Origin of the sequence: Amycolatopsis dendrobii (assembly GCF_014145675.1) — a bacterium.
In the GTDB taxonomy this organism is placed as follows: Bacteria; Actinomycetota; Actinomycetes; order Mycobacteriales; family Pseudonocardiaceae; genus Amycolatopsis; species Amycolatopsis dendrobii.
The window spans coordinates 738193-794251 of record NZ_JACGZW010000002.1 but is presented as its reverse complement, the minus strand read 5'-3'; the positions used below and the strand labels follow the sequence as shown (position 1 = coordinate 794251).

53 protein-coding genes and 2 pseudogenes (1 of these 55 cut by a window edge) are annotated in these 56059 nt (G+C 69.2%); 25 read left to right on the top strand and 30 right to left on the bottom strand.

Annotation, left to right across the window (positions count from 1 at the left end; all coding sequences use genetic code 11):
* Both trpA and H4281_RS07785 read left to right on the top strand, forming a co-directional pair.
* A protein-coding gene (gene trpA, locus H4281_RS07790; RefSeq protein ID WP_182890140.1) for a tryptophan synthase subunit alpha crosses the window boundary here: on the top strand, positions 1-581 show its 3' portion. Its footprint begins 133 nt before the window's first position; 581 of the gene's 714 nt are visible here — the last part of the coding sequence; its start codon lies off the left edge, out of view; the stop codon is at positions 579-581.
* Between the two features lie 41 nt (positions 582-622).
* Entirely contained in the window at positions 623-1357 is a 735-nt protein-coding gene (locus tag H4281_RS07785; protein ID WP_182890139.1) for a GntR family transcriptional regulator, read from the top strand.
* Here the strand turns inward: H4281_RS07785 and H4281_RS07780 are convergent.
* Positions 1331-2884 carry a PucR family transcriptional regulator gene (locus H4281_RS07780; protein ID WP_182890138.1) on the bottom strand — a complete coding sequence of 518 codons (1554 nt, stop codon included), beginning with the start codon at positions 2882-2884 and terminating at the stop codon, positions 1331-1333. The genes H4281_RS07785 and H4281_RS07780 overlap by 27 nt on opposite strands.
* A gap of 122 nt (positions 2885-3006) precedes the next feature.
* Here H4281_RS07780 and H4281_RS07775 point away from each other — a divergent pair, with 122 nt between their 5' ends.
* The 3 genes from H4281_RS07775 (at position 3007) to H4281_RS07765 (ending at position 6579) form a co-directional block, all read left to right on the top strand.
* Positions 3007-4509, top strand: a complete 1503-nt coding sequence (locus H4281_RS07775) for a CoA-acylating methylmalonate-semialdehyde dehydrogenase (RefSeq protein WP_182890137.1) — start codon at positions 3007-3009, stop codon at positions 4507-4509.
* A 13-nt stretch (positions 4510-4522) separates the two neighbouring features.
* Entirely contained in the window at positions 4523-5878 is a 1356-nt protein-coding gene (locus tag H4281_RS07770; protein WP_182890136.1) for an aspartate aminotransferase family protein, read from the top strand.
* Positions 5879-5979: 101 nt separating this feature from the next.
* Complete coding sequence (locus tag H4281_RS07765) at positions 5980-6579, top strand: MarR family winged helix-turn-helix transcriptional regulator (protein WP_182890135.1); 600 nt, start codon at positions 5980-5982, stop codon at positions 6577-6579.
* Between the two features lie 249 nt (positions 6580-6828).
* Here the strand turns inward: H4281_RS07765 and H4281_RS07760 are convergent, their stop codons facing one another.
* On the bottom strand, positions 6829-7494 hold the full coding sequence (locus H4281_RS07760) for a response regulator transcription factor (RefSeq protein WP_182890134.1): 666 nt from the start codon (positions 7492-7494) through the stop codon (positions 6829-6831).
* On the bottom strand, positions 7495-8712 hold the full coding sequence (locus tag H4281_RS07755; RefSeq protein WP_312872077.1) for a sensor histidine kinase: 1218 nt from the start codon (positions 8710-8712) through the stop codon (positions 7495-7497).
* Positions 8713-8845: 133 nt separating this feature from the next.
* On the opposite strand from H4281_RS07755, the gene H4281_RS07750 reads away from it, so the two are divergent.
* Positions 8846-9076 (top strand): hypothetical protein, encoded by a 231-nt coding sequence (locus H4281_RS07750; protein ID WP_182890133.1) that lies wholly within the window; start codon positions 8846-8848, stop codon positions 9074-9076.
* Positions 9077-9089: 13 nt separating this feature from the next.
* Here the strand turns inward: H4281_RS07750 and H4281_RS07745 are convergent, their stop codons facing one another.
* Positions 9090-10520: an APC family permease gene (locus tag H4281_RS07745; protein ID WP_182890132.1), complete on the bottom strand. Its 1431-nt coding sequence runs from the start codon at positions 10518-10520 to the stop codon at positions 9090-9092.
* A 634-nt stretch (positions 10521-11154) separates the two neighbouring features.
* Positions 11155-12108, bottom strand: a complete 954-nt coding sequence (locus H4281_RS07740; RefSeq protein WP_182890131.1) for an alpha/beta fold hydrolase — start codon at positions 12106-12108, stop codon at positions 11155-11157.
* A gap of 16 nt (positions 12109-12124) precedes the next feature.
* Here H4281_RS07740 and H4281_RS07735 point away from each other — a divergent pair, with 16 nt between their 5' ends.
* Positions 12125-12718, top strand: a complete 594-nt coding sequence (locus H4281_RS07735) for a TetR/AcrR family transcriptional regulator (protein WP_312872076.1) — start codon at positions 12125-12127, stop codon at positions 12716-12718.
* Here H4281_RS07735 and H4281_RS07730 read toward each other — a convergent pair.
* On the bottom strand, positions 12699-13769 hold the full coding sequence (locus H4281_RS07730) for a DUF6670 family protein (RefSeq protein ID WP_182890130.1): 1071 nt from the start codon (positions 13767-13769) through the stop codon (positions 12699-12701). The two genes, H4281_RS07735 and H4281_RS07730, sit on opposite strands and share 20 nt — an antisense overlap.
* 68 nt (positions 13770-13837) lie before the next feature.
* Here H4281_RS07730 and H4281_RS07725 point away from each other — a divergent pair, with 68 nt between their 5' ends.
* A complete protein-coding gene (locus tag H4281_RS07725; protein WP_182890129.1) occupies positions 13838-15388 on the top strand; it encodes an FAD-binding oxidoreductase in 1551 nt (516 codons plus the stop codon).
* Between the two features lie 4 nt (positions 15389-15392).
* On the opposite strand, the gene H4281_RS07720 is transcribed toward H4281_RS07725, so the two are convergent.
* The 3 genes from H4281_RS07720 to H4281_RS07710 form a co-directional block, all read right to left on the bottom strand.
* Positions 15393-16808: a phytoene desaturase family protein gene (locus H4281_RS07720; protein WP_182890128.1), complete on the bottom strand. Its 1416-nt coding sequence runs from the start codon at positions 16806-16808 to the stop codon at positions 15393-15395.
* Positions 16805-18589 (bottom strand): DUF3556 domain-containing protein, encoded by a 1785-nt coding sequence (locus H4281_RS07715; protein WP_182890127.1) that lies wholly within the window; start codon positions 18587-18589, stop codon positions 16805-16807. The genes H4281_RS07720 and H4281_RS07715 overlap by 4 nt, the downstream gene beginning before the upstream one ends.
* A 79-nt stretch (positions 18590-18668) precedes the next feature.
* On the bottom strand, positions 18669-20108 hold the full coding sequence (locus H4281_RS07710; protein ID WP_182890126.1) for a class I adenylate-forming enzyme family protein: 1440 nt from the start codon (positions 20106-20108) through the stop codon (positions 18669-18671).
* A gap of 188 nt (positions 20109-20296) precedes the next feature.
* On the opposite strand from H4281_RS07710, the gene H4281_RS07705 reads away from it, so the two are divergent.
* The 4 genes from H4281_RS07705 to H4281_RS07690 all read left to right on the top strand — a co-directional run bounded on the left by H4281_RS07705 (position 20297) and on the right by H4281_RS07690 (position 24154).
* Positions 20297-21538, top strand: a complete 1242-nt coding sequence (locus H4281_RS07705; protein ID WP_182890125.1) for a PucR family transcriptional regulator — start codon at positions 20297-20299, stop codon at positions 21536-21538.
* A gap of 201 nt (positions 21539-21739) precedes the next feature.
* Positions 21740-22024 (top strand): hypothetical protein, encoded by a 285-nt coding sequence (locus H4281_RS07700; protein WP_182890124.1) that lies wholly within the window; start codon positions 21740-21742, stop codon positions 22022-22024.
* Positions 22025-22084: 60 nt separating this feature from the next.
* Positions 22085-22837: an SDR family NAD(P)-dependent oxidoreductase gene (locus H4281_RS07695; protein WP_182890123.1), complete on the top strand. Its 753-nt coding sequence runs from the start codon at positions 22085-22087 to the stop codon at positions 22835-22837.
* Between the two features lie 459 nt (positions 22838-23296).
* A complete protein-coding gene (locus tag H4281_RS07690; protein ID WP_182890122.1) occupies positions 23297-24154 on the top strand; it encodes a LysR family transcriptional regulator in 858 nt (285 codons plus the stop codon).
* Here the strand turns inward: H4281_RS07690 and H4281_RS07685 are convergent.
* From H4281_RS07685 to wzm, 4 genes are all read right to left on the bottom strand, one after another.
* Positions 24108-24953, bottom strand: a complete 846-nt coding sequence (locus H4281_RS07685; protein ID WP_182890121.1) for a hypothetical protein — start codon at positions 24951-24953, stop codon at positions 24108-24110. The genes H4281_RS07690 and H4281_RS07685 overlap by 47 nt on opposite strands.
* 129 nt (positions 24954-25082) lie before the next feature.
* The gene (locus tag H4281_RS07680; RefSeq protein WP_182890120.1) at positions 25083-25592 is read right to left on the bottom strand and encodes an isochorismatase family protein; all 510 of its coding nucleotides are present in this window, start codon (positions 25590-25592) and stop codon (positions 25083-25085) included.
* Between the two features lie 869 nt (positions 25593-26461).
* A complete protein-coding gene (locus H4281_RS07675; RefSeq protein WP_182890119.1) occupies positions 26462-27541 on the bottom strand; it encodes a glycoside hydrolase family 3 N-terminal domain-containing protein in 1080 nt (359 codons plus the stop codon).
* A gap of 381 nt (positions 27542-27922) precedes the next feature.
* The gene (gene wzm, locus H4281_RS07670) at positions 27923-28831 is read right to left on the bottom strand and encodes a galactan export ABC transporter permease subunit Wzm/RfbD (RefSeq protein WP_182890118.1); all 909 of its coding nucleotides are present in this window, start codon (positions 28829-28831) and stop codon (positions 27923-27925) included.
* A gap of 58 nt (positions 28832-28889) precedes the next feature.
* Between wzm and H4281_RS07665 the strand changes: the two genes are divergently transcribed.
* The gene (locus tag H4281_RS07665) at positions 28890-30218 is read left to right on the top strand and encodes a class I adenylate-forming enzyme family protein (protein ID WP_182890275.1); all 1329 of its coding nucleotides are present in this window, start codon (positions 28890-28892) and stop codon (positions 30216-30218) included.
* Here the strand turns inward: H4281_RS07665 and H4281_RS07660 are convergent.
* On the bottom strand, positions 30208-31752 hold the full coding sequence (locus tag H4281_RS07660; RefSeq protein ID WP_182890117.1) for a chloride channel protein: 1545 nt from the start codon (positions 31750-31752) through the stop codon (positions 30208-30210). The two genes, H4281_RS07665 and H4281_RS07660, sit on opposite strands and share 11 nt — an antisense overlap.
* Positions 31753-31802: 50 nt before the next feature.
* The gene (locus H4281_RS07655; RefSeq protein WP_182890116.1) at positions 31803-32267 is read right to left on the bottom strand and encodes a MarR family winged helix-turn-helix transcriptional regulator; all 465 of its coding nucleotides are present in this window, start codon (positions 32265-32267) and stop codon (positions 31803-31805) included.
* Between the two features lie 229 nt (positions 32268-32496).
* On the opposite strand from H4281_RS07655, the gene H4281_RS07650 reads away from it, so the two are divergent.
* On the top strand, positions 32497-33549 hold the full coding sequence (locus tag H4281_RS07650; RefSeq protein WP_237597139.1) for a reverse transcriptase family protein: 1053 nt from the start codon (positions 32497-32499) through the stop codon (positions 33547-33549).
* A gap of 10 nt (positions 33550-33559) precedes the next feature.
* Here the strand turns inward: H4281_RS07650 and H4281_RS07645 are convergent, their stop codons facing one another.
* Positions 33560-34015, bottom strand: coding sequence for a hypothetical protein (locus H4281_RS07645; protein ID WP_237597140.1), 456 nt, complete (start codon positions 34013-34015; stop codon positions 33560-33562).
* A gap of 1392 nt (positions 34016-35407) precedes the next feature.
* The gene (locus tag H4281_RS07640; protein ID WP_037715467.1) at positions 35408-35602 is read right to left on the bottom strand and encodes a hypothetical protein; all 195 of its coding nucleotides are present in this window, start codon (positions 35600-35602) and stop codon (positions 35408-35410) included.
* 312 nt (positions 35603-35914) lie between these two features.
* On the opposite strand from H4281_RS07640, the gene H4281_RS07635 reads away from it, so the two are divergent.
* Positions 35915-36853 carry an MCE family protein gene (locus H4281_RS07635; RefSeq protein ID WP_182890272.1) on the top strand — a complete coding sequence of 313 codons (939 nt, stop codon included), beginning with the start codon at positions 35915-35917 and terminating at the stop codon, positions 36851-36853.
* Here H4281_RS07635 and H4281_RS07630 read toward each other — a convergent pair.
* The gene (locus H4281_RS07630; RefSeq protein WP_237597141.1) at positions 36843-37724 is read right to left on the bottom strand and encodes a class I SAM-dependent methyltransferase; all 882 of its coding nucleotides are present in this window, start codon (positions 37722-37724) and stop codon (positions 36843-36845) included. The two genes, H4281_RS07635 and H4281_RS07630, sit on opposite strands and share 11 nt — an antisense overlap.
* A gap of 46 nt (positions 37725-37770) precedes the next feature.
* Complete coding sequence (locus tag H4281_RS07625; protein WP_182890114.1) at positions 37771-38190, bottom strand: PaaI family thioesterase; 420 nt, start codon at positions 38188-38190, stop codon at positions 37771-37773.
* 83 nt (positions 38191-38273) lie between these two features.
* On the opposite strand from H4281_RS07625, the gene H4281_RS07620 reads away from it, so the two are divergent.
* A complete protein-coding gene (locus H4281_RS07620; protein ID WP_220506782.1) occupies positions 38274-38693 on the top strand; it encodes a MarR family winged helix-turn-helix transcriptional regulator in 420 nt (139 codons plus the stop codon).
* Positions 38694-38935: 242 nt separating this feature from the next.
* On the opposite strand, the gene H4281_RS07615 is transcribed toward H4281_RS07620, so the two are convergent.
* Positions 38936-39850 (bottom strand): proteasome assembly chaperone family protein, encoded by a 915-nt coding sequence (locus H4281_RS07615; RefSeq protein ID WP_182890112.1) that lies wholly within the window; start codon positions 39848-39850, stop codon positions 38936-38938.
* A gap of 174 nt (positions 39851-40024) precedes the next feature.
* Between H4281_RS07615 and H4281_RS07610 the strand changes: the two genes are divergently transcribed.
* From H4281_RS07610 to H4281_RS07595, 4 genes are all read left to right on the top strand, one after another.
* Positions 40025-40537, top strand: a complete 513-nt coding sequence (locus tag H4281_RS07610) for a PH domain-containing protein (RefSeq protein WP_182890111.1) — start codon at positions 40025-40027, stop codon at positions 40535-40537.
* Positions 40538-40611: 74 nt separating this feature from the next.
* Entirely contained in the window at positions 40612-42063 is a 1452-nt protein-coding gene (locus H4281_RS07605; protein WP_220506918.1) for a PH domain-containing protein, read from the top strand.
* A 62-nt stretch (positions 42064-42125) separates the two neighbouring features.
* A complete protein-coding gene (locus H4281_RS07600) occupies positions 42126-42881 on the top strand; it encodes an IclR family transcriptional regulator (RefSeq protein ID WP_182890109.1) in 756 nt (251 codons plus the stop codon).
* A gap of 16 nt (positions 42882-42897) precedes the next feature.
* Positions 42898-43401 carry a GNAT family N-acetyltransferase gene (locus H4281_RS07595; RefSeq protein WP_182890108.1) on the top strand — a complete coding sequence of 168 codons (504 nt, stop codon included), beginning with the start codon at positions 42898-42900 and terminating at the stop codon, positions 43399-43401.
* Between the two features lie 21 nt (positions 43402-43422).
* On the opposite strand, the gene ybiA is transcribed toward H4281_RS07595, so the two are convergent.
* The gene (ybiA, locus tag H4281_RS07590) at positions 43423-43944 is read right to left on the bottom strand and encodes a riboflavin biosynthesis intermediates N-glycosidase (RefSeq protein WP_182890107.1); all 522 of its coding nucleotides are present in this window, start codon (positions 43942-43944) and stop codon (positions 43423-43425) included.
* A 265-nt stretch (positions 43945-44209) separates the two neighbouring features.
* On the opposite strand from ybiA, the gene H4281_RS07585 reads away from it, so the two are divergent.
* Both H4281_RS07585 and H4281_RS07580 read left to right on the top strand, forming a co-directional pair.
* Positions 44210-44407: a hypothetical protein gene (locus H4281_RS07585; protein ID WP_182890106.1), complete on the top strand. Its 198-nt coding sequence runs from the start codon at positions 44210-44212 to the stop codon at positions 44405-44407.
* 369 nt (positions 44408-44776) lie between these two features.
* Positions 44777-45751 carry an esterase-like activity of phytase family protein gene (locus tag H4281_RS07580; RefSeq protein ID WP_246411452.1) on the top strand — a complete coding sequence of 325 codons (975 nt, stop codon included), beginning with the start codon at positions 44777-44779 and terminating at the stop codon, positions 45749-45751.
* A gap of 65 nt (positions 45752-45816) precedes the next feature.
* Here H4281_RS07580 and H4281_RS07575 read toward each other — a convergent pair whose 3' ends face one another.
* The 3 genes from H4281_RS07575 to H4281_RS07565 all read right to left on the bottom strand — a co-directional run bounded on the left by H4281_RS07575 (position 45817) and on the right by H4281_RS07565 (position 48785).
* Entirely contained in the window at positions 45817-47088 is a 1272-nt protein-coding gene (locus tag H4281_RS07575; protein ID WP_182890104.1) for an aminotransferase family protein, read from the bottom strand.
* A 70-nt stretch (positions 47089-47158) separates the two neighbouring features.
* Positions 47159-47443, bottom strand: coding sequence for a hypothetical protein (locus H4281_RS07570; RefSeq protein WP_182890103.1), 285 nt, complete (start codon positions 47441-47443; stop codon positions 47159-47161).
* 13 nt (positions 47444-47456) lie between these two features.
* On the bottom strand, positions 47457-48785 hold the full coding sequence (locus tag H4281_RS07565) for an MFS transporter (RefSeq protein WP_182890102.1): 1329 nt from the start codon (positions 48783-48785) through the stop codon (positions 47457-47459).
* 248 nt (positions 48786-49033) lie between these two features.
* Between H4281_RS07565 and H4281_RS07560 the strand changes: the two genes are divergently transcribed.
* Positions 49034-49711 carry a GntR family transcriptional regulator gene (locus tag H4281_RS07560; protein ID WP_182890101.1) on the top strand — a complete coding sequence of 226 codons (678 nt, stop codon included), beginning with the start codon at positions 49034-49036 and terminating at the stop codon, positions 49709-49711.
* Between the two features lie 2 nt (positions 49712-49713).
* Here the strand turns inward: H4281_RS07560 and H4281_RS07555 are convergent, their stop codons facing one another.
* The 3 genes from H4281_RS07555 to H4281_RS07545 are packed head-to-tail and all read right to left on the bottom strand — an operon-like array spanning position 49714 to position 51351.
* Positions 49714-50106 carry an EVE domain-containing protein gene (locus H4281_RS07555; RefSeq protein WP_312872075.1) on the bottom strand — a complete coding sequence of 131 codons (393 nt, stop codon included), beginning with the start codon at positions 50104-50106 and terminating at the stop codon, positions 49714-49716.
* A gap of 32 nt (positions 50107-50138) precedes the next feature.
* Positions 50139-50990 carry an NAD(P)H-binding protein gene (locus H4281_RS07550; protein WP_182890099.1) on the bottom strand — a complete coding sequence of 284 codons (852 nt, stop codon included), beginning with the start codon at positions 50988-50990 and terminating at the stop codon, positions 50139-50141.
* Complete coding sequence (locus H4281_RS07545; protein WP_182890098.1) at positions 50983-51351, bottom strand: VOC family protein; 369 nt, start codon at positions 51349-51351, stop codon at positions 50983-50985. The genes H4281_RS07550 and H4281_RS07545 overlap by 8 nt, the downstream gene beginning before the upstream one ends.
* A gap of 63 nt (positions 51352-51414) precedes the next feature.
* Between H4281_RS07545 and H4281_RS07540 the strand changes: the two genes are divergently transcribed.
* On the top strand, positions 51415-51861 hold the full coding sequence (locus H4281_RS07540) for a MarR family winged helix-turn-helix transcriptional regulator (protein WP_182890097.1): 447 nt from the start codon (positions 51415-51417) through the stop codon (positions 51859-51861).
* Between the two features lies 1 nt (position 51862).
* Here the strand turns inward: H4281_RS07540 and H4281_RS07535 are convergent, their stop codons facing one another.
* Complete coding sequence (locus H4281_RS07535; protein WP_182890096.1) at positions 51863-53506, bottom strand: thiamine pyrophosphate-binding protein; 1644 nt, start codon at positions 53504-53506, stop codon at positions 51863-51865.
* A 183-nt stretch (positions 53507-53689) separates the two neighbouring features.
* On the opposite strand from H4281_RS07535, the gene H4281_RS07530 reads away from it, so the two are divergent.
* Positions 53690-55057 carry a WS/DGAT/MGAT family O-acyltransferase gene (locus tag H4281_RS07530; protein WP_182890095.1) on the top strand — a complete coding sequence of 456 codons (1368 nt, stop codon included), beginning with the start codon at positions 53690-53692 and terminating at the stop codon, positions 55055-55057.
* Here H4281_RS07530 and H4281_RS46535 read toward each other — a convergent pair.
* Together H4281_RS46535 and H4281_RS46530 are read right to left on the bottom strand one after the other, a co-directional pair.
* Positions 54963-55430: pseudogene (locus H4281_RS46535) on the bottom strand (aldo/keto reductase); the annotation flags it as partial. The gene H4281_RS07530 and the pseudogene H4281_RS46535 overlap by 95 nt on opposite strands.
* An 88-nt stretch (positions 55431-55518) precedes the next feature.
* Positions 55519-56004 (bottom strand): annotated as a pseudogene (locus H4281_RS46530) (aldo/keto reductase); the annotation flags it as partial.
* Positions 56005-56059: the final 55 nt, after the last annotated feature.

Genomic DNA, 56059 nt, shown 5'->3' with positions numbered 1-56059 from the left:
CGCTCGACGGCCCGACCATCCAGGAGGCGTCCAACGTCGCTCTCGCTGACGGAACGACTCCGCGAAGTGTCCTCAGTGCACTGTCAGAGACCACAGTGGACGTTCCGATCATCGTGAGCACCTACGCCAACTTGGCCGTCCGCAAGGGTTTCTGCACCGAACTGAAAGAAGCCGGAGTAGCCGACCTGATCGTGCCGGACCTGCCGTTGGAGGAAGTGCCCGCGATCGAGGAGGGAATCGAACTGGCGTTGCTGGTCTCCCCCGCGACGCCAACCGACCGCGCACACGAGATCGCCGCGCGGAGCCGAGGTTTCGTCTACGCCGTCTCGTCGATGAGCACCACCGGCGAACGCGATCACCTGCCCGCCTCCGCGATCGACCTGGCCACCCGGCTGAAGGACGCCACCGACCAGCCGATCCTGGTCGGCTTCGGCATCTCGCGACCAGCGCATGCCGCCGAGGCCGCCAAGGTGGCCGACGGCGTGATCGTGGGCGCGGCGATCATGCGGCGGGTGCTCGACGGCGCCGGTCCGGCGGAGGTCGGCGAGTACGTCGCGACCCTGCGAGCCGCGCTGGACTAGAATCCGCTGGTCCCCGCAGAACCGGACCAGAACGGACGCGCATGGCCCGATACCGAGCGATCGCCGCGGATCTCGCCGCGAAGATCCGTGCCGGGGAGTACGCGCCCGGCGAGGCCCTGCCGCCGCAGCGGGAGCTCAGCGCGTCCTACGGCGTCACGCTCATGACGCTCCGGCAGGCGCTGCGCGAACTCAGCGACGAAGCCCTGATCGTGCAACAACCCGGCCGCGGCACCTTCGTGGCGCCGACACCGGCCTCGTACCAGCTGGGCTCCTTGCGCAGCTTCACCGAGGACTTGCGCGATCAGGGTTACGTCGTGCGCACCGAGGTCGTCAGCCAGTCGGTACGACGGCTGCCCGCACGCATCGCCGCCCGGCTGCAAGCACGGGCCGCGGATTCCGGTCTGCGACTGGAACGAGTGCGCGAGTTCGGCGGCCGCCGGGCGATCCACCAGGTTTCGTGGATCGCTCCGCCGCACGGAGAACGCTTGCGGGACACCGATTTCACCACCACTTCGCTCTACACCGCACTGTCCGAACTGGACATCATGGTGGATCGGGCCGCGGAAACCATCCGCCCGGACGCCCTCGACGACAAGCTCGCCCGGCTGCTCGACGAACCGGTCAGCACCCCGGTCCTGGTCAGCGAGCGCACCACGAGCACCCCGGACGGCACGATCGTCGTCATCGACCGCGCGACCATTCTCGGCAGCATGATGCACATCAGCACCGAGCGCGCCGCCGACCGGCTGTCACTGCGCTGGGGCGCCGGAAGCTGAATCCCGGTGCCCGTGCGCCAAAACCGCCAGGTGCAACGAAAGCCGAGTGTCCGGATCGGACAAGTCCACGCCGAGCAACCGCTCGATCGTCGCCAACCGCGAATACGCCGCCGGACGACTCAGGTTCAACGCCTTGGCGAACTCCGTCATCGAGTACCCCGACTCGACAAACGCCCGCAACGTCGCGAACGCCCGGCTGGCCCGCGGTTCCGGCAGCGTCAGCAACGGGCGCAGCTGCGCCTCGGTGAACTCGTGCAGCCGCGGATGCTCCCGCAACCACCACAACAGCCCGCGCACCCCCAGGTCGCCAGCCCGCCGAAGTCCAGGCGCACCAGGCGATTCGACGTCCGCGACATGCACCGCCTCTTGCAACGCCGCCGGTAGCTCGCCAAGCCGGCGCACCGGCCCGGCCGCCCCGAACGCCGCCGCCAGTCCAGCCGGGACCCCAGCGACCACGCGCGCCAGCAACGCTTTTTCCGCGGCCGCCGAGGAACACGGGAACACCGCCGCCACCCGGCCCTCCGCCAGCACGCCGCCGATCCCGTCACTGGTCAGCACCGCGTCCAGCAGCGCCCGCTCCTGCCCAGCCTTGACCGGACGGCACACCAGCACCGCGTAGTACGCCGCCGCGCCCAGCCCCAACGCCCGCGCCCGCGCGCGGACCGAACCCTCGTCCGCGCCGTGCAGCAGATCCCGCAGCAAATCGCCCTGTGCCTCGATTTCCACCGACAGCGGCGAACGCTCCAGCAGCTTCCCCACGGTCAACGCCTCGGCCGCGCGCTCAAGCACCATCCACGCCGCCGGTTGTTCCGCCGACCGCGCGGGCACGACCAGCCGGCCCCAGCGTTCGCGCGGCGGCCCCACCGGCGTGCACATCCAGCCCTCCGGGCCGCCGACCTCGGTCGCCGCGGAAAACGGCACCCGCCGGGACCGGGCCGGCCAATCACGCAGCAGCGATTCCGCCGAACCGACGCCGGCGAACGCGAGCGCCCGATGCGTCCGGTCCTCCAGCACGACCGGCAGCCCGATCAAGTCCGCCGCGTGCGCGAGGACCGCGTCCGGCGCCTGCGAAGCCGAGCCGACCGTGCTGAACGCTTCGTGCGCACGCTCGGCCAGCCGCAACCGCTCGTAATGCGCGTTGACGATCCGGGCGTGCACGATCTCGGTCACCTCGATGAAGCGGACCGTGCTGCGCAGCTCCACCAGCGGAAACCGCGCGGCGCGCGCGGCCTGCACCAGCGCGTCGGGCAACGACTTCAGATGCTGCCCCGGCTCCACGACCAGCCCGATCGCACCGGCGTCCCGCAGCGACCGGACGTACGCGACCGCGTCGAAGCCCGGCTCGGTGAACGCCCTCCCGATGGAGAGCACCAGAACGTCGCTGGTCAGCGTCCCGGCGACGTCGCTCAGCTCGCTCACGTGCACCGATCGCACCGGCACGTCGACCGCGTCCGCCGCCGAGCGCACAACCGGCGCCCCGGCGGCCATCACGGGCAGCTCGAGCACGTCTCGCAGGGTCAGGTGCACGAGGTCAGGATAACCCGACAATGTGTAAAGCCGGACCCTGGCAAACCGACGATTCGTCGGTTACCCGCGACCCGTCCGGGAGGCACCCTCAGAGGGCGAATACCAGGAAGAAAGGTGGCTCGATGAGCGATTCCGTGCCGACGCTGTCCCAGTGGATCGCCGGCGGCGAGGCAGCAGGCTCGCCGGACGGCTACGGGGACGTCACGAACCCGGCGACCGGGAAGGTCACCGCGCGCGTGCCGCTCGGCTCGGCCGCCGACGCCGAGGCCGCGATCGCCGCCGCGAAAGCCGCGTTCCCCGCCTGGCGCAAGACCTCGCTGGCCAAGCGCAGCCGGGTACTGTTCCGGTTCCGCGAACTGCTCGACGCGCGCGCCTCCGAACTGGCCGAAATCATCACCGCCGAGCACGGCAAGGTGCTCTCCGACGCGGCGGGCGAAGTCGCGCGCGGCCTGGAGGTCGTCGAGTTCGCCTGCGGCATCCCGCAACTGCTCAAGGGCGCGGCGACGGCCAACGCGTCGACCGACATCGACGTCACGTCGCTGCGCGAACCGCTCGGCCCGGTCGCGATCATCTCGCCGTTCAACTTCCCCGCCATGGTCCCGATGTGGTTCTTCCCCATCGCGATCGCGGCCGGGAACACCGTGGTGCTGAAGCCGTCGGAGAAGGTGCCGACCGCCGCGAACTGGCTCGCCGAACTGTGGCGCGAAGCCGGTCTGCCCGAAGGCGTGTTCAACGTGTTGCACGGCAACAAAACCGCCGTCGACGCGTTGCTGCACAGCCCGGACATCGAGGCGGTTTCGTTCGTCGGATCGACGCCGATCGCACAGTACGTCTACGAGACCGGCACCGCGAACGGCAAGCGCGTCCAGGCCCTCGGCGGGGCGAAGAACCACATGGTCGTGCTGCCCGACGCCGACCTCGACCTGGTCGCCGACCAGGCGGTGAGCGCCGGTTTCGGGTCCGCGGGCGAACGCTGCATGGCGGTGTCGGTCGTGGTCGCTGTGGGCGACGTCGCCGACGCGCTGGTGCCGCGGATCGCCGACCGCGCGAAAACGCTGGTCACCGGCGACGGCACCCGCAGCTGCGACATGGGCCCGCTGGTCACCGAAGCGGCGAAGGACCGAGTGTCCGGCTACATCGCCGCCGGTGCCGAGGCAGGCGCGACGCTGGTGCTGGACGGCCGCGAAGGCGAATTCGACGCGGACGGCAACGGGTTCTTCGTCGGCCCGACGGTGTTCGACCACGTCCGCCCGGACATGCCCATCTACACCGACGAGATCTTCGGCCCGGTCCTTTCGGTGGTGCGAGTGGAGACGTTCGCCGAAGCGATCGAACTGATCAACGCCGGTCCGTACGGCAACGGCGCGGCGATCTTCACCAACGACGGCGGCGCGGCCCGCCGGTTCTCCGCCGACGTCGAGGCGGGCATGGTCGGCGTGAACGTGCCGGTGCCGGTCCCGGTGGCCTACCACTCGTTCGGCGGCCGCAAGAACTCGCTGTTCGGCGACACCCACGCGCACGGCGGCGAGGGCGTGCACTTCTTCACCCGCGCCAAGGTCGTCACCACCCGCTGGCCGGGCCCGGAGCAGGGCGGGCTCGACCTCGGCTTCCCGCGGAACGTCTGAGAGGGGATCAGCGATGGACACTCAGTCAGCAGCGGCCCGGCATCTCTGGATGCACTTCTCCCGCATGGGAAATTACCCGGACTCGCCGGTCCCGGTGATCACCCGCGGTGAGGGCGTGCACGTGTGGGACGACCGCGGCCGCAAGATCCTCGACGGGCTCGCCGGGCTTTTCGTCGTGCAGGCCGGGCACGGCCGCCGCGAACTCGTCGAGGTCGCCGCGCGGCAGGCGAATGAGCTGGCGTACTTCCCGATTTGGGGTTATGCCACGAAACCCGCGGCGGAACTGGCCGAACGGCTCGCGCACCTCGCACCGGGCGACCTCAACCGCGTCTTCTTCACCACCGGCGGCGGCGAAGCGGTCGAGTCCGCGTGGAAGGTCGCGAAGCAGTACTTCAAGCTGACCGGAAAACCCGGCAAGCACAAGGTGATCAGCCGCGCGGTCGCCTACCACGGCACCCCGCACGGCGCGCTCGCGATCACCGGGCTGCCCGCGATGAAGAAGGACTTCGAACCGCTCGCCCCTGGCGGTTTCCGCGTGCCGAACACGAACCTGTACCGGCATCCGGAGTTCGCCGACGACCTCGAAGCGTTCGGCCGCTGGGCCGCGGACCGGATCGAGGAAGCGATCCTGTTCGAGGGCGCGGACACGGTCGCCGCGGTCGTGCTCGAACCGGTGCAGAACTCCGGCGGCTGCCTCACGCCGCCGCCCGGGTACTTCGCCCGGGTGCGGGAAATCTGCGACCGGCACGACGTGCTGCTGGTCGCCGACGAGGTGATCTGCGCGTTCGGCAGGCACGGCACGACGTTCGCCAGCGAGAAGTTCGGCCTCCAGCCGGACCTGCTGACCTGCGCCAAGGGCCTCAGCTCCGGCTACAGCCCGATCGCCGCGATGATCGCGTCCGACCGGGTGATGGAGCCGTTCCTCGGTCCCAAGGTCGGCTTCCCGCACGGGTACACCTTCGGCGGGCACCCGGTGTCGGCCGCGGTCGCGCTCGCGAACCTCGACCTGATGGAACGCGAGGGCCTCAACCAGCGCGTGCTGGACAACCAGGACGCGTTCCGCTCGACGCTCGACAAGCTGCTGGACCTGCCGATCGTCGGCGACGTCCGCGGCGACGGGTACTTCTGGGCGGTCGAACTGGTCAAGGACAAGGCGACCCGCGAGACGTTCAACGCCGACGAGCGGGAACGCCTCGTCCGCGGCTTCCTGCCCGGCGCGCTGTTCGACCGCGGCCTCTACTGCCGTCCGGACGACCGGGGCGACGTCGTCGTCCAGTTCGCCCCGCCGCTCATCGCGGGACAGGCGGAGTTCGACGAAATCGAACAGATCCTGCGAGACACCCTGCTCGAAGCGCAAAAACTCGTCTGAGCCACCTGGCGAGGGAGGAGGCCGGGACCGTCTGGTCCCGGCCTTCTTCCGTGCCGTCGCTTATCATGGTGACAAGGAGTCCTAACCGCGAGGCGGCGCGCATGCCCGAGCACGAACCCGGCCTCGACCGGCGGCTGGCCGACGCCATCGAGCGGCTCGGGAACGGCCTGCGCGCGCTTTCCCAGCGCAGCGCCCGCACTCAGGGCCTTTCGCCGCTGCAGCAACAAGCGGTGCTGTCTCTGGCACGCCATCCCGCTCCGCGTCGCGAGGTGAACGCACTTGCCGCGGAGTTCGACGTGACCACGCCGACGATGTCCGACGCGGTAAGCGCATTGGAACGCAAAGGACTCCTCACCCGCTCACCGGGTTCGGACGGACGCCGCCGCCTGCTCACCCTCACCGCCCGCGGCTTCCAGGTCTCCGCCGAGTTGTCGGCATGGGACGAACAGCTGGTGGGCTCGCTGGCCGCGCTGCCGGAGCAGGACCGGGCCACGACGCTGCACACGCTGTTGCGGGTGATCGCGGACCTGCAGCGCAGCGGTGCGATCAGCGTCGCCCGGGTGTGCACGACGTGCCGGTTCTTCGGACCGAACGAGCACCCCGACCCGGAAGCCCCGCACCACTGCCACCTGATGCGGAAACCCTTGGCACTGACCGAATTGCGCACCGACTGCCCAGAACACGAGCAGGCGACGGCCTGACCTACCGCACAGCGACCGGTCAGAGCGCCTGCCGCGGCGGTCAACGAGTCGGTGTTGTCAGCGAAGGTCATCGCTCCTCTTTCCTCCGCGGGAGGGAGATCGACGCGTTCGACGTCCGGAAGCACACCGTAAACCGCTTGCCCGAAAACGGAACCGAGCTCCTCGCGGATGTGCTCGAACCCGGTGTAAATTACCGCAGGAATAATTCCAGCCATAGTGAAGGCATTCGCATTCCGTCGCTAATTCTGGCTATTCCTCGCTGTCGCGCACTACGAGCGCGATCTGCACCCGGTTCACCACGCCGAGCTTCGCGAACAGGCTGCTCGTGTGCGCCTTCACGGTCGCCACGCTGATGTGCAGCCGCGCGCCCACCTCGGCGTTCGACAGCCCTTCCGCGATCGCCCGCGCGGTGTCCCGTTCGCGTTCGGTCAACGCGGCCAGCCGCGCCTGAGCCGCTTCCCGCGCGGCGCGCCGGGTCTCCGACGACTGCGGCCCCATCGCCGCGGTGATCAACCGGCTGGTGGCGGCCGGGGACAGCGCGGGGTTCCCGTCGGCGACCGCGCGCACCGCGGCCAGGATGTCCGGCGGCGGGGTGTCCTTGAGCACGAACCCGAGCGCGCCGGCCCGCAGCGCGCCGAGCACCATCTCGTCGGAATCGAACGTGGTCAGCACCAGGATCCGCGGCGGGTCCGGCCAGCTGAGGATCGCTTCGGTCGCGCTCAGCCCGTCGCGGCCGGGCATCCGCACGTCCATCAGCACCACGTCCGGCCGGAGCCGGCGGACCTCGGCGATCGCGGCGTCGCCGTCCGCGGCCTCGCCCGCGACCTCCAGGTCGGCTTCGCCGTCGAGCATCAGCCGCAACGACATCCGCACCAGCTGATCGTCGTCGACAATCACGACCCGCACCCGGTCCACTCACTCGCTCCCTTCGCCGCGGGCAGGCCACGGCAGCCACGCGGTCAGCACGAACCCGCCGTCCGGGTCCGCGTGATGGTCAAGTTCACCGCCGGCGAGCTCGACCCGCTCGGAAAGCCCCAGCAACCCGAACCCGGCCGACGGCGGCGGCGTCACGCTTTTCGTCGCGCCGGAATCCCGCACCGTCACGCGCAGCCCCTCGCCCTCTCCTCCCGCAACGGTGACACACACTTCGGCTCCAGGCGCGTGTTTTCCGGCATTGGTCAGTCCTTCTTGGACGATCCGGTACACCGTGCGCGCAAGCAGATCCGGCGGCGTCCCGACCGACTCCGGGGTATAGGCGACGTTCACCCCGAGCGCCCGCGCGTCCGCGACCAACGCGGGCAGATTCGCCAGCGACGGCTGCGGCGGCTCAAGCCCGCCCGGACTGGCCCGCAGGACCCCGAGCACCTCCCGCAGCTCCTCCAGCGCCTGATGTGCGCCGTCAGCGATCCCCCTGGCCAGCATTGACGCCTGCGCAGGCGGCAGATCGGTGCGATGCCCCAGCACCCCAGCCTGCATCGCGACCAGCGAAACCCGATGCGCGAGGACGTCGTGCATCTCGCGTGCGATCCGGTGCCGCTCGACGATCCGCGCCTCAGCCGCCCGCGCGACCTGCTCGCGTTCCGCGCTCTCCGCACGTTCCCGCAGCGACTGCAACTCCTCGCGCCGCGCCCCGATCGCCGCCCCGATCGCCACGACGATGCCGGTGATCAACACGATGAACGAAAGGGACAGCCACCACGGATCCGGATCGGAACCGCGCGGGTAGAGCCCTTCGGTGACCGCCGCGGTACCGACGCACGCCAACGCCATAAAGGTGGTCTCGAGCGGCCGGCGCCGAGTAGCGAGCGACCCGAGCACGAGCAGCGCGGCTCCCCCGGCGGACGCCGACACCGCCGAGACGATCACCACTCCCGTCGCGACCGAGAGCGGATACCTCCGCCGCCACATCGACGCGACCAGACAGCCGAGCCCGATGACCGGATCCCCGAAGAGCAGCCACTCGGTCCGCAGGTCCTCGTATCCCGGCGGCAGCGAGGAAGCGACCGCCAGCCAGGCAACCGCTCCGAGCAGCGCGGCCACGACCAGCCGCCACCCGTGCTGCCACGGCTTGAGTTTGACCTGCGAAACGATCACCAGCCCATCTTCGCCGATCGGCCGTCGCTGTGCAGCCACCCACGGCACACTCCGCGCCCTAGACCAAAGTAGTAACCCCCGACTTTGGTCGGCCCAGGTTGACTCCGCAGGTCCGATGCGCACCGCAGCCGCGGCCGACACACTGAGGGCACCACGAACTCAGGGAGAACACATGAGCAAGGGCGGCTACTCAGCAGTGCAGATCGTCGGAATGGTCATCACCGTCGTCTCCGCACAAGCCGCGATCCGCAGTTTCTTCGACCACGACGCGCGCCAATTGTGGGGCATCATCGACTGGGTCCCCGGCGGCTGGGGCGGGCAGCTCGCCGCATTGGTCGTGCTGACCCTGGCCGGAATGGCCCTGGCCGGCTGGGCCCACGACCGCACCAAGGCGAAAAGCTGAGTCCACTTCAGACTCAATGCACTTCCGGCCCAAGCGCCGCATAAGTCTCCGGACGCTTCCGCCGCAGATACTCCGCCATCGCCAGCCCCGCGACAATCAGGATCGGCAGCAACCACGGCAGCAACCCGATCCACGCCGCGTCGGACCCCGCCATCGTCGGAAAGTTCAGGACCGCCAGCACAATCACCCCGATCAGCCCCGCGCCGCCCAGCCCCGGCGCGACAAACGTGCTCCACCAATGCGGATCCCGCCGCTGCCGGAAGAACACCACCACCGCGATCGACGCCATCGCCTGCAACACGAGGATCGCCAACGTCCCGAACCCAGTCATCGACGACGTCAGAAACGCGACCGGATCCAGCCCGAGCACCGCGAAGACCGCGGCCACCAGTGTCGCGAACCCGATCTGCGCCGCACTGGCATTACGCGGCGTACCGGAAACCGTATGCCCCAATACCTTCGGCAGCACACCGTCCCTCGCAAGCGCGTAGATGTACCGGCTAGCGGAGTTGTGCAACGCCAGCAACGCGGCGAACAAACTCACCACGAGCAACAGTTGCATGGCATCGGTAAGCACGGTCCCGAGAACGTCCTGCGAGGTAGCAAGGAGCAGGTCGCCCGCCGCGAGATGATCCTGCGCCACGGATTTCGCGTTCTCCACCCCGATCGCGCTCACCAACGCGAGCGAGGTAACCGCCGCGAACACCCCGATCGCGATCACGGCGATGTAGGTAGCCCGCGGCACCGACTTGTTCGGGTCGCGCGCTTCCTCGCTGAACAACGCAGTCGCCTCGAACCCGATAAAGCAGGTGGCAGCAAACAACAACCCAAGCCCAATAGATCCCGACGTGACGACCGCAGGCGACAACGCACTGAGCGAATACCCGGACTTCACGAGCACCGCGACGTCGAACACGACCAGAATGCTGACCTCGAGGATCAGCGACACCGCAAGCACCTTCGCCGAAACGTCCACCCCGCGCCGGCTCAGCAAAAACACCGCGACGACGGACAGCGCAGCCCAAAACTCCCACGGCAAGTCCAAATGAAAGACCCGGTTGACCACGCCCCCCGTCAACGCACCGGAAGTCCCCACCGCCCCCGCCACGAAACAGTTATACCCAGCCAACGCCACAAACGCCCCGGACAGCCCCGCCGGACGCCCTAACGCCGCGGTAAGATACGCGTAGAATCCACCAGCGTTGGAGACGTACCGGCTCATCCGCGCGTACCCGACACCGAACAGCAGCAACACAATCCCAGCGATCAGGAACGACGCAGGCATCCCGCCGCCATTGCCCAGCGCGATCCCGAGCCCCGCGATCACCACCATCCCGGTCAACGGCGCGACCGCGGCGAGCACGAGAAACGCGATCCCGCCAGTGCCAAGCGCGTTAGCGCGAAGCTGCCCTCCGACAGCCTCCGGTGTCGACTGCTGTGCCATCCAGGCCTCCCGATCCGCACGAGGCTCCCGTTGCCCCGCAGCGTCCCAGTGTGCTTGCCGAGCACCCGATCGCCCTTGTCGCCGCAGGCAGAGGTCTTGCCAATCCGCGCACCCCCGCCGCCTCCCCGAGGTCCGTGCGGGGAACCCTCATCGACTCTGATCGCCTCAGGGTTCCCCGCACCGACCCGCCACCGCGCGTGAAGGCCCCCTTCCCGACCCTAGATTCCCTCAAGGGGCCCCTCACGGAACAGGATTCCTCAAGGAGCCCTTCACAGACCGCCGCCCAACACCCGCCCGCCGGGATCCGCCCCAATGTGGCATTGGGTGCGCCAGACGCACCGAACGCCACATTGGGTGCATCCCACGCACCCAACGCCACATTGGGGCGCTAACCGCACCCCGCCCCCCTCACGCACCCACACACCCAAGCCGCGCAACAAACCGCAGCCACTGCACCCACCCATCGAGGCACCCAGCCCTCCCCCAACCCCGATACAAAGCCGCCCTGCGGTTCGGGGGTGCTTGTCAAGGCATCTTTCCCGCCTTGACAAGCACCCCCGAACCGTCAGCACAATGAGCTAACGGGGTGCCCCACGCAACCAAAGGGCCGATGTCGCCGCCAGGCGACGAGCAATCACCCCAACACCTCCCGCAACCGAGCAGCAAACGCCTCCGGCTCCCCGGCATACCCGTGCTCCCCGCCAAGAAAACCACCGTGATGACTGGGAAACACAGTCACCCCGGACCCGACCCGACCGGCAAGAGCCCGGACAGTCCGCCCGGTAAACGTATCCCCAGTCTCCTCCCCCACCGCGAACACAACCCGAGTAGACGCGTCCCGCAAGGCAGCGACATCCGGCACGTAATCAATAACCGGCCGGGACCGCTCGGACAGCAACGGATCATCCCGTTTGCCGTCATCCGCCGCGGGCATCCCGAACTGCCCGGGCTCGGCGACCGGTTGCGCGAAGTACTCCTCAGTGAACTCCCCGGTCCAACTGGTCATCCCGATGAACGCAGCCATCCCGTATCCCCATCCCCGGGCCAGATACACCTCAGTCATCGCATCGCAGGCCCGCTTGGCCGCCTCGACATCCGGCAACGCGAAAATCGCGGGCGGCTCGTGCGCCACCAAGGTCACGACATCCCCCGGAAACCCGGCAACCAACGCCAACGCGGTAACCGCCCCGCCACTGCTGGCGAACAAGTCAACCGGCCCCACTCCAAGAGCCTCGATCACCGCATGCACATCCCCGGCCTGCACCTCGGGCCGGTTCTCCGTGCTGCCGTCGGACCGGGTGCTCCGGCCGAGTCCCCGCGGGTCGTAAGTGACCACCGTCCGATCCGGAAAGAACGACAGCAGCGTCGTGAACCCGCTGGCGTCCATCGGCTGCCCGATCATCATCAACGGCCGCCGTCCCTCCGAGAGCGGCTGGTTGTGCACGTCGTAAACGATGTCCGCGCCGTCAACCACAAGATGATGACTAGCCACAGCAAGCTCCCCTGCCTCGTAAGACCCGTGTGAGCAGCCTACCCGATCATCGCACCAGAACGTCCATAATGGACTGAAGCGCACCGCGGACCCCATCAGCTATGCTCGAGAGGTGGCGAATTCGGCAGGCAGCAAGGGAATGCCGCGTCCTGAACGGGAGCGGCTGATCCTCGACGCCGCCGTCCAGGAGTTCGGCTCCCAGGGCTACGCCCACGCCTCGGTAGCCGCCATCGCCCGCCGGGCGGAAATTTCCAAACCGCTGGTATACGGCTACTTCGAGTCCAAAGACGGCCTCTACCTGGCCTGCCTCCACCGCGGCGCGGCCCCGCTCGTCGACGCCGTCACCGAAGCGCAAACCGGCACCGGCCTGGACCGCGCCCTCGGCACCTTGGAAGCGATCTTCCGCACCCTGGAACCCCGCCGCCTGGACTGGGCCGTCCTCTGGGACCCGACGCTGCCCCCGGGCTCCGCAGTGGGCGAAGCGGCCCGCGCCTACCGCCGCAAACTCTCCGCACTCGGCGCGGAAGGCACCCAGGAAGCCTTGGCCTCAGCCGGTTTCGCCGACCCCGCCGACGCCTCGCTGTTCGCCCGCATCTGGTACGGCGCGGTCGCCGCTACGGTCACCTGGTGGCTCGAGCATCCCGAGGAACCCGCCGAAACCACCACCCAGCGCTGCGCCCGCATCCTCACCTCCCTGCGCGGCTGATTTCGCAGTCCACCCACTCGAAATACCCGCTCCCCGACACTGGCCGCCCCCGAAACGCGCCAGAATACGTGTAAGCACCGACATAACCGCGCCCATGGCCGTACCGCAGCGGACTGTCCACAACCGCCTCCACCGCCACGACCTCCTCCGCGCCATCCCGCACCGTCCACCGGAACCGCTCCGGAACCCGCATCTCGCGCCCCCGCGGATCAACCTCCGGCTTGGCCCGATGCGCTACCTCTACCCGCACCTCCCGGTACACCGCCGCGGCGCCGTCAAGGGTGCGCAAGTGCGCGAGCCGGCAAGCCGTCGCCCCGGCCGCGCGAACATCGGTGAGCAACAGTTGCGTCCGCTCATCGAGATTGATGATCTGATACGTGAAGAAGTCGATCGGCAACTTGAACCGCTGCGGCAATGGCGAACGCCGAAGTGCTTGTGGCGAAAGAGATCGCGCGTACTCAACAGTGCAAAGGCCGCCGATCTCAGTCTCACCGGTGTCGTCAGTGATCATCCCGGTGAAGCTGGCGAGCAAGCTCAAGTGGTCGTACGCCGGATTGCGCACGAACCACGAGACCTGCGGCGTCGCGGTGATCGCCAAGTCCGCGGAGAATCCGGCGTACCGCGCGTGGACCTGATACGACGGATGCGCTGCTTCGACAGCCAGATCCGAATCCCACTCCAGTCGCGAACCGTCCTCGGCGAAGCGGCATTCGGTGCGGGAATCGTAAGCCTGGTAGTGATGGTGCCCCGGCGCGGCAGTGGAGGAGAGCACGGTCGTGGTGCGGCGGGCGTCAGAGGTCGCGAGGTAGTCGTTGTCGAAACAGACCGCGCCGGTGCTGCCGATCAGCGTCATGGTGTTGAGGTAGCGGTGCGGCCGCGGCAGTTCCGGCACGAAAATGCCGTAGTGCGTCCACGCCCAGGTCCGCGAGCCCGCATGCGGCCGCAGCAGACCGGGGCGGTCGAACGGCTTCGCGGACTCCTCGATCCGCTGGTCGAAGCGAGGGAGCACCTTGTTCACCACGAACGGGGCGGCAGCGGTCAGCATGCTCATCTTTCCTCCTCAACAACTATTACCCTAGAGTAAGTTACCCAAGGGTCAATTCGGAAGGGAGCAGACGGATGACACGGTCCTGGTGGGGTTGGGGCGACGTCGAGGAAGCGCTGACCGCCGAAGAGACAGCGGCGCTGGTCGCGCGCACCGCCGCCTTCCTGCCCGCCCACGACTTCACCGACCACACCCCGCCGGCGCCGGACGAGCTGCCGGTGCCGCCGTCCCGTCTTCGCCCGCCCACCGCGCTGGCCCGGCTGTGCTCGACCGACCAGGCCGACCGGCTGTCGCACGCGCGCGGCAAGGCGTTCCGCGACGTCGTGCGGAACCTGGAAGGACGGGTCGAAGCAGTGCCGGACGTCGTCGCGCGACCGGAGTCCGAGCAGGACGTGCTCGACCTCCTGGACTGGTGCTCCACCGACGGCACGCCGGTAATCCCGTACGGCGGCGGCAGTTCCGTCGTCGGCGGGATCGAACCGCGGTTCCCGGCACCCGCGGTGTCACTGGATCTCGGCCGCCTCGACCAGGTCGTGGAGATCGACCGGACGAGCCGCGCCGCGCGCATCCAGGCCGGGGTGTACGGACCGGCGCTGGAGGACCAGCTCCGCCCGCACGGGCTGACCCTGCGGCACTACCCCCAGTCGTTCACGCACTCCACGCTCGGCGGCTGGCTGGCGACCCGCGCCGGCGGCCACTTCGCCACGCTGGCCACGCACATCGACGACCTCGCCGAATCACTGCGCGTCGTGACCCCCGCCGGTGTCAGCGAGTCGCGGCGGCTGCCCGGTTCGGGGGCCGGACCGTCGCCGGATCGGATGTTCCTCGGCTCGGAAGGCACGCTCGGCGTGATCACCGAAGCCTGGATGCGCCTGCAAGAACGCCCACAGTGGCAAGCGAAAGCGTCAGTCAGCTTCGCCCGGTACTCCGACGCGGTCCGAGCGACCCGGGCGATCGCCCAGTCCGGCCTGTACCCGGCGAACTGCCGGCTGCTCGACGCCGCCGAAGCGTTCCTCAACACCGGCGTCCAGGCAGACGGTTTGCTGCTGCTCGCGTTCGAGTCCGCCGGCCATCCGGTGGACGCCTGGCTGGACCGCGCGCTCGAACTGACTGCGGACCACGGCGGCACCGTCACCGCCCGCCGCGGCGAGTCCGGTTCGACGTGGCGATCGGCGTTCCTGCGGATGCCGTACCAGCGCGACGCCCTCGCCCGCCGATCGATGGTGGTGGAGACCTTCGAGACCGCCTGCACCTGGGACGCGTTCGAGTCCCTGCACGAGGCGGTCACGACAGCCGCGAACGCGGCGATCGCCGAGATCTGCGGCGCGGGCGTGGTGACCTGCCGGTTCACCCACGTGTACCCGGACGGCCCCGCGCCGTACTACGGCATCTACGCGACCGGCCGCTGGGGCAGCACCGTCGCGCAGTGGGACGAGCTGAAAACCGCGGTGTCCGAAGCGATCCTGACCCACGGCGGCACGATCACCCACCATCACTCGGTCGGCCGCGACCACCGTCCGTGGTATGACCGGCAGCGCCCGGACCCGTTCGCCGCCGCCCTGTCCGCGGCGAAAGCCGCCCTTGACCCAGCCGGAATCCTGAACCCGGGCGTCCTTCTCCGCTGACCCGTCACCGCCGCAGGTACCGCAACGCCCGCGTCGCCGCGTGACTGCCGCACATCCCGTGCGCGCCCGGTCCCGGCGGCGTGGCCGCGGAACACACGAAATGCCCGGGAACACCCGCGTCATACGGCTGCAACGTCGTCCGCGGGCCGAAGACCAGCTGCCGCAGGTCTTTCGCGCCGGTGAGGATGTTTCCGCCGACGAAATTCGGGTTTCCCGCAGCGAATTCCGCCGACGACGTGGTCACCGAACCAATGACCCGCTCCCGGAAGCCCGGCGCGAACCGCTCGATCTGCGCGGTGATCGCCTCGGTGGCGTCACCGGTGTATCCGTGCGGCACATGCGCGTACGCCCACACCGGATGCACATCACCGACCGAACGCGACGGGTCAGCCAGATACTGCTGTCCCAGCAGCACAAACGGCCGCTCCGGCATCTGTCCATTGTGTACTTCACGTTCGCCGGCGGCGACCTCCGCCGCCGAGCCTCCCAAGTGGACCGTCCCGGCCGCACGCGCTTCCGGCGACCGCCACGGAATCCCGTCCTGCACCGCGAAGTCCACTTTGAACGCGCCGGGACCGTAACGGAATCTCTCGTACGCTCGCCGGATCCGCGGCGGCAACCGGTCGCCGAGCACCTGCGCGAGAGCGCTCGGTCCGACGTCCCACACCACCACGTCCGCCCGCGGCAGCTGCGAAACCGACGCCACCCGCACCCCGGTCTCGATCTTCCCGCCGAAGTCGGCTATCAGCGCGGCCAAGGCGTCGCCGATCGCCCGCGACCCGCCCTCGGCGACCGCCCAGCCGTGCCGATGACCAGCGGTGAGGATGCCGAGCCCGATCGCCGACGACAGCGGCCGATCCAGCGGACGGAACGCGTGCGCCGCCACCCCGAGCCATAGCGCGCGGGCCTGTTCGGTGCGGAAGCAGCGGGCCAGCACGGTCGCCGGCACGACCGTCGGCAGCCCGAACCGGCCCAGCAGCAACGGATGTTTCGGCACTCGCAGCAGCGGCCCGAGAATGTCCTCGCTCAGCGCGTCGTAGTTCTGCGCGGGCGAAGAAAACAGCGCTGACCAGCGACGTTCGTCCGGACCGAGTCCGGCGGCGGTGCCGGAGACCGAGTGGCGCAGGACCCCGGCGGTACCGTCGTCGAGCGGATGCACGCAGTCGATCTCCGGCAGCCGCCAGCGCAGGCCGTACCGGTCGAGTCCAAGGTCGGTCAGCACCGGGGAGCCGACCGCCATCGGATGCGTCGCGGAGCAGTGGTCGTGCCGCAGGCCGGGGACGATCGCCTCGTAGGTGCGGGTGCCGCCGCCGATCTCGTCGGCGGCCTCCAGCACCGTCACGTCGACCCCGGCGCGAGCCAGCACGGCCGCCGCGGCGAGCCCGTTGGGCCCGCTGCCGACCACCACCGCGGCAGTCATGCCAGCACGCTGCTCGTCGTCGCCGGGCTCGCGGTCCAGGTGACGGTGAGCGGAATCGGGCCGTTCGGCAGCCACGGCTGTTCGCCGACCGCGTCGGCCACCGTCCAGTGGCCGCGCTCGATCACGCCCAGCGCCGCGTCAATCACCTGGTAATGCTGCACCTTCGAGTGGATGGCCTGCGATTCGACCCAGACCACGATCCACTCGCCAGGCGCGAACCCGACCCGCTTCTGCACCGCGTTGACGAAGTCGAGGTTGTGCAGGTGCCCGTCGCCGAAGTTGAACCCGAGGATCGAGTTGCAGCCGAATTCCGCCTCGCGCACCGTCCGCGTTTCGAGGTCCGGCAGGTTCTTCGCGAGCACCGAGAACAGCCCGCGGCCCTGGCTGTGCATCGACCGCCACGCGATGGTCTGCTGCATGGTGATCTCCGCGATTTCCGCCGGATAGCCCATCGCCTGCAACTGGTCGACCTGGTTCTTCGTCGGCCGGTGCGGCAGCGTGTTCAGCTTCGCCTCCGCACCCGGCGCGAACGCCCACAGCGCTGACGCCCAGTTGCCCGCGTACTGCCGCATCGACGGCAGGAACGAGACCAGATCCGGCCGCAGATTGCCCAGGATCGGGAAGAACAGCAGCGCGGCCGCGATCACGACGGCGAGCCAGCCCGGCGTCAGGTCGCCGACGCCGTACCCCGCGCTCGCCGGGAAGCCGAGGAACAGGAAGATCGCGAGGTAGCCGAACAAAATGTTCCACTCCAGCGGCACCGCCAGCGGGAACGTGGACGTGATGAACAGGTGGAACACCACCATCAGCGCGACCCCGGCGAGCGTGGCCCAGTGATTGGTGGAGAACAGCAGCACCAGCGGGGTGATGATTTCCACCGTCGTCCCGCCGACGTGCGCCATGAACGTCGCGAGCTTCGACGGACGGATGTCGTCCGGGAAATTCCGGTAATGCGCGCGCTTCAGCCACTGGAACGGAACACACGGGCTGTTGGACACCATCGGCGGCACCACATTCGTGAAGTGCTTGCCGAACTTCGAGACGCCCGCGCCGATCCAGACAATGCAGATCAGCAGTTTCGCGGCGATGATCATGTTCACGAACGGAAGGAAGGCGAAGAACACCAACGCGGGCAGATACTGTTCACCGCGAGCGGCGAGGAAAATTGTCTTGTCCCGCAAGCCATTCAGCACGTACAGCACGATCGGCGCGATCAGCAACGCCGGACGCACGAGACCCGAGGTGTTGCCCGGCAACGCAGCCGACAGCGCGGCGTCCGGGACACCAGGCAGCACGATCGCGGTCAGCAGCGTGGCGAGGAAAGCCAGGTACAGCAGCACATCGAAGCCGTTCCGCCGATCGCCCGCGGTGAACGGCACCCGCTTCCACGGCCGCAGCCGGATCGTGCCGGGCCGCGCCCAGAACAGGATCCCGCCGGTCATCGGCTTGAACTTGCCCGCGATCGGACCCCAGGAACCGGCGACGCCGACCGCTTCCAGGAAGACCGTCCACAGCACGAGCTTTTGGTAAACGACTGGTTCGCGCCACCACGCGGCGACGTCCCAGAACGGGCCGACGCCGGACGTCGCGGTCGCCAGCGCCACCCCGGCCAGCACGTAGAGGAAAACCAGTTTCACCACGTACGTGGCCGGGATCATCTTGGGCGAGCCGAATCCGAACTGGACCCAGTGCAGCGCGAGCGCCTTGGTTCGTTCGAACAGTGGCTTCCGCAGGAAGGTTTCCGGATCGACCGGGGGAAAGTCCCCTGTCTTGAACCCCATTGTTCTCCGCCTTTCTCCGGGCAGCATCGACCGGACCCGGCAATGCGGGCACGGATGGTCTTCTTTCAGCAGGGAGGAATCAGCCCGCCGCGGCGAGTTCGCGACGCAGCGCGGGCTTGTCGATCTTGCCGACCGGGTTGCGCGGCAGCGCGGGCACGATGTCGATCCGTACCGGCACCTTCACCCGCGTCAGCCGGGCCCGGCAATGGTCAAGCAGTTCGGCCTCGCTCACGACCGCGGCCGGGTACAGCGTCACAGTCGCCACGGGCAATTCACCGAGCACCGGATGCGGCGCGCCGACCACCGCGGCTTCCAGCACCGCCGGGTGTGCGTGCAGTGCGTTCTCGATCTCCTTGGGGTAGAGGTTCTCCCCGCCCCGGATGATCATGTCCTTGATGCGGTCGACCAGGACGAGGTAGCCGTCCTCGTCGAACCGCCCGACATCGCCGGTGTGCAGCCAGCCGTCGACGATCGCCGCGGCGGTCGCCTCGGGCCGGTTGAGGTAGCCGCGCATCACGTTCGGGCCGCGGACCACGACCTCGCCGGGACCGTCGGTCAGCCTGCCCTGCGGATCCATCAGCGCGACTTCCTGCCCGGGCAGCGGACGCCCGACGGTGCCCGGTTTACGCGGCCCGGCCAGCGGATTCAGCGTCGACGCACAGGTACCTTCGGACAGTCCGTAGCCTTCGACGACCACCACACCGAACCGTTCCTCGACGCGCCGGATCAGCTCGGCTGGCATCGGCGCGGCCCCGCAAACCACCAGCCGCAGCGACGAAGTGTCCGGCCGCACGGTGTCCGGAAGGCCCGCTAGCCGAGCGTAAATCGCTGGCACGGCCGAGAAATACGTCGGACGGACGCGTTCGACTGTGTCGAAGAAGTCGTCGGCGCGGAATCTCGCGGTGATGGTCGAGCGACCGCCGGCGAGCAGCGGAGCGAGCACGCTGACCACGATGCCGTTGACGTGGAACAGCGGCAGAATCAGCAAACTGTGGTCTGCCGGGCCGAGTTCGAGCGCGTCGACGATCATCTCGGTCATCGCCCGCACGTTGCCGTGGTCGAGCACCACGCCCTTCGGCTGGCCGGTGGTGCCGCTGGTGTAGATGAGCAACGCGACCGCGTGGTCGTCGTCGGCGACCGGACCGTCGTCGGGCGCGGCGGTCGCCAATTCCTCGAGCCGCATCGTCACCAGGTTCGAATCACCTTGTCCCACCACGACTTTCGCCTGCGCGTCGGCGATCTGGAACGAGGCTTCGCCGTCGGTCAGCTCCGGATTCACCGGCGTCACCGCGGCGCCGAGCCGCCAGGCAGCGAACAACACCACCGCGAATTCGACGCGATTCGGCAGCAGGACCGCGACGACGTCGCCCGCACTGACCCCTCGGGCCCGCAACGCGGCGGCCGCGCTGCGCACTCGCACCGCGAATCCGGCGTTGCCGAGTTCGCCGTGTTCGTCGGCGAGGCACGGCCGGTTCGGGTTTCGCCGGGCCCGTTCTTCAGGCAGCGCCGCGAGATGCATCGTCGAAGTCCTTTCCCAGGGCGGCTCAGGTGGGAAATGACGGTAAGGACGGGAAGTGACCCAGGCCATAGGCCGCAGAACCGAAGGCTCCGCCGGTCGTTGTGCCGGGGTCACAACCGCCTGCACCGAGGGGGTGAACGGCACCGCTCGCCTGTCGCCGAGGCGGTCCGGTGGCTACCCTGACCGCCATGTCCGACGCCGTCGACGCCGTCGTGGCCGAGATCGCGCACGCCATCGACGCCGACCTCGCCGCCCGTACCACCGAGCTCACCGACTGGTTCGTCGAGATGATCCCGGAATTCCGGCACGACGAGACGGTCCGCAAGCTCATGATCGCCAGCACGTCGGCGAATCTGGTCGCGATCCTCGACATGCTGTCGCATTCCATCCCGCTCGACCGGATCACCGTCCCGCCCGCCGCGGCCGAGTACGCGCGCCGGTTCGCTCAGCACGAGTTGTCGCTGGAAGCCCTGCTGCGCGCATACCGGCTCGGCGAGCACCGGTTCGAGCAATGGGCGATCGAGGCGCTCGAACGACAGCCGAACATCGACACCCAGCTCGCGCTCGGCGTGCTCGCCGAACTGGCGCGGCGCACCAATCGCTACATCGACCAGGTCATCGAGGGCCTGATCGACATCTTCGAAACCGAACGCCGGCGCTGGAGCAGCCGCACCGGGGCCGCCCGGGCGGCGCAGATCCGGCTGGTGCTCGATTCGGACACGCTGACCGAGGACGCCGCCCAGCAACTGCTCGCCTTCCCGATGCGCCAGTGGCACTGCGCGGCCGTCGCGTGGCTGCCCGCCGAAGGCGCGGGCGAACTGCAGGCCGCCGCCCGGTTGCTGCAGGAGGTGTGCGGACGAGGCCCAGCCCTCACCATGCTGGCCGACGACCGCACGCTGTGGAGCTGGACGGTCAGCACGGAACGTGACGACATCGAGGTAGAACGCCTCCGCTCCGGCGTGGCCGACATCGGCGGCGGCCTGCGGCTGGCCCTGGGCGCACCGGGCTACGGACTGGCCGGATTCCGCGGCTCCCTGCGCGAGGCAGTCCGGGCGCGAGCAGTCGCGGAAACCAACGAGGACCAGAGCCAGAACGTCGTCCTGTTCGACGACGTCGCGATCGCCGCCCTGCTCACCGAACAGTCCGACGACGTGTACCGCTGGATCGCGCGAGTCCTCGGCGACCTCGTCGCCGACGACCCCGGCACCGAGCAACTGCGCGAGACGCTGCGAGTCTTCCTCGACACCGACGGCAGCTACACGCACGCCGCCGCCCGGCTGCACCTGCACAAGAACACCGTTCACTATCGCGTCCGCAAGGCCGAGGAACTGTGCGGACGGCCGCTCGCCGAACACCGGCTGGAAGTGGAAGTCGCCCTGCGTGCGGCCACTTTGCTGCGCAAGCGCCTGCCGTGGAACGAGCCCGGCTGAGCCGACGGTCCATTGTGGATTCTTTTGCCTTCGCGCGACGCCGTGTTAACCTGTCGCCGTGCTGCTCCTCATGACGTCCGAGCGACTCGTAACCCGGCGCGCCGGCTGAACCAGGCTGCCGGCGCGCGATGCCGGTATGCGGTTTTTGCTTCGGGACCTGGCCCTTCTCTTTCCCGCCAGCTCTTCTTCCCGGAGTACGCCATGTCCTTGAGCACCTTTTCCTCCGCCCCGTACACCTCCGCGCCCGCCATGCTGGTCCGCCGCCGGATCGCGACGTACTTCGTCGGCGGCATCGACCAGATCCCCGCCTTGGTCGCGACGCTGAGCCAGCACGGGAAGCTGATCCACGAGCTGTCCGTCGACGTCCGCGAGGGCGTCCGGGAAAGCAGCATGGTCAGCACCGTCCTGGTCAGCCCCGACGCACTCGAGGACTTGCTGGACGGCCTGCGTGCCCTCTCGTCGGTCGTCTCCGCCGAACTGGCCTGATTCGGTCCTTCGCGCGGCCGAACGTCAGACTGGGGTCCCCACCAGCGAAAGGCACCCCACATGCGATTGGCCGACAAGATCGCCTTGATCACCGGCGCTTCGAGCGGCATGGGCAAGGCAACCGCCCTGACCTTCGCCCGCGAAGGCGCGACGGTCGTCGTCACCGACGTCGAAGACGCTGACGGCACCGCCGTGGCCGAGGAAATCCGCGCCAACGGCGGCCAGGCCGAATACCGCCGTCTGGACGTCACCGACGAAACTTCCTGGACCGCGGCCATCGCCGACCTCCTGGACCGCCACGGACGGCTCGACGTACTGGTCAACAACGCCGGCATCAGCGGCACCTTCGACCCCGACCTGACCAGCACGGCGTTCTATGACCGCCTGCTGCAAGTCAACGCACGCGGAGTGTTCCTGGGCATCAAACACGGCGCAGCGGCGATGTCCGGCCGGGGCGGAGGTTCGATCGTGAACCTGACCTCGATCTCGGCGTCCATCGGGCAGATCGGCGTACACCTGGGCTACGCCGCCTCGAAGGGCGCGATCAAGGCGATGACGACCACCGCGTCCGTCCACTACGCGGGCGACGGCATCCGAGTCAACGCGGTAGCACCCGGCTTGCTGCCCCCGATGCGGACGTCCCGAGGCTCCACGGATCCGGTGTGGCGCGCGAAGCAGGTCGAGGGCGTGCCGATGGGGCGGACTGGGGAGGTGCAGGAGGTCGCGGATGTGATCCTCTTCCTGGCTTCCGCGGAATCCTCGTATGTGACCGGGGTGGAGATCCTGGCCGACGGGGGTTATACGGCCCAGTAGACGCTTCTTGGGTGCGCTGGGGCTCCCGCGGAACTCGGCGGGAGCCCCCGCGCACGGGGGATGTCATCGTGTCGAAGTCGGCCCCTTCTTTGCGCTGACTCCCACTGGGCTTCCCCTCCCCACCGCCTCCGGCCAGCCCTCCATCTCGCGCCGACTCCCGCAGCCACTCTGTCCGGACTCCCTGATCCGCCTTCGGTTCGCCGTGGGCCCTCCCCCATCCCTTCCGGACTCAGCCACGCCTCGACTCGCCCTGGGCCACCACCGACCCCGGCTCGGTGACCGCTGCCTGCCCTCCGCGTCGCGCCAACTCCGTCAGCCGCGCCGTCCTCACCCGGCCCCGCCCGCCGTCGAACTCCGCTGGGCCGTGATCCCCGCCTCTGCCTCGATCAGCCGTCACCGACCGGCCCGCGCGGTACGTTCACCGGACCACTCCCGGGTGGCGAGACGGAGGCGAAGCCGGTGGAACTGAGGCAGGTCGAACACTTCCTGGCCGTGGTCCGGCACGGCAACTTCACCCGCGCCGCCCAGGACGTGCACGTCGTGCAATCCGCTCTCAGCGCGTCCATCCGGAAACTGGAAACCGACCTCGGCGCGGACCTGTTCGACCGCACCACCCGCCGCGTCACCCTCACCCCCGCGGGCGAGGCCCTGCTCCCGCTGGCCCGCCAGATCGCCGCGGACGTCGACTCCGCCCGAGGCGAGGTAGCCGCGGTGACCGGCCTCGCGCGCGGCCGGGTGTCGATCGGGACCATCCAGACCCTGACCGTCATCGACCTGCCCGCGAAGCTGGGCGAGTTCCGCGCCCGCTACCCGGGAATCCGGCTGCGCGTCCGGGAAGGCACCATCCCCGGACTGACCGCCGCGGTGTCCGACGGCGAACTGGATCTGTCCTATGTGGGCGGTCCGCTGCCGGAGGAGCTGGCCGAATTCGCCAGCTGGCAGCAAATCTTGGTCCTGCTCACCCACCCCGGACATCGCCTGTCGACCCGCCGCCGAGTCCGGCTCGCGGAACTGGACGGCGAACCTTTCGTAGATTTCACCGGCAGCGGCCTGCAAGCCATGGTCGACCGCGCCTTCACGGAGGCCGGAGTCCGCCGTGACCAGGTCTGCGAGGCGACCAACGTCCCGCTGCTGGTCGACCTCGTCGCGGCAGGACTGGGCGTCACCGTGGTCCCGGAACAGGTCGCCGCCCGATCCGGACTGCCGTTCGCGCACCTCATCCAGCCGACTCTGGCCCGCACGATCTACCTGACCGGCCGCTCGGCAAACCTCACCAACCCGGCGGCACGGGCGCTGCTGGCCCACCTCCTCGCCTGACCCCGCGCACCGGTGCGAGCACCAACGCGAACCCGGCCAGCCCCAACACCAACGCGACGGTCGTCAGCCCGGTAATCCCGGCAACGAACGCCAACGCGAACGCCCTGCCGCCAAACCGCCGCAACAACCGGACAACATCCCGAGTCGCTTCGTCGACCGGCTCGACGTCGGCTGCCGGGTTGACGCTGGCCGCCCAGCCGATGTCGTTCGCACCCTCGACGCTAGCCGCCGACTCGACACCCGCCGCCGACTCAACCCCGACCACCGGGTTGGCGCTCGCCGCCCAGCCGATGTCGGTCGCACCCTCGACGCTAGCCGCCGACTCGACACCCGCCGCCGACTCGACGCCGACCACCGGGTTGACGCTCGCCGCCCAGCCGACGTCGGTCGCACCCTCGACGCTAACCGCCGACTCGACACCCACCGCCGACTCAACCCCGACCACCGGGTTGACGCTGGCGGCCCGGCGGGCGCTCGTCGCCGGCTCAATGCCCACCGACAGGTCGACGTTGGCCGACGGATCGACGTCGACTGCCGACCCGTCGCGCACCACTTCATCGGCGCTGACCGCCGCACGATCGCCCGCCGCGTCGAGGGCGGCGTTCTCGGCTGCGCTCCCACGATCGACCGTCGAGCCGAGGGCAGCACCGTCCGAGATGATCTCGCGAGTGTCCAGCCCTCCCGCACTGCCTAGACCCGTTTCGGTGTCGGCGGGCCGGTCCGCCGACACGTCACCGTCGAGGTGCCGGTCCTCGCTTCGGCCGGAGTTCTCGGCGGGATCGCCGGGCGCAGACATCATGGGCTGAGTATTGGCTCGCGTCGACCTCCCAGTCCAACACCTGTTTTCGCTGCGATTCAGCGATGAAATCGATCGCCCGTGCGGTGGCGTATCGACGTGACAGTCGCCGTCGGCTCAACGGCACCGGCGTCAGGCAAAGACCACCTCCTCGCTTCCGACCAGTTTTACGCCAGCCGTCGACAGTTCCTCGTCCACGCGGGCGCTCTCCTCGGCGGCGGAGAGTTCGTCGTCGTACGTGGCATGGGCGTCTTGGACCAGCGTGACCTCATGACCGCGGTCGAGGGCTGCCAAGGCGGTGGCTCGGACGCAGAAGTCGCTCTGCATTCCGGCCACGATCAGCGGGGCCGACTCTGGCAACAGGGAGCCCAGCTGGGTGTCGGCGAAAGAATCGGGTGCTTGTTTGTCGACTACGTGCTCGCCTGGACGGACGTCGTGCACTAGTTCCCAGCCGGAGGTTTCTGGCACGTCGGGGTCATGGCCGGTGCCGTTGTTCCGGACGTGCACCACCTGGGCGCCAGCGGCCCGTGCCCGTTCCAGGACACGGGAGATCGCGGCGGCGACTCGGTCGGCATCGGGGACCGGGGTGGGCGGGAGAAGCATGTTGTTCTGGACGTCGATGAGGAGCAGCACGGGAACCATGCCGGAAGCATCTCAGCGGGCACCGACAAAAACGGAGCCTCGGCGTTCGCCCACAGGGATGAACGCTGAACGAGGTCTTCGAAGTGGTCTGACGGAGTAGGCACCAGGCGGCGCTGCTGAGGCGACTCGTCGTGCTGGCTCTGGCGCTCGGACCTACGAGTCTCGCCGTTCCCGAGCGGACTCCTGCTGGGGCGACGGCCGTGGATGCCGCATCGGGCGCTGTCGGGCGACTGGGTAGCGCGCAAGGGGATGCGCCTCGTCCAATCGGTGGCGGGCGCGGCGGGGCACGTCGTCCGAGGGGGAAACCCAGCGGCGCGTCGAGTCGTCCGGAGGGGAGGTCGGAGCAGCTTTCGGCGGCGGAACGGCAGAGCGACGCCGGGCGGCGCGGCGCAGGAACACTACGGCCAGCACCACGAACACCGCGGCGACGGCCACCAGGAGCCACCAAGCTTGCATTCGTCCTCCCGTCGTGGGTGGGTCGCACGCAAGGGTGCCCGTTCAGCCCGAGGACAGCGCGATGTCCACACCGCCGGGTGTCACCGGAACGGGGGTTGTTTGCTGGATGATCGCGGAGGGCCGAGCGGGGTTCTGCGGCACCGACGCTAGCCGGTTTGCATAACGACGGGGCTTCACAGCGAGGCATGCGGACGGTGCCAGAACTCGTCGCGCGGCAACGCACGTCGAGGCTGGAGCCAAGGGCGAGCCGCCACGCAACAAAGGATGTCGGCGGGAATGGCTAGGCGCGTGGCGCAAATAGCCTCAGGCCAACCACGGCGAAGCCGCACTCACCCAGCGGCAACCTCACCGGCTGAGAGGCTCACTTCAGCCTCCCCACAGCGCCAAAAGCCGAACGCCCCATCGGCAAAGGCTCACTTCACCCCGTCCCGCAGTGCCGAAACCCGATCCACCGCAGCAGTGAAATCCGCGCTCGGCAGGGATCCGTCCGACAACCCGCCGGCCAACGCCGAAGCAGCATCGTCCCCCTGGCTCACGTCTCGAGCCGATGCCAGGATCAGATCCATTCCCGCCTTCGCGGCCAGCACCGCGCGGTTTCCCGGTCCGCCATAGGACTTCAGGGCACCCGCCTCCAAAGCGTCCGTCACGGTCACCCCGGCGAAGTTCGTGCTGGTTCGGAGTTCCCGCACGGCCGCCGGGGAAAGTCCGGCGGGACGGGAGGGGTCGAGCGCGGGATAGACAGCCCACGAGAGCATCACTAGCTTCACGCCGGCGTCGACGACTGGGCGGTAGGGAGCTTCGTCCTTGGCGCGCAGTTCGGGCAAGGGCACGTTCAGCGTCACCGGGCCGACGTCGGTGTTGCTTCCGGCGGGAACGGCACCCAGGCCGGGGAAGTGCTTGGCTGTCGCGGCGACGCCTGTTGCCTGCTGGGCGGTGACGAAATCCCGGCCCAGTGCACCAGCTACCTGGGGGTCCTGGCTGTAAGAGCGGCCGTATTTGTCGATGAAATTGCCCGGTTGGCGGTAGACATCCAGAACCGGCGCGAGATTGACGTTCATGCCTGTCCCGCCGAGGTTCTGGCCGGCACCGGTGCCCGCGGCTTTCGCCGCGGCAGCAGGATCCGCGGACTGGGCCACCTGCTTCTCCGACAAAACGGGCTCGCCGGGCAACCGGCGGACCTTCCCGCCTTCCTGGTCGGTCATCAGCAGTAACGGGCGGTGGACCGGGCTCTGCGCGTTCGCGTCCCGCAATTGTCGTACCACGTCGGTAATCTGCTGGGAGCTTGAGATGTTTTCGCCGAAGAAGATCACGCCTGCCGCCTCGCCGGCGCGGATTCGTTGCAGCAACGAGGCGGGCGGCGTCAGACCAGGATAGGAGTAGATCACCCGCTGTCCGGCCAGTTGCCGCGGCGTGAGACCAGCGGGGGTGGCGGCGACCGTGCTCATCGCGAGCACCGTCACGGCCATGGCCAGCAATGCCTTCCGACGCTTCATGCGACCTCCGTTCGCGAGCCCTGGGACAACGCTAACCCCCGGCGGGCCGGTGTGCTCAGCTACCAGGGGCTAGAACCAGCTCCTGCAGCCACACCGAGAACACGGGCAGCAGCGGGCCGACGCTGACGAGATCGCGGCAGGGGCAGCGAGCGAGGGCGAGGGCGAGGGCGAGGGCGAGGGCGAGGGCGAGGGCGAGGGCGAGGGCGAGGGCGAGGGCGAGGGCGAGGGAATGGTAGGCAAAGCGATGTTTGACAGGTTCGGGTGGGCGGCGAGGCGTCCCGAACGGCGTTCCGCGACAGTGCGGGGCTCGCTGCCGCCTGCGCTCGCGGAGGTCAACCCGGCGCCTGGCCGCCAGCACAAAGTCGTGTCCTCAGTGGACAATCAAACCCAGTAAGCGACCCGCGCCCGGTAATTGCGCAGCACCAGCATCGCCAGCGACCAGCCGGCCACGGTCACCACGCCCGCGACCAGCCAGTGCGTCCAGCTTTGCTGCTGCCCGACCAGCGGTGCGCGCACGATCTCGACGAAGTGATAAACCGGATTGAGCTGCAGCAGATTCACCGCGATGGAGCCGAATCCTTCGTGCGAGGTTTGGTTCATCGCCCGCACCTGGTCCATCGACCACATGATCGGTGTCGCGTAGAAGAGCATCGTGATGAAGCTCTGGATCACCGGCGGGATGTCGCGGAACCGCGTGGACACCACGCCGAACAGCAGCACCACCCACGCACCGTTCAGCAGGACCAGGGCCAGCGCGGGCACGGCGAGCAGCATTCCCCAGCCGAGTCCGGGGTGCAGCAACGCGTATTCCTTGTCCACCAAGCGGTACGGGTGCGAGAGCTTGCCGAAGAAGATCGCCAGCACCAGTACGTACACGACGAGGTTGTGCGCCAGGTACAACGCCTGTCGCCACACCGTGCGCAGCGCGTACACCGACACCGGGGCGGGGAGCTGCTTGATCATCCCTTCGTTCGCGATGAACGTTTCCGAGCCCTCAACGATGCAGCCGTTCATGAAGTTCCACAGGATGAGCCCGGTGGTGATGCTCGGCAGCAGGGTCGAGATGGAAGTGCCGAACAACGCGGAGTTCACCACGCCCAGCGCGAGCGCGGTGACTGCCATCCCGACGGTGATCCACAACGGCCCCAGCGACGAACGCCGGTAGCGCTGCTTGATGTCCTGCCACGCGAGCAACGCCCACAGTTCCCGGGCACGCAACCCGGCCTGCAGATCAGCGAAGGCTCGACGCCAGCTTCTCGGGTCCGCGTCGATCGCGGGCGGAGCGGTCATGGCAACGAACCTAGCCGCGATCACCGTTCTCGGCCAACACACGACTACGGTGTGCCGGGTGAGCTTTTTCCTGTCCCGCGTCCTTTCCGCACTCCGCGACGGTGGCGACACCGTGCTGTTCCACCACGACGACACCACCATGACGTACCGGGCGGCGTCAGAGCTGCTGTCGCGACTGTGCGGCGGGCTCGCCGAGGTGCGCGGCATGGTGGCGATCGACGCCGCCAACCGGCCGGAAGTGGTGCTCACCCAGCTTGCCGCGCAGCTGCGAGGGCTGGAAGTCGTGCTGATCGCGGCGTCCGCGAGCCGTCCGGCGCGGGCGGCGACGCTCGCGGCGACCGGGGCGACCTTGCTCACCGACGCCGAACTCGACACGCTCGCCGCGGCGCGTCCGTCCATTCCGGACACTTTGCCGAACAGCGTCACGGCGATTTTCCCCAGCGGCGGTACCACCGGGGCTCCGAAACTGATCCGGCACAGCGGGATCTACGACGGCGTGGCCCACATCTTCCAGCCGGACGGCACCAAAACCGCTCTCGTCACCGCTCCGCTCACGCATATGACCGGCAACGCGGCCGTTTTAGGCGCGCTCTGCTGCGGCAACACCGTGGTACTGCACCGGGAGTTCAATGCCGAGCATCTTCTCTCCGATGTGGAGCGTCATCGCGTCACCACGTTTTCCCTTACCCCGCCCCGGCTCGCCGCCGTACTCGACCATCCACGGCTGTCCACTACGGACGTATCCAGCGTGCAGCAGCTTTCCCTCGGTGCCGCGCCGCTGCCGCCTCGCCGGCTGGCCGAGGCGCTCAAGGTGTTCGGCCCGGTCGTCGGGCAGGGCTACGGGCTCACCGAAGCGCCGATGATCGCCAGCATTTCCGCGGACGAAGTCCTCACCCGGCCGGGACTTCTCGGTTCCGTCGGCCGCATCGTGCCCGGCATGCAAGGCCGGATCGAGGACGGCGAAGTGCTCGTCCGCGGACTGTCCATGATGGACGGCTACCTCGGGCAACCGCCGATCGGCGACGGCTGGCTGCGCACCGGCGACCTCGGCCGCTTCGACGAGGACGGCTACCTCTATCTGGAGGACCGGATCGACGACGTCATCGTCACCGGCGAGCACGGCACGAAGGTCTCCTCCACCACCGTGGAGCACGCGCTTCTCAGTCACCCCAAGGTAAAAGCCGCCGCGGTCGTTCCCGCACCAGGGCCGGATGGAACCCTGTTGCACGCCGTGGTGGTCGCTGAGAAGGCCACCGCTGACGAACTTCGCGACCAGGTCCGCGAAGAACTCGGCGGCGAGCATTTCGTGCCGTCCACTGTGGAGTTTCGCGACGAGTTGCCGCTGACCCCCGTGGGCAAAGTGGACAAACAACGCCTCAAGCGTTGACCGACCGGCCCAGCAAGCGTTCCCGGTGATGTTCCTCGTGCAGATCCCGCCGCCGGGCGTGCAACAGTTGCGCCAGCGTCACCTTGCCGAGCACCCGCGACGGATCGTGCCGGTCGACCACCAGCGCCTGCGTCGTATGCCCGAGTGCCAGTTCGTTCGCGACGTCGCGCAGAGTGTCGTCCGAGTACACGACGACATCGGCCGACATCTGCACGTCCGGTTCATGCGTCATCACTTCATGCACGAAGAACGTCTCAAGCGGATCAGTCGTGTACTCGCGGGTGAGGTGCAGACGTCGCCGCGCGATCTTCTCCGTGAGCACCGAACGCTTGAGCAGCAGCACCGAAAGCGCGTACGCCGAGAACGACGCGACGACGAGCGGCAGCAGATAGCTCCACGCGTGGGTCAGCTCCAAAGTGAACACAATGCCGGTGAACGGTGACCGCATCACGCCGCCGACCACAGCGGCCAGCCCGCACGTCGCCCAGAACCCGGGTGCGACCTGCGGCAGCAACCCGCCTTCCGCGGCGCCCAGCGCGGCACCGATCATGAACACCGGAGCCAGCACTCCTCCGGAAGTCCCGGATCCCAGCGAAAGCGCCCAGATCAGCGTCTTCACGACCAGGATCCCGACGATCAGCGACGCGGTCGCGTGTCCGGTGAGCAGCGTGTCGATCACGTCGTAGCCGACGCCGAGCGCGTGCGGTTCGATCAGGCCGCCGATGCCGATCACGAGACCGCCGATCGCGGGCCACCACATCCAGTGCACGGGCAGCCGCCCGAAAAGATCCTCGGCGAAGTAGACGAGTGCGGTCGCGCCGATCGCCAGCAACCCGCCGGTCAGGCCGGGGACGAGCGCGAGACCGTCCGCGGCCGGGCCGGGGCTGGCCCCGGTGAACGGGACGCCGAAGACCGGTCCGGTGCCGAGCAGGAACCCGCGGCACACGGTCGCGACCGCCACCGCGGCAGCCACCGGAACAAGACTGCGCGGCCGCCATTCGAAGAGCAGCAACTCGACGGCCAGCAGGACGGACGCGAGCGGCGCGTTGAACGTCGCCGCCATCCCGCCCGCGGCACCGGCGACCAGCAGCGTCTTGCGCTCGTCCGCGGACAGCTTCAGCAACTGCGCGAGGATCGAACCGACCGCGCCGCCGGTCATGATGATCGGCCCCTCGGCACCGAACGGGCCGCCGGTGCCGATGCTGACCGCCGCCGACACCGGTTTCAGCACCGCGACGCGCGGGGCCACCCGGCTGCCGCCGGTGAGGATCGCCTCGATCGCCTCCGGCATGCCGTGACCGCGGATCTTCTCCGAGCCGTAGCGCGCCATCAGGCCGATCACGAGCCCGCCGACGACCGGCGCGAGCAGCACGAGCCACCACGGATGATGCTGTGCGCCCGGCGCGACGAGATCCGTGGCGACGCGTTGGTAGAAGACCAGGTTGGTGATCAACCCGATGAGCTTGAGCAGCGCGAACGCCGCCACCGCCGCCGCTCCGCCCACTGGCAGCGCGATCGCGGTGATCAGCAGCATCCGCGGATTGACTGCGAAGTCGCCGAGGTGCGCGGCCCGCGCCGGAACCTTCACAGCCGGCCCGGCCCGGCTGTGGGCACGCCCGGTGCCGATTCCGCCGCGAGGACCAGGTCGCGGACCGCCGTCGAAACCGCCTCGTTCCGTGCGGCAGGCACTTCCGCCAGCAGCTCGGACAGCGCGCGCTGGCGTCGGCCGACGACCCCCGCCACAACCTCGCGCCCGGCAGCGGTGACCTCGATGGTCACCACTGTGCGGCGGTGCTCGTCTTCGCCGCGCACGACGTACCCGTGCGCCTCGAGCTTGTCGGCCAGCCGCGTGACCGAGGACGCGTTCACGCCCATCGCCTCGGCGAGCCGCGAACACGGAACGCGTCCCAGGCTGTCGAGCACCACCAGCAATCGCACCTGCGGGAAGGTGACGCCGCGCGGGGCGGCGTGCGCGCTGTCCCAGGCCACGGCCACGAGCACGCGAGTCAGCCGCTCGAGTTCGGCCACGTCGTCCGGCAAACCTTGCATAGTGCAAAAGTTGCTATAGACAAGGCTTCAGGTCAAGAGTGTGCTCGGTCACCAGGGGTTCCTTCCCGGGCGCCGGTTTTGTCGGTGATCTTGGCTAGGGTGGGTTTCGGCGACGCGGAGGTGAGCCGGTGGAGGACCACCCACTCCGGGGCAACCCCGGGGAGCAGCACGACACGTACCCACAGCGCCCCGCGCAGCGGCGGCACGCTCCGCGTGCGAGACAGCGCGGATGAACGGAGAACGAGTCGCCTCCGCGTCGCTGCTCGAACCGATGCCGGTGTGGCGATGGCAGGTCGCCCGCTGGACCACGTTCGACGAATGCGCCGCCGCCCTCGACCTCACGCCGGGCGAGCTGTCCTGGTTCGCCGACGAACGCGGCTGGCACCGGCGATCCGGGCCGGTGCTGCGGCATTACAGCTACCGCTGGATCCCCACGGCCACTGGCGGCGCGCGGCTGATCGAGCGGCCGAAACCGCGACTGGCCGAGGTGCAGCGACGGATCCGCAGGCAGGTACTCGACGCGCTGCCGGTCCACGAGGCCGCGCACGGTTTCCGGCGCGGCCGCTCAATTCACACCTGCGCCCGCCCGCACGCCGGACAAGACGTGGTGGTCCGGCTGGATCTGGCCGGCTTCTTCCCGACTGTCTCCGCGTCGCGGGTGCGCTCGCTGCTCGACCTGGCCGGTTACCCGAAAGCGGTCGCGGCCGCCATCGCCGGAATCCTCACCACGCGCACGCCGGTCGACGTCCTGCGCAGCGCCCCCGCCCGGTCGGCCATGCTGAGCCATCTCGCTGGCACGCACCTCCCGCAAGGCGCGCCGTCGTCGCCCTCGGTAGCCAACGCCGTCACCCATCACCTGGACCGCAGGCTCTCCGGCCTCGCCGCCGTGCTGGGCGCGAATTACACCCGCTACGCCGACGATCTGGCCTTCTCCGGCGACGCGAGCCTGCCGCTGCACCGGCTGCTGCCAGGCGTCCGGCGGATCGTGACCGACGAGGGCTTCCGCCTGCGCGACGACAAGACGTCAGTGAAACCGGCTTACCGGCAGCAGCGCGTCGCCGGGCTGGTGGTGAACGCCGCGCCTGCCGTCGCCCGCGCCGAGTACGACGAACTGCGGGCCGTGCTGCACAACTGCGCCCGCACCGGCCCAGCGCAGCAGAACCGCGCCGGGCACCCGGACTTCCGGGCGCACCTGATGGGCCGGATCGCGTGGATCAGCGCCACCAACGCGGCCCGCGGCACGAAATTGCGCGGCCTGTTCGACCGGATCGACTGGTCGTGAACGCGGCCGTTCAGACCGATAACAGACTGAGATTCCGCTCCATCTCGGCCCACCATCCAGCCGCCGGAACATCCCGCGGCTGAATCAACGAGGCTTTGACCAGAATGTCGGGCCGGTTTTCTCGCCAAGCGTAGGAAAAAAGCTCGTCGTAATGCGCCCGCGGAAGCCATCCCTGTTCCCGTCCCGCTTCCAGCCGCATGAGCTGACGCGCGAGATCCATGCTGCTTCGCTCACAACTGCGAAACGCGTTCGAAAATCTTTGCACGGCCGCCGTGTCTCCCCGCCGAACCGCCTGGCAGGCAAGGAAAAGCGCCGTCACGGCAAGGACGTCCGACCGGTGCACCCCGCCCTCCGCCGCCAGATGTTCCGCCAGTTGAAAACTGCGCTTCCGCCGTCCCCGGCGCACCATTTCCGCCAGCGCTCGCTGCTGCCGAATGAGATATTCGTCTTCCCGCAGGTACTGCACAGCGTTTCCTCCCCTGCGCCCGGTCCCGACCCAGGCCGCTTCCCGGTACAGGATGCTCCGCCAGGGTGACAGATACGTCGGCGACACTCAGCCGTTCGGAGCAAAATATCACCCAGGGGCATCGACAGTACCCGACCGCGCAAGTCCGGGAATCCTTGTTGTGCCTCAGGAATCGGGCGTCTCAGCTCGATGGGCGGAAGTTCGCGACGCGGGTCGGTTTTCGCATCGAACTCGCGCGTTGAGTTGGCTTGCCGGTGCAGACGGGGTGACTTGCTGCGGAATCCGCATTCTGGAGGCGACTGGCCTCAGTGGACACCCGGCAGCGAGCGGGTCGGTGGTTGCGAAACGCTTTCACGCCAAGGGCTTGTTCCATGCAAGCGGAGCGGACCTCCGGGCGGTTCGTGGCCCGGTTGCCTTGGGCGGTGTGGTTTTCGAGTGCGCTTTCCGGGCGCGATTTCACCCGTTCGGCCCAGTCGGGAGCGATGGATTGAGGCGGTTGACTGCTCTGCGGCGAGCGACGGAGCGCTGAGAGAAAGCCCGCGCAGGGAGGGAGCCCGGCAGGCGGTTGCCGGGTGGCTCGGTTCCGAGCGGGCAAAACGGAGAGCAGCCAATCTCGCGCACGGAGCGCCCGACAGGGGCAATCGCTCGCACGCCGAACGTCTGACTGACGCAACCGCCCGCACGCAGAACACCCGGCAGACGCAACCACTCGCATGTGGATCATTCGACAGAGACGAGCTCTCACGCACGGAAGCCCGAAAATAGCGGTCCCTCACCCGCCGAACGTCCGAGAAGGGCAACCGCTCACAACCGGAGCACCCGAGTGCGACCCCGCTCGCACGGAACGCCCGAGAGCGGCGACCGCTCGCACAGGGAGCGCGCGAGAGTGGCAATCCCTCGCTGGAGCGCCCTCTCGCACGCGCAGCGTGCAGAAGCGCCCGATGGGCGATTTCCCGCACGAGGAGCAGGCGGCGGGCGGGTGCCGCCGATCGCTGCGCTGGCAGCGCGGTTGAGGGGCTGCCGAGGCAATACATTCCGGAGTCCCGGCCGCAGTTCACAGCCAAGACTTTCGCGTACGCCGAACTAGACCGTCGTGAAGAAGTCCGCGAGACCAGCCTGGATTCGCTCAGGCAAGGCGCAACCCCGCCGAGGTCCCGGGCATGCTCACCTAACCGGTCAGCCCGCCGTCTGTCGCCAACCGAAGTCCTGGCGGGTTACCCCATCCGCCAGTGTCGAAACCCCGCACCGCACCCCAAGTCGTCCACAACCGCTCAGCCGCGACCAGCCCGGTCCTCCCCAGGACCAGGCTGGCACATCAGCTGGCAAACCCCGCGACTGGTCCGCACACCGGCCGCGGCGTGTTCTCCCCCGCAGGCCAGGCACCGAAGTGCCTCAGGCGACCTCGGTCCGGCTGCCGCCCGGGGCGTGCAGCCCCAGCATGTCCAGCAGCAGGGCGCATTCCTGCGCGTCCTTGGCCCGCGACGCGACGGCCAGCGCTGCCTTGCGGCGGCGCTCCTCCTGCCGGGCCGCGTCCGTGTCGTCCACGAGGTCTGGCGCCGGGTGCAATCCGGTGGTCAGGTCTCGCATGGTGGCTCCTCCCCGATTGGCGTGGGCGCGGGTTTTCCGCGCTCCCTGCACACCCCTTCAACGGACGACCCGCACCGGATGTTCCGATGACTCCGATCACGTCCGCCCGCCAGGCCAGAATGGCACACGGCGGGGGCCGCCGGTGCGGCACCAGAAAATGAACCGTGCGCAGGGCGGGAAGCTCCATCGTCCTAAGTGGACACAACGGGAAAGCGCCCATTCGGGTGGCGTGAGTGGCCTCACCCGGGCGGGCGAGCCACTATCCACGCTGTGCATCCCGACCGGCGCCCCGTGCGCACCGCTCTCGTCGGGATGACTGTGCTCGTCCTCGGCGTCCTCGCCGCGCTTCAGGCGCCGAATCTGCCGCTCATCGGCGACGGCACCGCGTATGCCGCGGAATTCAGCGAGGCCGCGGGGCTCCAGACCGGCAACGACGTCCGGGTCGCGGGAGTGAAAGTCGGCCGGGTGTCGGAGGTTTCGCTCGACGGCGCGTCCGTCCGGGTGGCGTTCCGCGTATCAGGGGCCTGGCTCGGGGACCGGACATCCGCGGCGATCCGGATCAAAACGTTGCTGGGGCAGAAGTATCTCGCGCTTGACCCGGTCGGCGTCGGCTCGCTGGATCCGGACACGCCGATCCCGCGCGACCGGACCACGGTTCCGTATGACGTCCTGCCCGCCTTCCGGCAGCTGGCCACGACCGTCGACGCCATCGACACCACCCAGTTGGCGCAAAGCTTCCGCGCCATTTCCGGCACCTTCGCGCACACCCCGGCCGACGTCCGAGCCACACTGACCGGACTGTCACGGCTGTCCGATTCCCTCTCCGCCCGCGACACGAAACTGGCTCACCTTTTGGCTCAGGCGCGCACAGTTTCCGCCACGCTCGCCGACCGCGACACCCAGCTGACCCGGCTTCTCACCGACGGCAACCAGTTGCTGGACGAGGTGCGGAAACGCGAATCGGCCATTCAGTCGCTGCTCGCCGGAGCCCGCCGGTTGAGCAGCGAAGTGTCCGGGCTCGTCGCCGACAACGACCGCGAACTCGGCCCGGTGCTCACCCAGCTCGACCGGCTCACCGCGCTGCTCGAACGAAACCGCGCCTCGCTCGCGGACGGAATCCGCGCACTGGCCCCGCTCGTCCGCTTCGCCGCGAATCTCACCGGCAACGGCCGATGGATCGACGGTTACCTGTGCGGCCTGATCCTTCCCGCGCTCGGACCGGTCAACGAGCACGGCTGCTTCAGTCCATGAGCCCCGGCCCGCCGGTGATCCGCACGGTGACCTGGTTGTCGTTGTACGTATAAGCCTCGTAGGCGAACTCGACGCCGGTCTTCGCGACGTGCTCGGTCCACGCCCGGTACTCGTGCCGTTTCCAGCCGGGGAAGTTGAAGAACTCGTCGAAGTGCACGATGCTGCCGACGCGCAGCCGCGGGCCGACGTTGTCCAGCACCGTCTTCGCCGAGCTGTAGAGATCGCCGTCGACGTGCAGGAAATCGACCGGGCCGGGGTGCTTCTCCAGGAATCCGGGCAGGCTGTCGGAGAACAGGCCGACGACGAGTTCGGCTCCCGGCACGTCGGGCAGGTCGTCACGGGCGAAGGCGCCGGCGGGCATGCCGTTGAGCCACGCCTCGGGCAGGCCGTCGAACGAATCGAAGCCGTACACCTCGGTCGCCTCGCGCGCGGCGGTGATGGTGCGCAACGTGTTGCCGGACGCGACGCCGAACTCCAGCGCCATCCCGCCGGTCGGCGCGAGGGAAAGCGCGTACTCCAGCGTTTCCTTCGGGCTGCCGAAATGCTGTGCCCCGATCAGGCTTTCGCGCGCGAAGACGTTGCTCTCCAACGCCGCGTCCTGATCGCCTGCGTACACGATGTCGCGGCGGCTGCGGATCTCGAACTCGACCACGCGGTCCAGCAGGCGATCCCCCTGCCGGACGATCTCGGACCGCAGATCCTCGCGCGTCCGTTCCAGTTCCGCGCGCAGTTCCGAACGCAATTCGGCGAGCTGCTCGGCGTGCGGATCGTGCAGGCGGGCCGCGGCCCGGCGCAGCACCAGGCCGGCCTTCCGGCGCAGCGCAGGGCCCAAAGTCCTTGTCGTCAGCCGATCTTGGCTTTCCTGGTTCATCCCGGGACGATAGCCGACAACCGGACACCGTCCCGCACTGCCCGGTCTACCCGGGAGTAGCCGATCGCCTGACCACCGCGGATCCCTGTGCGGCCGCGCATAACGCCGAGTCTCCTTCTCTGTCCACTGTGTACAGATCGCAGCGGCACGTTGCCCGCGAACGGCTCGCTTGGACGACCACCGCTTCCGCGCGCAGCAGTACGCCGTCGGCGGGCACGAGGTAGTCGATCGAGAAACCGCTCGTGAGCAACTGCGGGCCGAGCACGGTTCCGGCGGCGAAGGTGAGCGCGTTGTCCGCGGCGTAGGCGAGGACGCCGCCGTGCAGGTAGCCGTTCTGCTGCCGGAGGTCGTCGCGGACGTCCAGTTCCAGCACCGCGCGTCCGTCTCCGAACTCCTCGACCCGCGCGCCGAGCAGGACGCTGAACGGTTGCGCGGCGAGCCCGGCGCGCGCGAAGTCTAAGTCCATTTTCAGCCCTCACTTCAGTAGTGAAGTACTTCAGTAGTGAAGTGAGGATGGCGGCGAGAAGAGAACGCTGTCAAGATCCCCGCATGGCCGCCGACGAACGACTCTTCTTCCTGCTGCAGAGCGCGGCCCACCGGCTGCGCGTCGAGGGTGACCGGCGCTGCCTCGCCGCGGGCGGCGTGACGACCGCACAGCTCGGCGCGCTGCTCGCGGTGTACGACCAGCCCGGGCTCACCCAGCGGGAACTGGCCGCCGAACTGGGCCAGCGCGAATCGGCAATCACGGCGATGACCGGGCGGTTGATCGACGCGGGACTGATCGTCCGGCAGCCGCATCCGGAACAGCACCGGGCGCTGGTGCTGGACCTGACCGCGGAGGGGACCGCGACGATCGCCCGGTTGCGGCCGGTGATCGAGTCGTTCAACCGCGAACTGCACGCGCTGCTCGGAGACGCGTTCGGGCCGACCAGCGAGGCGCTGCGGTATCTGGCCGGCTGGCCAGGCTGAGTCCTGATCCCCCTGACCGCGGCGCGTGCGGGCAGCGACGCCTAGGCGTTCGTGAGGGGCCCTGTCCGGGTACCCGGCCAGGCGCGGACCGGCTAGCTTCACCAGATGTCACCCGCCACACCCGCCCCCGCTGCCTCGCGGCAACGTGCGAGCCCCATCATGTCCGGGGTGGCGATCATGACGGCCCGGCTCTGGTGGGCCTGGCAGACGGTCCGATCCGCAGGCGTTGCTTACCTCTCGGCTCAGCGTTCGGAGCCGTCCCCGCCCTGTTCGGCGAGAAACCGCTCGAACTGCGAGCCCAGTTCGTCCGCCGTCGGCATGTGCTCCTGTGATTCGGCGAGCAGGCTGTGCCCGGAGGCTTCGGTGAACGTGTCGTACTGACGTTCCAGCGCGCGCACCACGTCGGCGGATTCCTCGGATTCGGCGACCTGGCGGTCGATCTCCGCCTTGGCCACCTCGGCCGCGGTGCGCAGTTCGCCGTCGGGCAGGCGCAGGCCGGTGGCCTTGCCGACCGAGTCGAGGATCGTCAGCGCGGCGGCCGGGTAGGTCGACTGCGCCAGGTAGTGCGGCACGTGCGCGGCGAAGCCCATCGCGTCGTGGCCCCATTCGCCGAAGCGGTACTCCAGCATCGCGGCGGCGCTGCCGGGGACCTGCATGCGGTTCGGCAGCGGCTGATGCTCGCCGACCAGGTGCTCGCGGGTCGCGTGCGCGGTGACGCCGAGCGGGCGCGTGTGCGGGGCTCCCATCGGAATCCCGTGGTATCCCACGGTGAGCCGCACGCCCCAGCGTTCCACCAGCTGCCGCACGGCGGCCGCGAACAGCTCCCATTCGCGATCCGGCTCGGGGCCGGACAGCAGCAGGAACGGGATGCCGTCGTCGTCGTGCAGCAGGCGCACGACCAGCTCGGGGGCCTCGTATTCCTCCCAGTGGTCGACCGCGTAGATCATCGACGGGCGTCGGGACCGGTAGTCGATGAGCCGGTCGACGTCGAACCGCGCGACGACCCGGTTCTCGACCTCGCCGGTGAGGTGGTCGGTGACCAGCCGCCCGGCCGAGCCCGCGTCCATGAAGCCCTCGAAGAAGTGCAGAAGCACCGCTCCGTCCAGGTCGGGGACGTCCGAGTCCACCTCGTACAGTTCCTCGGGATCGAGTCCCACCGGATCCTCCTGCTGCTCGCTTGCACGGACGTACGCGATACAACGCCGCCCGGCTGCGTTTCCATCCCGCGCGCGGCAGAAATAGTAACGCCCTGCACTCGCCACCCACCCCGGATCGGGGCATCGTGACACTTGTCGTGGGCATCGACGCCTCCGGTCGGGCACTCTGAGCAGGTGAACACCGAGGAATCCACCACGCTTGAACTGCGGCTGCGTCCGCCCGAACACCGGGTGAGCCGCCGGGCGATCGGCCACTGGGCGGCGTCGGCGGGGGCGGGCTGGCTGCTCGTGCTCGCGGTGCAGGCGGTGGTGGTCGCGACCGCGGACGACCCGCCGTCGTGGCTCACGGTGACACTGCTGCTCTCCTGCGTGCTGGCCCCGCTTCATCTGCTCGTCATGCCGCAGTGGCGCTACCGCGTGCATCGCTGGGAAGTCACCGGCGAGGCCGTCTACACCCAGTCCGGCTGGCTGAAGCAGGAGTGGCGGATCGCGCCGATCTCGCGGATCCAGACGGTGGACGTCGAACGCGGCCCGCTGGAGCAACTGTTCGGGCTGGCCCGGCTCACCGTCACGACGGCGTCCGCCGCCGGTCCGCTGCGCGTCTCCGGACTCGACCGGGACGTCGCGGTCGCGCTGGCCGACGAGCTGACCCGCACCACCCAGGCCGTTCGCGGGGACGCGACGTGAACGCGACCGCACCCTCCCCGCCGGTCGCCGCCGAAGGCACCGGCGACGCGCCCTGGCATCGTCTCGATCGCCGGATGTTGCTGATCCGCCCGGTTCTCGACCTGGTGAAGTCGCTGCCGGTGCTCGTTGGCGCGCTGGTGCTCGGCCACGGGAATTACTGGCAGTGGATCGGTCTCGCCGCCACCGCGGTGACGATCGGCGTCGGCATTTCGCACTGTCTCACCTCGCGCTACCGCGTCACCGCGACCCAGATCGAATGGCACACCGGGTTGCTGCTGCGCAAGCAACGCGCCATTCCGCGCGATCGAATCCGTGCCGTAGACGTGCTTTCGGAACCGAAACATCGGCTTTTCTCGCTGTCGGCAGTACGAATCGGTACCGGAAGGCACGATCACGGCAAGGGACCGGGCAAGGACCAACTGGTGCTCGACGCGGTCACTCGCGCGGAGGCCCAGCGGCTGCGGACCTTGCTGCTGCACCGGAAACCGGCCGAAACGCAAGCGGCGCAACCGCCGGAGTCGCTCGTCGCCGAGGTCGACAAGCGCTGGGTGCGCTACGCGCCGTTCACGCTGTCCGGACTCGCGGTGGTCGCCGCGATCCTCGGCACGGTCTATCACTTCGCGCACGAACTGCATTTCGATCCGACGAGTTTCGGGCCGGTCCGCGACCTCACCGCCCGCGCGCTCGAACAACCGGTGTGGCTCACCGTGGTGCTGGCGGCGGCCGGGCTGCTCGTGCTGGTGTCGGTGTTGTCGGTCGGCGGATACGTGTTGTCGTTCTGGAACTTCCGGCTCACCCGCGAACCAGGCGGCACGCTGCACATCCGGCGCGGGCTGATCACGACGCGGTCGGTGTCGATCGAGGAGGACCGGCTGCGCGGGGTCGAGATCAAGGAACCGTTGCCGCTGCGGATGGTCGGCGGCGCGAAGTGCGTCGCGGTCGCGGCCGGACTGCGCGAGGGCAAGGGCGCCGACCGCGGCGGCGGCCTGTTGCTGCCGCCTGCTCCGGCAGGGAAGGCCAGGGAGATCGCGGGCGAGGTGCTCGGCGAGGACTTCGCGAATGTCCCCCTCGTCCGGCATTCCCCGCGCGCGCGGACCCGCCGGATCACCCGTGCCGTCTTCTCCGTGCTGGCGCTCTCGGCCGCGCTGTTCGCCCTGGCCTGGCTCGATGTCCTGCCGGAATGGCCGTGGCAGGCCGCGCTCGTGCTGCTGCCGTTCGCGGTCTTGGTCGGCTTCGACCGGTACCGCTCGCTCGGCCACGCGATCACCGGCCGGTACCTCGTGACCCGTTCCGGGTCGCTGGCCAGGGCGACGGTCGCTGTCCGGCGCGACCGGCTCACCGGGATCGTCGTGCACCAGTCGCTGTTCCAGCGGCGGGCCGGGCTGGTCACCGTCACCGCGCCGATCGCCGCGGGCCGCGGGCACTACCGCGTGCTCGACGTCGAACAGGGCACCGGGCTCGCGCTCGCCGACGCCGCCGTCCCCGGATTGCTGACCCCGTTTATTGCTGTGTCAGAAAAACCGTGACCTGTGGTAATTTACCGACGCGTTCGTGACTGAATTCGGTGCTCTCACGAAGAGGTTTCAGGATGTCTGAACCCGGGCTCCGTCGCACGGCCGGTGCCAACAGTTCCCGGAAAGTGCTCCAGTTGCTGTTGTCGTTCACCGAACAGCGCTGGGAGGCCAGCGTGGCGGAACTCGCCGGGGTGATCGGCAGCCCGGTCGCCACCACCTATCGCTACGTGCAGCTGCTGAAAGAGCTGCAATTGCTCGAGGAGTCGCGGTCCGGGCGGTACCACGTCACCAGCCGCGTGATGCCGCTCGCGCGCGCCGCCCGCCTCGCGAACGACCTGGCGCGGATCGCGCGGCCGACGATGGAGGAGGCCGCGCGCGAACTCGGCGAGACGATCCTGCTGTTCCAGCACTTCGGCGACTTCGCGGTGTGCAGCGACCGGGTCGAATGCGACCGCGCGATGCGGTTCACGTTCCAGCCGGGGCATTCCATCCCGCTCGGTGTCGGAGCGACCGGGAAGATGCTGCTCGCGCTGCTGCCCGACGGAGAACGCGAACGCCAGGTCGCCCGGATCGCCGATGAGCGCGGCACCGAGGTCCGCGACGCCCTCAAACACGCGCTGGCCAACCGCTACGCGCAGAGCTGGGGCGAGATCGAGGACGGCGTGTGGGCCTGCTCGGTGCCGGTCGACGCGGACCGGCTCCGGCCGAGCGTGCTGAGCCTGGTCGGACCGGCCACCCGCGTCGGCGACGCGGAGCGCGAGCGGGCCATCACCGCGCTGCGTGCTTACGCGGAGCAGATCGGAAAAGCGATTTCCGAGTACTCCGTGTAGCCGTAAGGTCTGGCCAGTGATCCGTCTCGCCGCCCCTGCCGACCTTACGGTGCTGCCTGACCTCGAACGTGCCGCCGGAGAACCGTTCCGGTCCGTCGGCATGGCCGAGATCGCCGACGACGCACCGCCCTCGGTCGAGGAGCTCTCGGTGTTCCAGTCCGCCGGCCGATGCTGGGTCTGGGACGACGACGGGACGATCGCCGCGTACGTGCTCGCCGAGGAGGTCGACGGTTTCGGGCACGTGGAACAGGTTTCGCTGCTGCCGAGCCACGCGCGCCGCGGAGTGGGGCGGGCGCTGATCGAGACTGTCGGCGAGTGGGCCGCGGAGCGCGGGTTGTCCGGGCTGACGCTGACGACGTTCGCCGAGGTGCCGTGGAACGCGCCCTACTACGAGCGGCTCGGGTTCCGCGTGCTGGCCGACGATGAGCAGGGACCGGCGCTGCGGGAGATCCGGCGGGCGGAGATCGCGCGAGGGCTGGACCGGTGGCCGAGGGTGGCTATGGTTCGGATTTCCTTGTAGCACAAGCGATTTCGCGGCCGCTCAGGCTGATTCCGCCAGGATCGTCCGGGCCTGCGTCAGCGCGAAGCCCAGCAGGTTCAGCCCGCGCCATCGCGCCGGATTCTCCGCGTCCGGATCGTCCGCGGTCAGCCCGATGCCCCACACCCGGTCAAGCGGGCTCGCCTCCACCAGCACCCGCTTCCCCGTGCTCAGCAGGAACCGACGCAGCTCCGGGTGCTGCCCGAACTTGGCGACGCTGCCGGCGAGCACGATCTCGCCGCGGCGGGCGTCCCACTGATCCTGGTCGAAGCCCGCGACGCCGCGTCCCAGCTCCTTGGCCTGTCGCGGATGCCGGACTTCCAGGATCCGCTCGGCGTTCGTTTCGTCACCGAACAGCAGTGCCTTCCGCCACATCATGTAGTGCTCGGCCGTAGCGAACGTCCGGCCGTCCACAGTGAAGGGCGCCGGCCACCACTGGCTCAGACAGCCCCGCCCGGCGCTTCCGTCGCTCTCCGGCCGGTGTCCCCAGAAGAACAGGAACTTGGCTCGCTGTCCGCGGCTCATCCGGTCGGTCAGCTCGGCGACGTCCCGCGGGTTCTCCTCCGTGAGACGGCAGTCTCGCAGCGCCGATCCCTGTCGAGGAACCGATTTCGGCCGCCGCCCCGCGGCCGCGGCCGCCCGGTCCCGGCCAGGGTCGCTCGGGAGGGGGACCTGGATTGCCGCCGGAATCGAACACGTGTTCTACTGGTCGGGCCGGCCCCGGAGGGGGAAGCTCCGCGGGCCGGCACCCAGGCAGAACGTGTCCGTCGATCGATCCCCAGGAGGCAGTGTGGCGGTCAAGATCACCCACCTCGCCAGTGGTCAGCAGGTCCGCTTCGCGAACGCGGACGGTGCTCGCCGCTATGCCGAAATCATGGGCGGCGGGGTGGACAAATGGCGGTTCACGGTCGTTCCCGGGGACAGCGGGGCACCCGGCATGCCTGCGGCGGTCGTGAACGTGCCGGTGTGGCGGACCGTCGCCCGGTGACGTCCGCCCGATGCCCGTCGTGCGACACCCGGTGCTTGCCGCACGACGGGCGACAGGGCATCCGCGACCGATGGAGATCGCCGGAGAACCCGTTTGCCCGTTGACACCACGGTGATCGGCCCGGCGCGCAACCGCCGTGCCGATCACCGGAACAACGTCACCTGCTGTTTGTTGCTTACCGGCCACGCGTTGTGCTCCACTGTCGATCACCCACTGCTGTAAGTCCCGCTTCAGCGGGACCGCCGCTTGTCAGCAGCGACCACCTCGGCACGGCCCTGCACCCGTGCCCGACGGACAGAAGGAGCGGCTCCTTTGCTTGCGCACCAGCGTGGAACACATCGGCGTGGAAAAATCCGGGTCACCGTCGCGTTGTCGGTCCTCGCGCTCGCGGTCGGGGCCGGTGCGGCCCACGCGGCGCCGGCGGCCACCCCGAAGGCCACGGCGTGGCCCGGCGGGTCGAAAGTGGCCATCGCCGACGACTCCGGGGTTTTCGGCAGCAACCTCAGCGGCGTGTCGTACGAATCGCCCACCGTGCTGTGGGCGGTGAAGAACGGCCCGAGCACCCTGTACCGGCTCGTCCAGGACGGCAAGAAGTGGCGGCCCGACACCGCCAACGGCTGGTCCGAGGGCAAGTCCATGCACTACTCCGACGGCAGCGGCGACCCGGACGCCGAAGGGGTCGTCTTCACCCCGGACGGGGTCTTCACCTCCACCGAGCGAGACAACGACGACGGCGACACGAGCAAGCCCGCCGTGCTCCGGTACGCGACTTCCGGATCGGGCAAGTCGCTGAACGCGACCGGGGAATGGGACCTCACCGCCGACCTGCCGTCGGTCGAGCCCAACAAGGGGCTCGAAGCCATCTCCTGGGTCCCGGACTCGGCGCTCACCGCGCACAAATTCCGGGACGAGCACACGAAAGCCGCCTACAACCCGGCGAGCTACCCGAATCACGGGACCGGCCTGTACTTCGTCGGGCTCGAGGCCAACGGGAAGGTCTACGCGTACGCGCTCGACCAGTCCGGCGGCAAGTACACGCGCGTCGCCACCATCGACAGCGGGTTCCCGGCGGTGATGGACCTCGAGTACGAGCCGTCGACCGGTCACCTGTGGGCCGAATGCGACAACACCTGCAAGGGCCGCACCACCACGCTCGACGTCAACTCCCAGGGCGCGTTCGCGGTCACCGCGCAGTACGACCGTCCGTCCGGGATGTCGAACTACAACAACGAGGGTTTCGCGATCTCGCCGACCTGCGCGAACGGCACCAAGCAGGTCGTGTGGTCCGACGACGACAACGACGACAACCACGCGCTCCGCACCGGAACGCTCGCCTGTAAGTAGTCCTTCGCAGACAGACAACTGCGGCGGCACCGGAAACCCGGCGCCGCCGCAGTGTCATGAGAACGTCAGTTCTTCAGCAGCCGGTCCAGCGCCCGGGGAACAGCCGCGGCCAGCAGGTCCAGTTCCGCCTCTTCGGCGACCAGCGGCGGCGACACCGCCATCCCCTTGCCGAGCGAGCGCACGATCACGCCCTCCTCGAGCAGGAACTTGTGCAGCCGCCCTGGCGCGCCCGGGTCCGCGGCCAGCAGGTCCGGCGCGAGTTCCACCGCGGCCAGGAATCCCAGCCCGGCGCGGACTTCCGCCACCGCCGGATGCCCGACCGCGCCGGAAAGCGCGTCCGCGAGCGGCTTCTCCAGCGCCTTGCCGCGCGGGATGATGTCGTCGCGCTCGTAGATGTCGAGCGTCGCGTTCGCCGCGGCGCAGGCGACCGGGTGCCCGGCGTACGTCGCGCCGTGGCGCAGGATCGGCGCGCCCGGGCGGCCAGTGAAGAACGGCTCCGCGACGTGCGGCGCGACCAGCAGCACGCCCAGCGGGATCGTCCCGCTCGTCACTCCCTTCGCCGTGGTCACCAGGTCCGGCTGCACCGACCAGCGGTCGATGCCGTACCAGGTGCCGAGCCTGCCCCACGCGCAGATCACGCAGTCCGCGACGAACAGCACCTCGTGTTTGCGGCAGATCGCCGCCACTTCCTCGATGTAGCCGTCCGGCGGCAGCAGCACGCCGCCCGCGCCGATGACCGGTTCGCAGAAGAACGCGGCGACCCGCTCCGGTCCGACGCGGAGGATTTCCCCTTCCAGTGCCGCCGCGTTGTCATACGGCACCTGGGAGAAATCCGCGGCAGGCGGGCCCCAGCCCTCCGCGTTCACCGGGATCCCGGCCGCGGCGGTGCCGAATCCGTGAGTGCCGTGGTAGCCCTGGGTCCGGCTGATGACGTGGGTCTTGTCCGGGCGTCCCGTGTGGACGAAGTAGGACCGCGCGATCTTCACCGCGGTGTCCACCATGTCGCCGCCGCCCGAGCCGAGGAACACCTTCGACCCCGGCACCGGAGCCAGCTCGGACAGCCGCGAAGCCAGCTTCAGCGCCGGTTCGTTCGCGACGCCGCCGAACAGGTTGTACGCGTCGAGCTTCTCCAGCTGCTCGGTCACCGCGCGGGTGATCTCGGGACGGCCGTGGCCGAGGTTCGAGTACCACAGCGACGCGGAGGCGTCGAAGTAACGACGGCCCGCGTCGTCCCAGACATAGGACCCCTCGCCGCGGGTCACCACGAACCGGTTTCCGTCGACCGCGCCCATGTCCGCGAACGGGTGCCACAGCGGGTTCGGCTGCTGGTCCGGCATTGCTCCTCCTCGGGGGTCGGCTCAACCGGCCGGTGCCGCGGGGAGCGGCGACCGGCCGCCGCCGCCCTTTCTACCCGCCCGGCCGGGGATCGGCGAACCGCGACCCCTCGACGCGCGCCATCGCGGAATTCCGCGGTCCGGAGTCCCGATGGCTCCGATGGCGCTGTCCCCGGCCGGGCAGACTAGGCGCCGGCCGCCGCGCCGGACGACGCCATGCCAGCTCGCCCTTGTACAGCTCGGCGGCACGGACCAGATCGGCGTAGGCCTCGACGTGGATCCGGTTGATCGCGTCGTGCGCGTCCCGGGCGGCCGCGTCGAGCCACGCGCAGTAGTCGCTTCGGGTCTGGGTCCGCATCGCGCGCCCCCGCTCAGACGTTTTCGACGGTGGTTGCCTGTGCGTTCGCGGGCGCGGAACTGAGCGACGCGCCCTTCCGGTCCTTGACGAAGAAGCTGGTGACCAGGCCGATCAGGGTCATCGCGGCGAGGTAGCCGCCGACCGCGTAGACCGTGCCGGTGCTGGTCTGCAGTGTTTCGGCGATGGTCGGCGCGAACGCCCCGCCGAGCACCGCGCCGATCGCGTACGAGATCGCCGCGCCGCTGTAGCGGACGGTCGTCGGGTACATCTCCGCGTACAGCGCGGACTGCGGGCCGTAGGTGAGCCCGAGCCCGACCGAGAACAGGAACAGCGCCACCAGAAGCAGTCCGACGTTGGCCGTGTTGAGCAGCGCGAAGAACGGGAACATCCACACCAGCTGGATGACGAACCCGATCTGGTAGGTGCGGACGCGGCCGATCCGGTCCGCGAGCCAGCCGCCGAGCAGCGTGCTCACCAGCCAGGCGACCGCGGACAGCATCACCGCGATCAGCACCGTCGAACGGCCGAGGTGCAGGGTCTTCGTCGCGTACGACTGCACGTATCCGCCGGTGGTCATGTATCCGACGGCGTTGTTGGCCGCGAACAGCAGCGCACCCGCGATGACCAGCTTCCAGTGGTGCCGGAACAACTGCACCAGCGGCATGCTCGACCGCGCCTTCTTCTCGCGGACCTCCTCGAACACCGGGCTTTCCGCGACCCGCGACCGGATCATCAGGCCGGCGACGATCAGCACGACGCTCAGCAGGAACGGGATCCGCCAGCCCCACGCCAGGAACTGCTCCGGCGAGGTCAGCGCGGTGACCAGCGCGAGGACGCCGTTGGCCAGCAGCAAGCCGATCGGCACGCCGATCTGCGGGAACGCGCCGTACAGCCCGCGCCGCTGCGCGGGCGCGTGTTCGACCGCGAGCAGTGCCGCGCCGCCCCATTCGCCGCCCGCGGAAAGCCCCTGCACGATGCGCAGCAGCACCAGGATGATCGGTGCCCACACCCCGATCGACGCGGTGTTCGGCACCAGGCCGATCAGCACCGTCGAGATCCCCATCAGCAGCAGGGTGAGGATCAGCATCGCGCGCCTGCCGAGCCGGTCGCCGAGATGTCCGGCGATGATCGCGCCGACCGGGCGGAAGAAGAAGCTGATGCCGACCGTCGCGAACGACACGATCAGCGCGTCCTTGCCGAGCACCGCGAAATACTGCGTCGCGAACACCAATCCGGCGCAGATCGCGTAGATGAAGAAGTCGAACCATTCGATAGTCGTGCCGACCATCGCCGCCAGTACGACCCGGCGGTGCTCTCTGCTGATCCCGGACGTGCGCGTCATCGCGCCTCCCCTGCTGCTGACGGTGCTTCAGGCCGCGTCAGATCGTATATAATTAGTCACGATCCTCACAAGCCTCAATCAGGTAACTGAGCAGGCCTTTTGTCTACATTGGTCGGAACTGGCCGCGTACCTGCGGATTCCGGCCAGCGGCCGCAGCGGGCAGATGGTATATTATTTAGCACGGCGAACGGACCGGTTACGGTTGCCTGGACACCCCGCCCCGGCGGGTTGCGAAGGGGAGGCGAGGGATGTCCACAACGCACGAACAGGCGGGGCTCAGCAAGAGCCAGCACACGTACCAAGTGCTGAAGTCCCGGATCACCGCGGGCGAATACCCGGCAGGGCACCGGCTCGTCCTGGGTTCGCTGGCCAAGGAATTCGACGTGAGCACGGTCCCGGTGCGGGAAGCGGTGCGGCTGCTGCAAGCCGAGGGACTGGTGCACTTCGAGCGCAACGTCGGCGCGACCGTCGCGGCGATCGACCCGGTCGGCTACGAGCACACGATGCAGATGCTCGCGATCGTGGAAAGCGCGGCGACCGCGCTCGCCGCGCCGCATTTGACGGCCGACGACCTCGCCGAGGCTGGCGAGCTCAACGACCGGATGCGCGCCGGTCTCGACCAGCTCGAACCGGTCGAATTCACCCGGCTCAACCACGAGTTCCACGAGGTGCTCTACACCCGCTGCCCCAATCCGAGCCTGGTCGACCTGGTCAAGAAGGGCTGGGCCCAGCTCGCCACGATCCGCGATTCGACCTTCTCGTTCGTGCCCGCCCGCGCGCTCGCCTCGGTCGCCGAACACGACCAGTTGCTGGACCTGATCCGCTCCGGTTCCGGAGCCGAATGGATCGAGCACTGCGCGCGGGCACACCGGTCAGCGACGCTGGACGCGTTCCTCAGCTGGGAGGCGGACGCGCACCACAGCTGACCTCACGCGGTCATGCGCGCGAGGATCGTCGCGAAATCCTGCTGTGGCACGGGAAACAGGCCGCGGCGAAACGGCAAACCCCAATGCGCGGGGTCGGTGACAAACGACAACTGACCGACCAGCGGCTTCGCGTCCACTCGCTGGCAAGCGTGGAAGGAAGCCGCGAGCCGCCACGGCTGGAAGTCGTCGCTGACGTAGGCCTGGTACGGTTTTTCGCCGGTGATGGTGGCCCACGCGGTGAACTGCCGGACGGGCGAGCCGCCCTGCAAACTCGTACGCGGCGAGTAGAAAATCATCTCGTCGCCGGGACGCGGCCGGCGAAGCCGTTTGCCCGCACCGTGATCAGCCTGGGTGAAGCCGCCCTCGATGGCGGCTTCCACGTGGTCCAGGCTCACGGTGTTGATCCAGAATCGCTGGCCAGAAGGGCTCACTTTGCGGTCAGCCCTTCGACGAGGCCAGTCGTCGGCCTGCCGAGGAGCCGGGACAGATCGTCGCCGACCCGCGCGAAAACCCCGGCGGCGATGGTTTCGTCGAGACTGACCAGGAAACTCACCAGTTCCTCGTCCATTCCCGTTTTGCCGAGCAGCGCCCGCAATTCCTCGGGAGCGACCGGCCGATAGGCGACTTCCCGCTCCAGCACAACCGACATCGCTTCGGCAATGTCGGCGTAGGTGAAGTCCGTGTCGCCGGAAAGGCTGTACGTGACGTTGTCGTGCCCATCGGTGGCGACCACGACGGCCAGCGCCTCGGCCAGGTCTTTCCGGCTCGCCGCCGCGACAACAGCGTCACCGGTCGCCGCGGCGAGAACTCCGGTGAAGCGGGGGCCGGCCAGCGACTGGACATAGTTCTCGATGTACCAGGTGTTCCGCAGGATCGTGTACGGCACGCCGGAAGCGGCAAGGGCCTTCTCGGTCGCCCGGTGGTCGGCGTTGATCTCGAACCGGTCGTCGTCGGCGCGGACTCCGCTGGTGTAGTAGACGTGCCGGGCGTTCTTCGCGGCTTCGATGACCGATTCGTGCTGGGCAAGGCGATTCTCGTCGCGTCCGGAGATCAGCACGATGTCCGAATGCCGCCTGACCAGCTCCGCGACGCCAGCCGCGTCCGACAGGTCGACGGTCGCGGCACGGAACCCGGCGGACGCGAGTTCCGCGAGGCGCGCCGGGTTCCGCCCGGCCGCGGTGATCGTCTCGGGACTCATGCCCCGCACGGCCAGCGCGTCCAGGACGTGCTGGCCGAGTGCCCCGGTAGCCCCGAAAACGAGGGTGCTCGCCTCAGCCACGGTCGTGGAGGGTGACGTGGTAGCCGTCGGGGTCGGCGAAGGTGAACGTGCGGCCGAAGGGACCGTCGATCGGCGCGGAGACGATCCGGTGCCCGTCGGCGACGAGCGCGTCGTGAACGGCCTGGACGTCGGTGGCGAGCAGCCAGATCGCGGCGCCGATGCCGGGCTGGGCGACGGAGGCGAGATCGGTGCCGGGAACGACCTCGCGGAGGGCGAACGCGATCGGCTTCGTCTCGAAGACGACGGCGTGCGGCGGCCCGGCAGGCGAGCGGACGAGACCGAGGTAGCGCTCGTAGAACGCCTGGGAAGCATCCAGGTCACGCGCCTGGAGCGAGAGGAAATCGGGGCCGATGGCGGGCACGGTACTGCTCCTTCTCTTCGTGTCAGGTTCCTGACACGAGCCACTGTATGTCAGAATCCTGACATGAGTCAAGACGGTGGTGTCGACCTGGACAAGTCGTTGGGCTACCTGCTGAAAGAGACGTCGAGCGCGCTGCGGGCGGCCATGGAGGAGGTGCTGCGCCCGCTCGGGATGACGGTGACGCACTACTCGTGTCTCGAACTGCTGGCGCAGCGGCCCGGCCTGTCGAACTCCGAACTCGCGCGGGGGACGTTCGTGACCCGGCAGTCGATGAACGTGCTGCTCCAGGCCCTGGAGCGGGACGGCTACGTGACCAGGCCCGCGGAAGCGCCCGTCGGGAAGGCCCTCCCCACCCGGCTCACGCCGCGCGGACGGCGGAGCCTGGAGAAGGCGAGCGCCGCGGTCCGGGCCGTCGAGGTCAGGATGCTGTCCGGGCTGACCGAGGCCGAGCAGTCGGACGCGTTCCGGATCCTGCGAAGCATGGCCAGTTCGCTTCGGGACGGCGGATAGCTCAGCGCGGTTTCCGGTACCACCGCGGCGAAGTGTTCAGCGGCGGCTTGAGCTTCGCGCGCACTACCAGCACGTTCGGCTCGTCCGATTCGACGAATTCGCTCAGCAGACGGCGAAACGCCCGGCCGAAGCCGGACACCCGGTCCGCGTGCACGCCGAACGAACGGGCCAGTCCGACGAAATCCGGGCTGTCCCAGTCGACTCCGCGGTGCGGCAGGCCTTCCTGGTCCTGGTCGAAGCGCAGCATGCCGTAGCCGCCGTCGTCGACGACCACGACCGTCACCGGCAGCTGTTCCTCGGCGAGCGTCGCCAGATCCCCTACCGCGTAAAGGAAACCGCCGTCGCCGGTGACGCACAGGACGCGGCCGCCGCCCGCCGCCTCGGCCGCCGCGCCCGCGCCGAGCGACGCCGGGAAGCCGTAGCCGAGCGTGCCCCAGCCCATCGGGTACGCCAGCCGCCGCGGCGCGCGGACCCGGTGGAAGCCGCCGATCCAGTACCCGGCGACGCACATGTCCGCGACGATCGTCCCGTCGGCGGGGAGCACTTCCTCCAAAGTGGACAGAAAGTCGGCGGCCTGCGGTTCCTCGTCGCGGATGCGCCTGCGCACCCGGCGGCCGATGCCGGCCAGCCGCGCGGTGAGTTCGTCCAGGCCGGGCCGCGTTTCCGGGTGCAGGGATTCGACGACGCGGCGGGCGTCGCCGACCAGGGTGACGTCCGGCCGGTAGTTCTTGGCCGCGTCCCCGGCATCGACGTTGATCGCGATCAGCTTCGGCGGCGCGGGCATCTGCCAGTTCTGCGTCATCAGGCCGTCGAAGTCGGTGCCGATGCCGAGCACCACGTCGGCCTCGTCCCACAGCTGCCCGACCTCCGGCGCGTGCACCGGATTCGGGGCCAGACAAGGATGTTCGGGCGGAAGCAGACCGCGGGCGCCGAAGGTGGTGAGCACCGGCGCGGCCAGCCTTTCGGCGAGATGCCCGATCGCTTCCCCAGCCTCGGAGCGCAATGCGCCGCCGCCCGCCCAGATCAGCGGACGGCGCGCGGACGCCAGCAGCTCGGACGCGCGAGGCAGATCGGGCAGGTCGAGCACGCGTTCGGCGGGCGGCGCGGGCGGTTCGCGCGGCGGCGTGGTCTCGCGGAGGAAATCGGTCGGAATACCCAAATACACCGGGCCGCTTTGCGGCATCAGCGCGAGCCGGGCGGCACGGTGCAACGTCGCGGCGATCTGGTCCGCGCGGTGCACCGTGAACCCGGCCTTCGTCACCGGTGCGAACATCGCCTGCTGGTCCGAGGTTTCGTGCAGCACACCGCGCACGACACCCGGACGGCGCAGCGTCGACGGAATGTCGGTGGCGATCACGAGCACCGGGGCCGCGGATGCCATCGCTTCGCCGACCGCACCGAGCGTGTTCGCCGCTCCGGGGCCGGTGGTCACGAGCGCGACGCCGAGTTTTCCCGTCCTGCGCGCATAACCGTCGGCGGCATACCCCGCGGTCTGTTCGTGCCGGACGTTGACGAGCCGGATCCCGGTGTCCGCCAACGCCTCCCACAGCGGCAGATTGTGGACTCCCGGCAGGCCGAACACCACCTCGGTCCCGAGAGCCGTGAGCGCGTCCCCCAGCTGCTGAGCTCCAGTCCGTCCTGCCACGCCAGCGATGGTATCCGCCTCGCGTAAGCAGCTGCAGACACGTCACCGGACAGGGTTTGTCATCGCCGCGCGGCCCGGTTGTCCCCCACCTGGCCGCGAGATCTGAGGCACCGCCTTTTTCGTGCGTACACTCCGGGTGCCGGGGACGCCGAGGTACCCGGCGCGGCGGAAAGGGGTGGCGCGATGCCGTTGATGCCGGTGACCGACTCGATGTTCCTGATGGTCGAGACCCGCGAGCACCCGATGCACGTCGGCGGGCTCCAGCTGTTCCGCAAACCCGACGGCGCGGGCGAGGACTATCTGCGCGATCTCCGCCGGTCCCTGCTCGAATCGGACAACATGCGCGGCGTGTTCCGGATGCGGCCGAGCCGTCCGGTGAACACCGTCGGGCACGTGCGCTGGTCGCGCGACACCGATCTGGAGCTCGACTACCACTTCCGGCATTCCGCGCTGCCGCAGCCGGGCCGGATCCGCGAACTGCTCGAACTCACCTCGCGCTGGCACAGCACGCTGCTCGACCGGCACCGGCCGCTGTGGGAAACGCACCTCATCGAAGGACTGCGCGACGGCCGGTTCGCGGTGTATTCGAAGATCCACCACGCGCTGATGGACGGCGTTTCGGCGCTGCGGCATCTGCAGGGCACGCTGTCCGACGACCCCTACGACCTGGACTGCCCGCCGCCGTGGGGTTCGCGCGAGAAGCCAGCCGCGCACCACAACGGCAAGGCCTCGGCGTCGCCGTTCGCGCTGGTGGGCAAGACGCTCGAACAGGTCGCGGGGATCGCGCCGGCCGCGGCGAAGGTGGCGCGCGAGGCGTTCCGCGAGCACCGGCTCACGCTGCCGATGCAGGCGCCGAAGACGATGCTGAACGTGCCGATCGGCGGCGCGCGCCGGTTCGCCGCGCAGTCCTGGCCGCTCGACCGGGTGCGCGAGGTCGCCACCGCCGCGGGCGTGTCCCGCAACGACGTCGTGCTCGCGATGTGCTCCGGCGCGCTGCGCGACTACCTGATCGAACAGAGCGCGCTGCCGGACGCGCCGCTGGTCGCGATGGTCCCGGTGTCCCTGCGCCGCCGCGACTCCGGGGACGCGACCGGCAACAACATCGGCGCGCTGCTGTGCAACCTGGCCACCGACCTGACCGACCCGGCGCAGCGGCTGGCCGCGATCTCGGAGTCGATGTCGAACGGCAAGAAGCTGTTCTCGCAGCTCTCGCCGCTGCAGACGCTGCTGCTGTCCGGGATCAACGTGGCCCAGCTTGGCGCGTCGCCGATCCCCGGCGTCGTCGGCAACACGCGGCCGCCGTTCAACCTGGTGATCTCGAACGTGCCCGGCCCGCGCAAGCAGATGTACTGGAACGGCGCGGCGCTCGACGGCATCTACCCGGCGTCGGTGCTGCTCGACGGGCAAGCCCTGAACATCACGCTGACCAGCAACGGGGACAATCTCGACTTCGGCGTCACCGGATGCAGGCGCAGCGTCCCGCACCTGCAGCGGATCCTGACGCATCTCGACACGGCGCTTGCCGAGCTGGAGTTCGCGACCCGGGGGTAGCCGGGTCAGTCGATGCCTTCCGGGCTGGCCCCGCCGACGGGCACGGCTGGAGCGACGATCCGGTCGATCTCAGCGAGGTGAGCTGAAGGCCGGTCGCGCTCTTCTCGATGCTGGCCGGGCGGCGGGCGCCGACGAGGGCGACGTCGGCCTTCGCCAGCGTCCACGCGATCACCAGCCGGCTCACGGCCGCGCCTCGCTCCGCGGCGAACGCGGCGAGCCGGTCGACGATCTTCAGGTTGTGCCGCAAGGACTCTCCTCGGAAAGCGGACGCCCGCGACCGCCAGTCCGCCGGATCGAAGACCGTCTCGGCGGTCAGCGATCCGGTGAGCAGACCGCTGCCGAGCGCGCTGAAGGCGAGCACGCCGAGGTTGCGGGCGCGGGCGTACGGGAGCGGATCGGCTTCCGCGCCGCGGCGGAAGAGGTGGTAGGAGCACCGGTACGGTTTCCACTGCCTCGTTCACCGCGCTGAGCTGCACGGAGTCGTAGTTCGAGACTCCGGCGTGGCGGATCTTGCCCGCGTTCACGAGCTCCTGCAGCGTTCCGGCGACCTCGGCCGCCGGCGTCCGCGGATCGGGCCAATGGATCTGTTAGAGGTCGAGATGGTCGACGCCGAGCGCGCGCAGGCTGTCGTCCACCCCTTGTGTGAGCCATTCTCGACGCGAATCGCGGATGCGCGTGGAACCGGGATGAGTCCCGCCCCTTGTCGCGATGACGACGCTGTCGCGCCGGTGGTCCAACTCGCTGCACAACGCCTTGCCCAGGAGAGTTTCGGCGGTGCCGTAGGCGCGGGCGGTGTCGAAGAGGGTGATGCCGAGTTCGTGCGCTCTCCGGATCGCCGCGATCGCGGTGTCCTCGTCGAAGCTGCCCCACTGCCCGCCGAACCCGCCGGTGCCGAAGGCGATCCGGGAAACTTCGAGGCCGCTGCGGCCAAGAGTCGTCGTCCGCATGCGTCGAGCACAGCACCGCCGCCTGGCCGCGGCGAGTGCTCTCAGCTGCTGATTA

What these genes read in the sequence shown, in the direction of transcription:
- H4281_RS07785 (WP_182890139.1), top strand. Translation starts at nt 623, where the DNA reads ATGGCCCGATACCGAGCGATCGCCGCGGATCTCGCCGCGAAGATCCGT.
- H4281_RS07775 (WP_182890137.1), top strand. Translation starts at nt 3,007, where the DNA reads ATGAGCGATTCCGTGCCGACGCTGTCCCAGTGGATCGCCGGCGGCGAG.
- H4281_RS07770 (WP_182890136.1), top strand. Translation starts at nt 4,523, where the DNA reads ATGGACACTCAGTCAGCAGCGGCCCGGCATCTCTGGATGCACTTCTCC.
- H4281_RS07765 (WP_182890135.1), top strand. Translation starts at nt 5,980, where the DNA reads ATGCCCGAGCACGAACCCGGCCTCGACCGGCGGCTGGCCGACGCCATC.
- H4281_RS07750 (WP_182890133.1), top strand. Translation starts at nt 8,846, where the DNA reads ATGAGCAAGGGCGGCTACTCAGCAGTGCAGATCGTCGGAATGGTCATC.
- H4281_RS07745 (WP_182890132.1), bottom strand. Translation starts at nt 10,520, where the DNA reads ATGGCACAGCAGTCGACACCGGAGGCTGTCGGAGGGCAGCTTCGCGCT.
- H4281_RS07740 (WP_182890131.1), bottom strand. Translation starts at nt 12,108, where the DNA reads ATGGGGTCCGCGGTGCGCTTCAGTCCATTATGGACGTTCTGGTGCGAT.
- H4281_RS07730 (WP_182890130.1), bottom strand. Translation starts at nt 13,769, where the DNA reads ATGAGCATGCTGACCGCTGCCGCCCCGTTCGTGGTGAACAAGGTGCTC.
- H4281_RS07725 (WP_182890129.1), top strand. Translation starts at nt 13,838, where the DNA reads ATGACACGGTCCTGGTGGGGTTGGGGCGACGTCGAGGAAGCGCTGACC.
- H4281_RS07720 (WP_182890128.1), bottom strand. Translation starts at nt 16,808, where the DNA reads ATGACTGCCGCGGTGGTGGTCGGCAGCGGGCCCAACGGGCTCGCCGCG.
- H4281_RS07715 (WP_182890127.1), bottom strand. Translation starts at nt 18,589, where the DNA reads ATGGGGTTCAAGACAGGGGACTTTCCCCCGGTCGATCCGGAAACCTTC.
- H4281_RS07710 (WP_182890126.1), bottom strand. Translation starts at nt 20,108, where the DNA reads ATGCATCTCGCGGCGCTGCCTGAAGAACGGGCCCGGCGAAACCCGAAC.
- H4281_RS07705 (WP_182890125.1), top strand. Translation starts at nt 20,297, where the DNA reads ATGTCCGACGCCGTCGACGCCGTCGTGGCCGAGATCGCGCACGCCATC.
- H4281_RS07700 (WP_182890124.1), top strand. Translation starts at nt 21,740, where the DNA reads ATGTCCTTGAGCACCTTTTCCTCCGCCCCGTACACCTCCGCGCCCGCC.
- H4281_RS07695 (WP_182890123.1), top strand. Translation starts at nt 22,085, where the DNA reads ATGCGATTGGCCGACAAGATCGCCTTGATCACCGGCGCTTCGAGCGGC.
- H4281_RS07685 (WP_182890121.1), bottom strand. Translation starts at nt 24,953, where the DNA reads ATGATGTCTGCGCCCGGCGATCCCGCCGAGAACTCCGGCCGAAGCGAG.
- H4281_RS07680 (WP_182890120.1), bottom strand. Translation starts at nt 25,592, where the DNA reads ATGGTTCCCGTGCTGCTCCTCATCGACGTCCAGAACAACATGCTTCTC.
- H4281_RS07675 (WP_182890119.1), bottom strand. Translation starts at nt 27,541, where the DNA reads ATGAAGCGTCGGAAGGCATTGCTGGCCATGGCCGTGACGGTGCTCGCG.
- wzm (WP_182890118.1), bottom strand. Translation starts at nt 28,831, where the DNA reads ATGACCGCTCCGCCCGCGATCGACGCGGACCCGAGAAGCTGGCGTCGA.
- H4281_RS07660 (WP_182890117.1), bottom strand. Translation starts at nt 31,752, where the DNA reads ATGCTGCTGATCACCGCGATCGCGCTGCCAGTGGGCGGAGCGGCGGCG.
- H4281_RS07655 (WP_182890116.1), bottom strand. Translation starts at nt 32,267, where the DNA reads ATGCAAGGTTTGCCGGACGACGTGGCCGAACTCGAGCGGCTGACTCGC.
- H4281_RS07650 (WP_237597139.1), top strand. Translation starts at nt 32,497, where the DNA reads ATGAACGGAGAACGAGTCGCCTCCGCGTCGCTGCTCGAACCGATGCCG.
- H4281_RS07640 (WP_037715467.1), bottom strand. Translation starts at nt 35,602, where the DNA reads ATGCGAGACCTGACCACCGGATTGCACCCGGCGCCAGACCTCGTGGAC.
- H4281_RS07635 (WP_182890272.1), top strand. Translation starts at nt 35,915, where the DNA reads ATGACTGTGCTCGTCCTCGGCGTCCTCGCCGCGCTTCAGGCGCCGAAT.
- H4281_RS07630 (WP_237597141.1), bottom strand. Translation starts at nt 37,724, where the DNA reads ATGAACCAGGAAAGCCAAGATCGGCTGACGACAAGGACTTTGGGCCCT.
- H4281_RS07625 (WP_182890114.1), bottom strand. Translation starts at nt 38,190, where the DNA reads ATGGACTTAGACTTCGCGCGCGCCGGGCTCGCCGCGCAACCGTTCAGC.
- H4281_RS07620 (WP_220506782.1), top strand. Translation starts at nt 38,274, where the DNA reads ATGGCCGCCGACGAACGACTCTTCTTCCTGCTGCAGAGCGCGGCCCAC.
- H4281_RS07605 (WP_220506918.1), top strand. Translation starts at nt 40,612, where the DNA reads ATGTTGCTGATCCGCCCGGTTCTCGACCTGGTGAAGTCGCTGCCGGTG.
- H4281_RS07600 (WP_182890109.1), top strand. Translation starts at nt 42,126, where the DNA reads ATGTCTGAACCCGGGCTCCGTCGCACGGCCGGTGCCAACAGTTCCCGG.
- ybiA (WP_182890107.1), bottom strand. Translation starts at nt 43,944, where the DNA reads ATGAGCCGCGGACAGCGAGCCAAGTTCCTGTTCTTCTGGGGACACCGG.
- H4281_RS07575 (WP_182890104.1), bottom strand. Translation starts at nt 47,088, where the DNA reads ATGCCGGACCAGCAGCCGAACCCGCTGTGGCACCCGTTCGCGGACATG.
- H4281_RS07570 (WP_182890103.1), bottom strand. Translation starts at nt 47,443, where the DNA reads ATGCGGACCCAGACCCGAAGCGACTACTGCGCGTGGCTCGACGCGGCC.
- H4281_RS07565 (WP_182890102.1), bottom strand. Translation starts at nt 48,785, where the DNA reads ATGACGCGCACGTCCGGGATCAGCAGAGAGCACCGCCGGGTCGTACTG.
- H4281_RS07560 (WP_182890101.1), top strand. Translation starts at nt 49,034, where the DNA reads ATGTCCACAACGCACGAACAGGCGGGGCTCAGCAAGAGCCAGCACACG.
- H4281_RS07540 (WP_182890097.1), top strand. Translation starts at nt 51,415, where the DNA reads ATGAGTCAAGACGGTGGTGTCGACCTGGACAAGTCGTTGGGCTACCTG.
- H4281_RS07530 (WP_182890095.1), top strand. Translation starts at nt 53,690, where the DNA reads ATGCCGTTGATGCCGGTGACCGACTCGATGTTCCTGATGGTCGAGACC.